At 35.7% G+C, this 57,671-nt stretch carries 50 protein-coding genes, 2 tRNA genes and 1 other annotated feature (1 of these 53 running past the window's edge); of the genes, 44 read left to right on the top strand and 8 right to left on the bottom strand.

All coding sequences use genetic code 11. The annotated features are described in order from the left end of the window. Positions 1 to 2,370, top strand: partial view of a phenylalanine--tRNA ligase subunit beta gene (gene pheT / locus ACFQ3N_RS14410; protein ID WP_390363234.1) — the 3' portion only. It extends 57 nt beyond the left edge of the window; 2,370 of the gene's 2,427 nt are visible here — the last part of the coding sequence; the start codon falls outside the window, past its left edge; its stop codon occupies positions 2,368 to 2,370. A gap of 123 nt (positions 2,371 to 2,493) precedes the next feature. Here the strand turns inward: pheT and rnhC are convergent, their stop codons facing one another. Beyond that, on the bottom strand, positions 2,494 to 3,423 hold the full coding sequence (rnhC, locus tag ACFQ3N_RS14405; protein ID WP_390363233.1) for a ribonuclease HIII: 930 nt from the start codon (positions 3,421 to 3,423) through the stop codon (positions 2,494 to 2,496). A gap of 189 nt (positions 3,424 to 3,612) precedes the next feature. Between rnhC and zapA the strand changes: the two genes are divergently transcribed. From zapA to uvrC, 12 genes are all read left to right on the top strand, one after another. Beyond that, positions 3,613 to 3,876, top strand: a complete 264-nt coding sequence (gene zapA / locus ACFQ3N_RS14400; RefSeq protein ID WP_390363232.1) for a cell division protein ZapA — start codon at positions 3,613 to 3,615, stop codon at positions 3,874 to 3,876. 3 nt (positions 3,877 to 3,879) lie between these two features. Next, the gene (locus ACFQ3N_RS14395) at positions 3,880 to 4,434 is read left to right on the top strand and encodes a CvpA family protein (protein ID WP_390363231.1); all 555 of its coding nucleotides are present in this window, start codon (positions 3,880 to 3,882) and stop codon (positions 4,432 to 4,434) included. 105 nt (positions 4,435 to 4,539) lie between these two features. Further along, positions 4,540 to 6,258, top strand: a complete 1,719-nt coding sequence (gene polX, locus ACFQ3N_RS14390) for a DNA polymerase/3'-5' exonuclease PolX (protein ID WP_390363230.1) — start codon at positions 4,540 to 4,542, stop codon at positions 6,256 to 6,258. A 28-nt stretch (positions 6,259 to 6,286) separates the two neighbouring features. Next, entirely contained in the window at positions 6,287 to 8,629 is a 2,343-nt protein-coding gene (locus ACFQ3N_RS14385) for an endonuclease MutS2 (protein ID WP_390363229.1), read from the top strand. Between the two features lie 27 nt (positions 8,630 to 8,656). Next, a complete protein-coding gene (locus ACFQ3N_RS14380) occupies positions 8,657 to 9,064 on the top strand; it encodes a DUF350 domain-containing protein (RefSeq protein WP_390363228.1) in 408 nt (135 codons plus the stop codon). Between the two features lie 180 nt (positions 9,065 to 9,244). Further along, positions 9,245 to 10,930, top strand: a complete 1,686-nt coding sequence (locus ACFQ3N_RS14375; protein ID WP_390363227.1) for a long-chain-fatty-acid--CoA ligase — start codon at positions 9,245 to 9,247, stop codon at positions 10,928 to 10,930. A gap of 164 nt (positions 10,931 to 11,094) precedes the next feature. Then, positions 11,095 to 11,676, top strand: coding sequence for a TetR/AcrR family transcriptional regulator (locus ACFQ3N_RS14370; RefSeq protein ID WP_390363226.1), 582 nt, complete (start codon positions 11,095 to 11,097; stop codon positions 11,674 to 11,676). Positions 11,677 to 11,765: 89 nt separating this feature from the next. Next, positions 11,766 to 12,539 carry an enoyl-CoA hydratase gene (locus ACFQ3N_RS14365; protein ID WP_390363225.1) on the top strand — a complete coding sequence of 258 codons (774 nt, stop codon included), beginning with the start codon at positions 11,766 to 11,768 and terminating at the stop codon, positions 12,537 to 12,539. A gap of 18 nt (positions 12,540 to 12,557) precedes the next feature. Further along, positions 12,558 to 13,331: an electron transfer flavoprotein subunit beta/FixA family protein gene (locus tag ACFQ3N_RS14360; protein ID WP_390363224.1), complete on the top strand. Its 774-nt coding sequence runs from the start codon at positions 12,558 to 12,560 to the stop codon at positions 13,329 to 13,331. Between the two features lie 27 nt (positions 13,332 to 13,358). After that, a complete protein-coding gene (locus ACFQ3N_RS14355) occupies positions 13,359 to 14,333 on the top strand; it encodes an electron transfer flavoprotein subunit alpha/FixB family protein (RefSeq protein ID WP_390363223.1) in 975 nt (324 codons plus the stop codon). A gap of 184 nt (positions 14,334 to 14,517) precedes the next feature. Then, complete coding sequence (gene trxA, locus ACFQ3N_RS14350; protein ID WP_390363222.1) at positions 14,518 to 14,832, top strand: thioredoxin; 315 nt, start codon at positions 14,518 to 14,520, stop codon at positions 14,830 to 14,832. A 117-nt stretch (positions 14,833 to 14,949) separates the two neighbouring features. Further along, the gene (uvrC, locus tag ACFQ3N_RS14345; protein WP_390363221.1) at positions 14,950 to 16,731 is read left to right on the top strand and encodes an excinuclease ABC subunit UvrC; all 1,782 of its coding nucleotides are present in this window, start codon (positions 14,950 to 14,952) and stop codon (positions 16,729 to 16,731) included. Between the two features lie 81 nt (positions 16,732 to 16,812). Here the strand turns inward: uvrC and ACFQ3N_RS14340 are convergent, their stop codons facing one another. Beyond that, a complete protein-coding gene (locus ACFQ3N_RS14340; protein WP_390363220.1) occupies positions 16,813 to 17,250 on the bottom strand; it encodes a DUF2507 domain-containing protein in 438 nt (145 codons plus the stop codon). Between the two features lie 745 nt (positions 17,251 to 17,995). Here ACFQ3N_RS14340 and ACFQ3N_RS14335 point away from each other — a divergent pair. The 4 genes from ACFQ3N_RS14335 (at position 17,996) to ACFQ3N_RS14320 (ending at position 21,744) form a co-directional block, all read left to right on the top strand. Further along, positions 17,996 to 18,616 carry a succinate dehydrogenase cytochrome b558 subunit gene (locus ACFQ3N_RS14335; RefSeq protein WP_390363219.1) on the top strand — a complete coding sequence of 207 codons (621 nt, stop codon included), beginning with the start codon at positions 17,996 to 17,998 and terminating at the stop codon, positions 18,614 to 18,616. A gap of 27 nt (positions 18,617 to 18,643) precedes the next feature. After that, positions 18,644 to 20,407 carry a succinate dehydrogenase flavoprotein subunit gene (gene sdhA, locus ACFQ3N_RS14330; protein ID WP_390363218.1) on the top strand — a complete coding sequence of 588 codons (1,764 nt, stop codon included), beginning with the start codon at positions 18,644 to 18,646 and terminating at the stop codon, positions 20,405 to 20,407. Positions 20,408 to 20,409: 2 nt separating this feature from the next. Continuing rightward, positions 20,410 to 21,174, top strand: a complete 765-nt coding sequence (sdhB, locus tag ACFQ3N_RS14325) for a succinate dehydrogenase iron-sulfur subunit (protein WP_390363217.1) — start codon at positions 20,410 to 20,412, stop codon at positions 21,172 to 21,174. Between the two features lie 81 nt (positions 21,175 to 21,255). After that, on the top strand, positions 21,256 to 21,744 hold the full coding sequence (locus ACFQ3N_RS14320; RefSeq protein ID WP_390363216.1) for an acyl-CoA thioesterase: 489 nt from the start codon (positions 21,256 to 21,258) through the stop codon (positions 21,742 to 21,744). A gap of 16 nt (positions 21,745 to 21,760) precedes the next feature. Here the strand turns inward: ACFQ3N_RS14320 and ACFQ3N_RS14315 are convergent, their stop codons facing one another. Next, a complete protein-coding gene (locus ACFQ3N_RS14315; RefSeq protein WP_010651078.1) occupies positions 21,761 to 21,985 on the bottom strand; it encodes a helix-turn-helix domain-containing protein in 225 nt (74 codons plus the stop codon). 310 nt (positions 21,986 to 22,295) lie between these two features. Here ACFQ3N_RS14315 and ACFQ3N_RS14310 point away from each other — a divergent pair, with 310 nt between their 5' ends. The 3 genes from ACFQ3N_RS14310 to ACFQ3N_RS14300 all read left to right on the top strand — a co-directional run bounded on the left by ACFQ3N_RS14310 (position 22,296) and on the right by ACFQ3N_RS14300 (position 24,811). Then, the gene (locus ACFQ3N_RS14310; protein WP_390363215.1) at positions 22,296 to 22,784 is read left to right on the top strand and encodes a MarR family winged helix-turn-helix transcriptional regulator; all 489 of its coding nucleotides are present in this window, start codon (positions 22,296 to 22,298) and stop codon (positions 22,782 to 22,784) included. Positions 22,785 to 22,806: 22 nt separating this feature from the next. Beyond that, the gene (gene racE, locus ACFQ3N_RS14305) at positions 22,807 to 23,622 is read left to right on the top strand and encodes a glutamate racemase (protein WP_390363254.1); all 816 of its coding nucleotides are present in this window, start codon (positions 22,807 to 22,809) and stop codon (positions 23,620 to 23,622) included. A 121-nt stretch (positions 23,623 to 23,743) separates the two neighbouring features. Then, positions 23,744 to 24,811 (top strand): GerMN domain-containing protein, encoded by a 1,068-nt coding sequence (locus ACFQ3N_RS14300; RefSeq protein WP_390363214.1) that lies wholly within the window; start codon positions 23,744 to 23,746, stop codon positions 24,809 to 24,811. A 764-nt stretch (positions 24,812 to 25,575) separates the two neighbouring features. Here the strand turns inward: ACFQ3N_RS14300 and ACFQ3N_RS14295 are convergent. Further along, positions 25,576 to 26,691: an IS110 family transposase gene (locus ACFQ3N_RS14295; protein ID WP_390363213.1), complete on the bottom strand. Its 1,116-nt coding sequence runs from the start codon at positions 26,689 to 26,691 to the stop codon at positions 25,576 to 25,578. Positions 26,692 to 27,088: 397 nt separating this feature from the next. Here ACFQ3N_RS14295 and rph point away from each other — a divergent pair, with 397 nt between their 5' ends. The 13 genes from rph (at position 27,089) to ACFQ3N_RS14230 (ending at position 39,523) form a co-directional block, all read left to right on the top strand. Next, the gene (gene rph, locus ACFQ3N_RS14290) at positions 27,089 to 27,847 is read left to right on the top strand and encodes a ribonuclease PH (RefSeq protein ID WP_390363212.1); all 759 of its coding nucleotides are present in this window, start codon (positions 27,089 to 27,091) and stop codon (positions 27,845 to 27,847) included. A gap of 12 nt (positions 27,848 to 27,859) precedes the next feature. Further along, entirely contained in the window at positions 27,860 to 28,459 is a 600-nt protein-coding gene (locus tag ACFQ3N_RS14285) for an XTP/dITP diphosphatase (RefSeq protein WP_390363211.1), read from the top strand. A 13-nt stretch (positions 28,460 to 28,472) separates the two neighbouring features. Then, positions 28,473 to 28,985 (top strand): metallophosphoesterase family protein, encoded by a 513-nt coding sequence (locus ACFQ3N_RS14280; RefSeq protein WP_390363210.1) that lies wholly within the window; start codon positions 28,473 to 28,475, stop codon positions 28,983 to 28,985. A gap of 249 nt (positions 28,986 to 29,234) precedes the next feature. Next, positions 29,235 to 29,308: transfer RNA gene (locus ACFQ3N_RS14275), tRNA-Gly, on the top strand. A gap of 1 nt (position 29,309) precedes the next feature. After that, positions 29,310 to 29,383: transfer RNA gene (locus tag ACFQ3N_RS14270), tRNA-Arg, on the top strand. A 331-nt stretch (positions 29,384 to 29,714) separates the two neighbouring features. Next, positions 29,715 to 30,695: a DUF3196 family protein gene (locus ACFQ3N_RS14265; protein ID WP_390363209.1), complete on the top strand. Its 981-nt coding sequence runs from the start codon at positions 29,715 to 29,717 to the stop codon at positions 30,693 to 30,695. A 135-nt stretch (positions 30,696 to 30,830) separates the two neighbouring features. Then, positions 30,831 to 32,117, top strand: coding sequence for a trigger factor (tig, locus tag ACFQ3N_RS14260; RefSeq protein WP_390363208.1), 1,287 nt, complete (start codon positions 30,831 to 30,833; stop codon positions 32,115 to 32,117). A gap of 364 nt (positions 32,118 to 32,481) precedes the next feature. Further along, the gene (clpX, locus tag ACFQ3N_RS14255) at positions 32,482 to 33,759 is read left to right on the top strand and encodes an ATP-dependent protease ATP-binding subunit ClpX (RefSeq protein ID WP_390363207.1); all 1,278 of its coding nucleotides are present in this window, start codon (positions 32,482 to 32,484) and stop codon (positions 33,757 to 33,759) included. 261 nt (positions 33,760 to 34,020) lie between these two features. Continuing rightward, on the top strand, positions 34,021 to 36,351 hold the full coding sequence (gene lon, locus ACFQ3N_RS14250; RefSeq protein ID WP_390363206.1) for an endopeptidase La: 2,331 nt from the start codon (positions 34,021 to 34,023) through the stop codon (positions 36,349 to 36,351). Next, positions 36,338 to 36,919 (top strand): ribosome biogenesis GTP-binding protein YihA/YsxC, encoded by a 582-nt coding sequence (gene yihA / locus ACFQ3N_RS14245; RefSeq protein WP_390363205.1) that lies wholly within the window; start codon positions 36,338 to 36,340, stop codon positions 36,917 to 36,919. Before lon ends, yihA begins: the two co-directional genes overlap by 14 nt. 307 nt (positions 36,920 to 37,226) lie before the next feature. Then, complete coding sequence (locus ACFQ3N_RS14240) at positions 37,227 to 38,039, top strand: transporter substrate-binding domain-containing protein (protein WP_390363204.1); 813 nt, start codon at positions 37,227 to 37,229, stop codon at positions 38,037 to 38,039. 64 nt (positions 38,040 to 38,103) lie between these two features. Further along, positions 38,104 to 38,766, top strand: coding sequence for an amino acid ABC transporter permease (locus ACFQ3N_RS14235; protein WP_390363203.1), 663 nt, complete (start codon positions 38,104 to 38,106; stop codon positions 38,764 to 38,766). A gap of 16 nt (positions 38,767 to 38,782) precedes the next feature. Continuing rightward, entirely contained in the window at positions 38,783 to 39,523 is a 741-nt protein-coding gene (locus ACFQ3N_RS14230; RefSeq protein WP_390363202.1) for an amino acid ABC transporter ATP-binding protein, read from the top strand. Between the two features lie 31 nt (positions 39,524 to 39,554). Here the strand turns inward: ACFQ3N_RS14230 and ACFQ3N_RS14225 are convergent, their stop codons facing one another. After that, on the bottom strand, positions 39,555 to 40,037 hold the full coding sequence (locus ACFQ3N_RS14225) for a LiaI-LiaF-like domain-containing protein (RefSeq protein ID WP_390363201.1): 483 nt from the start codon (positions 40,035 to 40,037) through the stop codon (positions 39,555 to 39,557). Positions 40,038 to 40,252: 215 nt separating this feature from the next. Between ACFQ3N_RS14225 and hemA the strand changes: the two genes are divergently transcribed. The 8 genes from hemA to ACFQ3N_RS14185 all read left to right on the top strand — a co-directional run bounded on the left by hemA (position 40,253) and on the right by ACFQ3N_RS14185 (position 48,742). Further along, a complete protein-coding gene (hemA, locus tag ACFQ3N_RS14220) occupies positions 40,253 to 41,623 on the top strand; it encodes a glutamyl-tRNA reductase (RefSeq protein WP_390363200.1) in 1,371 nt (456 codons plus the stop codon). A 14-nt stretch (positions 41,624 to 41,637) separates the two neighbouring features. Beyond that, positions 41,638 to 42,456, top strand: coding sequence for a cytochrome c biogenesis protein (locus tag ACFQ3N_RS14215; RefSeq protein ID WP_390363199.1), 819 nt, complete (start codon positions 41,638 to 41,640; stop codon positions 42,454 to 42,456). Between the two features lie 19 nt (positions 42,457 to 42,475). Next, positions 42,476 to 43,405, top strand: coding sequence for a hydroxymethylbilane synthase (hemC, locus tag ACFQ3N_RS14210; protein ID WP_390363198.1), 930 nt, complete (start codon positions 42,476 to 42,478; stop codon positions 43,403 to 43,405). Next, entirely contained in the window at positions 43,405 to 44,196 is a 792-nt protein-coding gene (locus tag ACFQ3N_RS14205) for a uroporphyrinogen-III synthase (RefSeq protein ID WP_390363197.1), read from the top strand. The genes hemC and ACFQ3N_RS14205 overlap by 1 nt, the downstream gene beginning before the upstream one ends. Continuing rightward, positions 44,193 to 45,167, top strand: a complete 975-nt coding sequence (gene hemB / locus ACFQ3N_RS14200) for a porphobilinogen synthase (protein ID WP_390363196.1) — start codon at positions 44,193 to 44,195, stop codon at positions 45,165 to 45,167. The genes ACFQ3N_RS14205 and hemB overlap by 4 nt, the downstream gene beginning before the upstream one ends. A 30-nt stretch (positions 45,168 to 45,197) precedes the next feature. Then, positions 45,198 to 46,487: a glutamate-1-semialdehyde 2,1-aminomutase gene (gene hemL / locus ACFQ3N_RS14195; RefSeq protein WP_390363195.1), complete on the top strand. Its 1,290-nt coding sequence runs from the start codon at positions 45,198 to 45,200 to the stop codon at positions 46,485 to 46,487. A gap of 134 nt (positions 46,488 to 46,621) precedes the next feature. Then, positions 46,622 to 47,638, top strand: coding sequence for a stage VI sporulation protein D (spoVID, locus tag ACFQ3N_RS14190; RefSeq protein WP_390363194.1), 1,017 nt, complete (start codon positions 46,622 to 46,624; stop codon positions 47,636 to 47,638). An 87-nt stretch (positions 47,639 to 47,725) separates the two neighbouring features. Next, on the top strand, positions 47,726 to 48,742 hold the full coding sequence (locus ACFQ3N_RS14185; protein ID WP_390363193.1) for a hypothetical protein: 1,017 nt from the start codon (positions 47,726 to 47,728) through the stop codon (positions 48,740 to 48,742). On the opposite strand, the gene ACFQ3N_RS14180 is transcribed toward ACFQ3N_RS14185, so the two are convergent. Next, positions 48,739 to 48,927 (bottom strand): hypothetical protein, encoded by a 189-nt coding sequence (locus ACFQ3N_RS14180; RefSeq protein WP_390363192.1) that lies wholly within the window; start codon positions 48,925 to 48,927, stop codon positions 48,739 to 48,741. The two genes, ACFQ3N_RS14185 and ACFQ3N_RS14180, sit on opposite strands and share 4 nt — an antisense overlap. A 156-nt stretch (positions 48,928 to 49,083) precedes the next feature. Next, positions 49,084 to 49,315: a binding site (T-box leader), on the top strand. A 68-nt stretch (positions 49,316 to 49,383) separates the two neighbouring features. On the opposite strand from ACFQ3N_RS14180, the gene ACFQ3N_RS14175 reads away from it, so the two are divergent. Further along, positions 49,384 to 52,005, top strand: a complete 2,622-nt coding sequence (locus ACFQ3N_RS14175) for a valine--tRNA ligase (RefSeq protein ID WP_390363253.1) — start codon at positions 49,384 to 49,386, stop codon at positions 52,003 to 52,005. A 366-nt stretch (positions 52,006 to 52,371) separates the two neighbouring features. On the opposite strand, the gene ACFQ3N_RS14170 is transcribed toward ACFQ3N_RS14175, so the two are convergent. Then, positions 52,372 to 53,223 carry an ATP-grasp domain-containing protein gene (locus ACFQ3N_RS14170; RefSeq protein ID WP_390363191.1) on the bottom strand — a complete coding sequence of 284 codons (852 nt, stop codon included), beginning with the start codon at positions 53,221 to 53,223 and terminating at the stop codon, positions 52,372 to 52,374. Next, complete coding sequence (locus tag ACFQ3N_RS14165; RefSeq protein WP_390363190.1) at positions 53,220 to 54,119, bottom strand: ATP-grasp domain-containing protein; 900 nt, start codon at positions 54,117 to 54,119, stop codon at positions 53,220 to 53,222. Before ACFQ3N_RS14165 ends, ACFQ3N_RS14170 begins: the two co-directional genes overlap by 4 nt. A gap of 69 nt (positions 54,120 to 54,188) precedes the next feature. Here ACFQ3N_RS14165 and ACFQ3N_RS14160 point away from each other — a divergent pair, with 69 nt between their 5' ends. Both ACFQ3N_RS14160 and ACFQ3N_RS14155 read left to right on the top strand, forming a co-directional pair. Continuing rightward, positions 54,189 to 55,487 carry a bifunctional folylpolyglutamate synthase/dihydrofolate synthase gene (locus tag ACFQ3N_RS14160; protein WP_390363189.1) on the top strand — a complete coding sequence of 433 codons (1,299 nt, stop codon included), beginning with the start codon at positions 54,189 to 54,191 and terminating at the stop codon, positions 55,485 to 55,487. A 100-nt stretch (positions 55,488 to 55,587) separates the two neighbouring features. Continuing rightward, positions 55,588 to 57,324 (top strand): sensor domain-containing diguanylate cyclase, encoded by a 1,737-nt coding sequence (locus ACFQ3N_RS14155; protein WP_390363188.1) that lies wholly within the window; start codon positions 55,588 to 55,590, stop codon positions 57,322 to 57,324. The last annotated feature ends 347 nt before the right edge of the window (positions 57,325 to 57,671 follow it).

Genomic DNA, 57,671 nt, shown 5'->3' with positions numbered 1-57,671 from the left:
GAAGAATTAGCAGAAAAAATTACAAAATCCGGTATCGAAGTGGATGGGATTGAATACGTTGCCCAGAAAAGTACTGGTGTTGTTGTTGGATTAGTTGAATCGTGCGAAAAACATCCGAATGCCGATAAATTAAATCTTTGTCAGGTAGATATTGGGGATGAAAAATTACAAATTATTTGTGGAGCACCAAACGTTGCCGAGGGTCAAAAGGTCGCAGTGGCTAAGCCTGGTGCTGTATTACCAGGTAATTTTAAAATAAAAAAGGTAAAATTACGTGGTGTTGAATCAAACGGGATGATATGTTCCTTGCAAGAACTTGGAATTGAAGAAAAGTATGTTCCTAAGGATATTGCAGAAGGAATTTTTGTTTTTAATGGAGATGTTACAGTTGGGGAGGATGTTGAGCCGTTATTAAATTTAAATGATGCTATTTTAGAATTTGATCTAACCCCAAATCGTGCAGATTGCTTGAGTATGTTAGGTGTTGCATATGAAGTAGCAGCAATTCTTAATCAGCCCATTAAGTTACCAGATGAAATAGTGGAATCCATTCATGAAGAAGTTGAGGAGAACGTTTCGGTTGAAGTTGAAACGGCAGACTTGAATCCATTTTACGGTGCGTTTTTAATCAAAGATATTGAAGTAATGCCTTCTCCATTATGGATGCAAAATTACTTAATGGCTGCTGGTATTCGTCCAATTAATAACGTTGTTGACATTACGAACTACGTATTAATTGAATATGGTCAACCACTTCACGCCTTTGATTTTGACCGTATGCAGTCTAATAAAATTGTGGTTAGACGTGCTAAAAATAATGAAACACTTGTTACATTAGATGATCAAGAAAGAAGTCTAACTGAGGATCACCTTGTTATCACCAATGGTAAAGATCCAATCGCTTTGGCAGGTGTAATGGGTGGATCAAGTACAGAAGTTAATGTGGACACTTCTACTGTGTTGTTGGAAGCAGCATATTTTGCACCAACAGCTGTGCGTAAAACGGTAAAGGATACGGGTTTGCGCAGTGAATCAAGTACACGCTTTGAAAAAGGAGTGGATCCAAATCGTGTGCAACAAGCCGGAGTACGCGCATGTCAATTATTACAGCAATATGCAAATGGAAAAGTCTTATCTAACGCAGTTACATTCGATGAATTGGATCGTGATGAAAAAGTAGTAGAAGTAGCTACAGAATCCATAAATAGTCGCTTAGGAACAGAAATTACAACTGAAGAAATCGGTCAAATTTTAGATAAGCTTCGATTTAAACATGAAAAAGAGAATGAAAAGTTTACTGTATACGTACCTACACGTCGGGGAGATATTACTATCTTTGAGGATATGCTTGAGGAGGTTGCCAGATTATATGGCTATGATAATTTACCTTTCACATTACCTCAAGGGGCATCACAAGCTGGAGCGTTAACTCAACGACAACAACTGAAGCGTGAAGTGAAAAACTTCTTACAAGGCGCTGGATTAATGGAAACAATTACTTACACGTTGACAAGTGAAGGAAATAAGGAGAAGTTAATTAGCCCGGAAGTTCGCCAGCAAAACCTTGAGCCGGTTTCACTATCCATGCCAATGAGTGAAGACCACAAATATTTACGGTTAAGTATGTTACCTGAACTGCTTCAATCATTAGCCTATAATCGCGCTAGAAATCAAAATAGCTTAGCGTATTTTGAATTAGGTTCCATTTTTATGTCGGAAGAAAAGATCGTTACGAAACAACCAAGAGAGGAATTGCGTCTTGTTGGTGCACTAACTGGTTTGTGGATGGAACACCTTTGGCAGCAGGAAAAAAAACCAATGGACTTTTTTGTTGCAAAAGGAATTGTTCAAGGTCTCTTTGATTTCTTAAAGGTTCCTGTAACATTTGAACAAAGAAGACTAACCGATATGCACCCTGGAAGAAGCGCGGTCATATCTACTGGGGATCGTGTTATTGGTTTTATCGGTCAATTACATCCAACCGAGCAAAAGAATATGGATTTAAAAGAAACATACGTATTTGATATCAACATGGAAAAAGTATTTGCTGCTTTTAGCAATGTTCCTGATTATAACCAAATCCCGAAATATCCTTCAATTGCCCGTGATATTGCCTTCATCCTGGATGAGGAAGTGAAGGCGGGAGAGGTTAAAGCAACAATTGAGGAAATAGGAGCACCATTAGTAAAGGAAGTACAAATTTTCGACGTGTATCAAGGTGAAAATGTTCCAGATGGAAAGAAATCAATTGCTTACAGTCTGCTTTATCAGGATCCGGAAAAGACGTTAAAAGATGATGAAGTTGAGGAGTCTTACCAAGCAATTGTTGATACAGTCAACAAGACATTTAGTGCATATGTACGTTCATAATACAAAAGCGCAGGCTCTGGCAGCTGGACGTGAACAGGAAAAACGATATGGCATTTACTCCCATATCGTTTTTCTTTCATCTCCATTTTTTGTTCATTGCTTAAAGGACGCTTACGCTTTTGTTTATAAATACTGTTGTGCTTTCTTTGTATTTGCAAAATGTGTTTTGGCACAGCTCTCTAGTGCACCTTGCCCCTTTTTCTTGATAACCTTTGCAATTGTTTGGTCAACGAGTTTAGAAGCACCTTTAGGTAAAGTCGTACCTATTTTTGCTGATAATTTATCCATTTCATTTAAAAAACTGGTTCTCGCAATTATAGATCCTGCGGCTACTGCTATCGAATGACTTTCTGCTTTTGTCATGAAAAATGTATTTTTAGCAAGTGATTCCTGTTCAGTGGAAATATATTTTTTGTATAAGGATGGTTCACAAAATTGATCAATTAATATCCCTTCTAAAGGTTTGTTTTCAATCTTTTTTAAAAGATTGTTTATAGCATGGTGATGTAACATTGCCTTCATCTTGCCTTGGGACCAGCCCTTTTTTTGTAGCTTGTTATACTTTTCATTATGTAAAATAAGTAAAGAATACGGGATATTTAACCTTATGATTTCCTTGGATATACTTCTAATAGTTGTGTCCTTTAGATTTTTTGAGTCTTTAACCCCCAACTCCTTTAATAACTCTATTTGATCTTCTTTAACAAAAGCACAGGCAACTGTAATTGGGCCGAAGTAGTCTCCTGTACCAGCTTCATCTGAACCAATATGATTACTGGTAAATAGTGTAGTAGGTGGTGTATAAGTGGTTGTTTTTTGTGTACTCGAGCTTTTGGAAGAATCTTTTTCACTTGGTTCAGGCCATTTAGAAGTTTCTAAATCTGGGGCACTACCCTGAAATACCACTTTTCCAGATTTGTATGCTGTTATTACTGCATTAGAAGTTTTTGCTCGAAAAATAGCCCCCTGTGGTGTTTGTTGTAAAGTTTCATTATAATGAGCTTTCATTTTTTCAATGATAGGTGCTGAAAAAACATAAACCGCTTGTGGCATAATAGTCACTCCAATTCTATTCGTTATATAAACTATAGCAAAGCGACTTAAAAAGATAAATGTTTCTCCATCGTTTTTTTAAAAGAGAACAGTTTCCTAAATGGCAATCTTCGTGTTAATATAAAATGGACATTTTAAAACGGTAAAGAGTAATCATGTCAGTACTACTAATAAAAGGGGGGCATATGTGTGACCCAAGATGATAAAACTCGAATAACGGTAGATATACACAATAAAGCATATACCATAGTAGGTACAGAACCAGCACACCATGTCCGTCTGGTAGCAAGTCTAGTTGATCAAAAAATACGTGAAATCCAAGAGATGAATCCAAATTTGGATACTACGAAATTAGCTGTGTTAACAGCTGTAAATACAATGAATGATTATATGAAACTAAAAGAGGACTACGCAAAATTGCTAGGTTCAATAAAAAAGAAAGAGGACAACTAACGTATGATTGATTTTATTTTAATCGTTTTATTAATTTTTGGTTTTTTGATCGGTTTAAAGAGAGGATTTATTTTACAAGCGTTTCATTTGATAGGATTCATTGTTTCGTTTACTGTTGCTGCTATATATTACGATGAGCTTGCAGCTAAACTGTCACTTTGGATACCTTATCCAGAACTTCCAAGTGATAGTTCTTGGGCTATACCGTTACAATCGTTACCAATTGAGAACGCCTTTTATAATGCGATAGCATTTGCAATTATTTTCTTTGTAATGAAGATTATTTTACAAATTATAGCATCCATGTTGGATTTTGTTGCATCACTACCAATACTAAAATCTATCAATGGCATTCTGGGTGCTGTTCTTGGCTTCGTAGAAATATATTTAATCATCTTTATTGTTTTATATATTTTAGCTTTAACACCACTAGGCGATGTTCAAACATGGATTAGTGACTCATCAGTGGCACAATTCATGATTGAAAATACTCCATTTTTATCTGAAAAACTGAAAAGTTTATGGTTTACAGAGCTTGAAAATTTACTAAATAAATAATGATCAGACTGATTCAAAGTATTAGTTATACGTTTGTATGTCATGTACAATATAACTGAAACAGAATCAGTCTTTTTTTTTTAGAATTGATAAGTGGGTGGAATAATGAGCATAAATAAAAAAGATGTTATAAAATTATTGGAGAAAATTGCTACATATTTAGAGCTTAAAGGAGAAAATCCTTTTAAAATTTCGGCATACCGCAGAGCAGCTCAAGCATTAGAACGTGATGGACGTTCATTATTTGAAATTGATAATTTTACTAAAATAAAAGGAATAGGAAAAGGTACCAGTGCAGTAATAGAAGAATATATTCAAGACGGAGTGTCAGATACGTTCATTCAATTGGAAAAAGAAGTTCCACAAGGATTAGTCCCCCTTTTGAATCTACCGGGATTAGGTGGAAAGAAACTTGCAAAGTTATACGAGGAATTACATGTAACTGATGCTGTATCGTTACGTGAAGCATGTGAAAACGCTCAAGTGGAAAATTTAGCTGGTTTCGGTAAAAAAACGGCTAAAAAGATACTTTCTGCTATAGAAGAATCCGGTAGTCGTCCTGAGCGATTACCGATTGCGATGATACTGCCAGTTGCTGAGAAAGTTGAACAATATTTGAGTAACATATCTGCTATAGATAAGTTTTCTCGTGCAGGAAGTTTACGGAGAATGCGAGAAACAATAAAAGATATTGATTTTATTATCGCAACAAAGAAGCCTGAAGAAGTCAAACAACACTTATTGGAAATGGACAATATAAAAGACGTTATATCTAAAGGGGATACAAAGGTATCTGTAACGATTGATGAACTCTATGATGTTAACGTGGATTTCCGGATCGTTACCACAGAAGAATTTGCATCTACGCTACATCATTTCACTGGTTCAAAAGACCACAATGTTGCCATGCGTCAATTAGCAAAATCGCGTGGTGAAAAAATAAATGAGTATGGTATAGAAAATGATGAAACATCCGAGATGTTGACGTTTACTAGTGAAGTGGATTTTTTCAATCACTTTAATCTACATTATATTCCTCCGGAAGTAAGAGAAAATAAAGGAGAGGTAGAGGCATTCCAGGAAAAAAAGGAATTAGTGGAGTTAGAAGATATACGTGGTGATTTACATATGCATACAACCTGGAGTGATGGTGCACAAACGGTGGAGGAAATGGTGAACCGTGTACGTAAGCTAGGTTATGACTATATGGCAATCACCGACCATTCTAAATTTTTACGTGTTGCCAATGGACTAAATGAAACAAGATTACGTAAGCAACGGGAAGAAATAGATAAATTAAACGAAAAATATAGTGATATTCATATCTTAGCAGGTATTGAAATGGACATTTTACCGGATGGAAGTCTGGATTTTGACAACAACTTTTTGAGTGAAATGGATTTTGTGATAGCTTCCATTCATTCTGCCTTTAATCAGCAACAAGAAAAAATTATGGACAGACTGTATACAGCACTTGAGAATCCATATGTAACTTTAATTGCTCATCCTACTGGTCGACTGATTGGACGTAGAGATGGTTATAACGTTGACGTGAGGAAATTAATACAACGTGCAAAACAAACAAATACAGCGTTAGAAATCAATGCCAATCCAAATCGATTAGATCTTTCTGCTGAATGGGTAAGAGAAGCATTAGGCGCTGGTGTTACAATGGCAGTTAATACAGATGCACACGACTATCATATGCTTGAGGATATGAAGTATGGAGTTGGTGTTGCAAGAAAAGGTTGGTTGCAAAAGGAATCTGTGATGAATACATGGACAAAAACGAAACTCATGGAGTTTTTAAGTCGTAATAAGTAATACAGTAGTTTAAAAGGAGTAAGTCAGAATGAACGAGCGTATATATCGTGTACTTGAATTTAATAAAATTATTGAACAGTTAACGCATCAGGCAGCTACTGAACTAGGGAAAGACTTGTGTTCACAGCTCAAGCCTTCTATCGATCTCAATGAAGTAAAAGAAACACAACATGAGACAGATGAAGCTAGTCAAGTGTTAAGATTGAATAAAACAATTCCATTAGGTGGAATATTCGATATTCGCGCCAGTATCAAACGGAGTGTTATTGGCGGAATCCTTAATGCAGATGAATGCCTGGATGTTGCAAACACGCTTTATGGTGGTCGTCAAGTTAAGTCGTTTGTTGAGAAACTAGAAGAAGAATTACCAATATTAAAAGAGTTAGTGCAACGAATTTTTCCACTGCGGGATTTGGAAACAAACATTAAAAGCTGTATAGATGACCATGGACATATGATGGATAGCGCCTCGGTTAAACTTCGTAGTATCAGGTCTTCCATCAAAACGTATGAAAGTAGACTACGGGATAAGTTAGATAACTATACGAAAACAAAGAGTAATATGTTGTCAGATGCCATCATAACCATTCGAAATGATCGGTACGTATTACCCGTGAAACAGGAATACAGAGGATCGATTGGGGGTATAGTCCATGACCAATCAGCTTCTGGTGCAACATTATTTATGGAACCAAAGACAGTTGTTGATCTGAATAATCAGTTACAAGAATCACGTGCAAATGAAAAACAAGAAATAGAACGGATTTTACGGGAATTAAGTGAGTATATTGCGAGTAATGAGACATATATTTACGAAAATATCACTGTATTAGCAAAAATTGATTTTATGTTTGCTCGAGCGAAGTTAGGGAAACAAATGAAAGCAGCCATGCCAAGTGTGAATGACAGGGGAATTATAAAAATGCAGCAGGCGCGCCATCCATTAATTCCGCTTGATGAGGTTGTGGCAAACGATGTTGAATTAGGTGAAACTTATACCTCAATTGTGATAACAGGACCTAACACAGGTGGAAAAACGGTCACGTTAAAAATGATTGGATTATGTACGTTAATGGCACAATCAGGATTACAAGTTCCCGCATTTGATGGCTGCGAAATGTCGATATTCCATAATGTTTTTGCTGATATTGGTGACGAACAATCCATTGAACAAAATCTAAGTACGTTTTCTTCCCACATGACTAATATTGTTAATATTATCCAACAGGTTAATCATAAGTCTTTAGTCCTATTCGATGAACTAGGTGCAGGTACGGATCCACAAGAAGGCGCAGCATTAGCTATGTCAATTTTGGATGAAGTGGTGTCAAGAGATGCTAGAGTGATTGCGACGACGCATTACCCGGAACTAAAGGCATATGGCTATAATCGAGAACAGGTAGTAAATGCCTCAGTGGAATTTGATGTTGAAACACTTCAACCAACGTACCGCTTATTAATAGGTGTCCCTGGGAGAAGTAATGCTTTTGATATTTCTCACAGGCTAGGATTAAATGATTCTGTTATAAGGCATGCCAAAAGTCTAATTGGTGTTGATTCTAAAAGTGTAGAAAATATGATTGCATCATTGGAGCAGTCCCGAAAGCTAGCAGAAAGTGACTATCAAGAAGCTCATCAAATATTACTTGAAAGCGAACAATTAAAACAGGATATAGAAAAAGAGTGGAAACAGTTTAAGCAAAAACGTGAAGAATTGTATAAAAAAGCAGAGGAAAAGGCAAACAAGGCACTACAAAAGGCACGGGAAGAAGCAACGTCAATTGTAGATGAAATTCGCAATATGAAAACACAAGCTAACATTAAAGAACATGAGTGGATAGAAGCAAAAAAAATGTTGGATGATGCAAAGCCAAATCTTTCTTCCAAACAACCTAGAGAAGACAAGAGTAGTTCAGAACCAGAAACTGAACTCCATCCTGGAGATGAAATTAAACTACTTTCTGTTAACCAAAAAGGATCTATTTTAGAAAAAGTAACAGATCATGAATACCTTGTACAAGTCGGGATTATGAAGGTGAAGGTAAAGCGTAGTGATTTACAACTAGTAAGTAAACAGCGTCAAATTAATGATAAACCACTCGCAACCGTAAAGGGCTCCAATTACCATGTACGTACGGAACTTGATTTACGTGGCGAGCGTTTTGAAGAGGCCATATTAAAAGTAGAGAAATATATTGATGATGCATTACTGGCAGGCTACCCAAGAGTTTCGATCATTCATGGTAAAGGAACTGGGGCATTACGTAAGGGAGTTCAAGAACTGGCGAAAAAACATCCGAGTATCTCAACATACAGAAATGGAGAAGCAGGTGAAGGTGGAAGCGGTGTTACAGTATTAGAGTTCCGTTAATATAGTTTGAAGTAGGGGGAAGTATAAGTGGATGGTTTCTGGGAAAATATTTTTGTCGAAACGGCCGCTAGATATAGTGTTGTCATTCTCTGTACAATCGTATTTTTGGCTGTGTTTGAGTTGGTTACTTCATATAAAAATTGGGTGGAGATAAAAAAGGGGAATATTGCTGTAGCAATGGCAACAGGAGGAAAAGTATTTGGTATTGCTACGATTTTCCGCTATTCCATTGAGCATAATGATACATTATTACAAAGTGTAGGCTGGGGTGTAGTTGGATTTTTATTATTACTATTCGGTTATATCATTTTTGAATTTTTAACCCCATCTATGAAAATTGACGAAGAGATCGGGAAGGGGAATAAAGCAGTAGGTCTTATTTCCATGATAATATCAATAGGATTGTCCTTTGTGATCGGAGCAAGTATAGGGTAAGGAGAGAGCATAATGATTTTAGACAGATTAGCTAAAATATCCATCGTTGTAGCGGTTATTTTTATTATAGTTGGTATCATTTATTTATTCTAAGATATATTTATTTTTAATAATATTTAAAAAAATGAGATTAATCGGTATAATAGAAATTAGATTAGATACAAAGGAGGAGAAATATTAATGGAAAAAAAAGTTTGGCATTCTCATTACCCTGAAGAAATCGCAACATCTATGTCCTATGATGAACAACCGTTACATGCTTTTTTGGAAAAAAGTGCTGAAAAGTATGCAGAAAAGAAAGCGATCCATTTTATGGGTAAAGAATTAACGTTTGCAGAAGTTTTTTCACAATCCAAGAAAATGGCTTCCTACATGCAATCTCTTGGTCTCCAGAAGGGTGATAGGGTAGCCATAATGCTTCCAAATTGTCCACAGGCAGTTATTAGTTATTATGGTGCATTGATGGCTGGGGCAATTGTTGTGCAAACAAATCCATTATATAAAGAGCGTGAATTGGAATACCAGCTAAATGATTCGGGTGCTACATTTATTGTATGCTTGGATATTTTACTACCAAGAGTGACAAGCGTAAGAGGAAATACATTATTAAAACACACAATAGTGACAGGTATTAAAGACTATTTACCATTTCCAAAAAATCTCATCTACCCTTTTATACAGAAGAAGGAATATAACATGGTAGTTAAAGTAGAGCCATCCGAAGAAACGCACGTTTGGCAATCGATTATGGATCAGTCTTCAGAAACGTACCAGAAAGTGGACGTTAATCCAAAGGAGGATCTTGCATTATTACAATATACTGGTGGAACAACTGGACACCCAAAAGGAGTAATGCTTACTCATTATAATCTGGTTTCAAATGTTCAAATGTGTGATGCGTGGCTTTATAAAACGAAAGCAGGGCAAGAGACAGTATTAGGCGTTCTGCCATTCTTCCACGTTTATGGTATGACGACAGTGATGAATATATCGATTATGGCTGGGTCAAAAATGGTATTACTACCTAAATTCAATCCTGAAGATGTCTTGAAAACAATTCAGAAACAAAAGCCTACTTTATTCCCAGGAGCACCTACTATTTATGTTGGCATTCTAAATCACCCCAACTTAAATAAATATGATTTGTCTTCGATTGAGGCATGTATAAGTGGATCCGCACCACTTCCTATTGAAGTTCAAGAACAATTTGAAAAAATTACAGGAGGAAATTTAGTAGAAGGTTATGGACTTACTGAATCGTCTCCAGTAACTCATTCCAACTTTGTTTGGTCTAAAAGAGTAAATGGAAGTGTTGGTGTGCCGTGGCCAGATACAGATTCGAAAATTTTTAACATGGAAAACTCAGAAGAGGCAACTATAGGAGAAGTAGGAGAGATTGCTGTTAAGGGTCCTCAAATAATGAAGGGTTACTGGAATAATCAAGAAGAAACAGATAATGTTTTAAAAGATGGTTGGTTACTAACAGGTGATCTTGGTTATATGGATGAAGATGGCTATTTTTATATCGTAGATCGCAAGAAGGACATGATCATAGCAGGCGGGTATAATATCTATCCAAGAGAAGTGGAAGAAGTGATTTATGAATATGAAGGTATTCAGGAAGCTGTAGTAGCAGGTATTCCGGATCCGTATCGTGGAGAGACTGTAAAAGCATATGTTGTGTTAAAAGAAGGCTATGATATAACGGAAGATGAACTAAATGAGTATTGCCGTAAACAACTTGCTGCTTATAAAGTACCTAAAATTTATGAGTTTCGTGATGAGTTGCCAAAAACAGCAGTAGGGAAGATACTAAGAAGAAAATTAGTAGATGAAGAGAAAGAAAAACAGCTTCAATCAAATTAAAACCATAAAATCAATTGGTGTACGTAAAGCCTGGGTGCTACTTTGCCCTTTTTTATAAGAAAATAGTACAAGCTTTATATTGACAGAATTAAATTGTATTAGTAAAATAAAATATGAATGATGATTCATTCAGTTTGTGACAGTTAAGTCTTAAGGAGATTGACATGAAAAAAAATAAACCAAAGTACAAGCAAATAATTGAGGCAGCAGTTGAAGTTATAGCAGAAAATGGTTATCATGCTTCCCAAGTTTCAAAGATTGCCAAAAAAGCTGGCGTAGCTGATGGGACGATTTATCTTTATTTTAAAAATAAAGAAGACATCCTAGTGTCCGTTTTTAAAGAAAAGATGGGTCAGTTTGTGGAACAAATATCAACGAGTATTGACAAAAAACAAAACGCAAGGGAAAAACTTCTTACCTTGATTGAAAAGCATTATTATCAACTCGCAAATGATCACCATTTAGCGATTGTTACTCAATTGGAGCTTAGACAATCGAACAAGGATCTACGATTACAAATTAATAATGTTTTAAAACCGTACTTAACTGAGATTGATAAGATCGTCAACGAAGGAATTGAAGAAGGGTTGTTTCGTGATGACTTAAATCTCCCACTTGTGCGACAAATGATATTTGGGATCTTAGATGAAACGGTTACAAACTGGGTTATGAAGGATCAAAAATACGATTTAGTTAAGCAAGCCTCTGCTGTTCACACATTAATAACGAACGGATTGTCTAAATAAGTTGTGTTTGCAGTAACATATAATTAAAATAAATTTGTTAGTGAGCAGATGTAAGAATTCTGTTACTATAGTAATGAGGAGGGATTAACTTGGGGACATTAGCACACGAAACAAATAATAGTGTTGCAATTTTAACTATACAGAGTCCACCAGCAAATGCATTATCTAGTACTCTATTAAAAGACCTTGAACAAAAGCTAAATGAGATCGAAAAAGATAGCGCTATCAAAGCAATTGTTTTAAGGGGAGAAGGTAAATTCTTCTCAGCGGGTGCAGATATTAAGGAATTTACATCCTTACAACACGCATCAGATTATCAGTCTTTAGCAGAAAGTGGTCAACAGTTATTTGACCGACTAGAAAATTTTCATATTCCAGTGATTGCAGCGATCCATGGTGCAGCATTAGGTGGAGGATTAGAACTTGCTATGGCTTGTCACATGCGTATAGTAGCAGATAATGCAAAACTTGGATTACCTGAACTAACGTTAGGGATTATTCCAGGATTCGCTGGAACACAACGCTTACCAAACTATGTCGGTACAGCAAAAGCATATGAAATGATTCTAACGGGTGAACCTATTAGTGGAATTGAGGCTCACGGATTAGGACTTGCTAATAAAGTTGTGGATGAAGCGGAAGTACTTAATGAAGCTATTAAACTGGCAGAAAAGATTGCAGCTAAAAGTAAGCCTTCTATCAGTCATGTTATGCACTTAATTCCATTTGCCAAAAGAGAGCAATTTGTTGATGGTGTTCAAGAAGAGGCAAAAGCTTTTGGTGATATATTTGGTTCAGAGGATGCAAAAGAAGGTGTACAGGCTTTTGTTGAGAAACGTAAGCCAAACTTCCAAGATAAATAGAATTAAGGAGGATCTCTCATGAATATTTACGTTTTGCTAAAAAGAACTTTTGATACAGAGGAAAAAATTGCTGTTTCAAATGGACGAATCGAAGACGATGGTGCCGAATTTATTATAAACCCATATGATGAATATGCTGTAGAAGAAGCAATCATCCAACGTGATGCACATGGTGGAGAAGTTACAGTTATCACAGTTGGTGATGAAGAGTCAGAAAAGCAATTGCGTACTGCTCTAGCAATGGGTGCTGATAAAGCAGTTTTAATTAACACAGAAGACGATCTTGAAGATGGAGACCAATATACTACTGCGAAAGTATTGCAGTCCTATTTTGAAGATAAAGAAGTTGATTTAATTTTGGCAGGTAATGTGGCAATAGATGAGGCAAGCGGGCAAGTAGGACCAAGGCTCGCAGAAGCGCTTGGTATTCCTTATATTACTACAATTACAAGCCTTTCTATTGATGGAGATAAAGTGAACATTGATAAAGATGTTGAAGGTGATGTTGAAAAAATTGAAACGAGCCTACCAGTACTTGTTACATGTCAACAAGGGCTAAATGATCCCCGTTATCCTTCATTACCTGGAATTATGAAAGCGAAGAAAAAACCTTTAGAAGAGCTAGAGATAGATGATCTAGATCTTGATGAAGACGATGTTGAAGCGAAAACAAAAACAATAGAAATATTTTTACCACCAGAAAAAGAAGCGGGAAGAGTACTTGAGGGTGAACTTGACGAACAAGTTCAAGAATTAATTTCCTTGCTTAAAAATGAAGCAAAAGTACTTTAAAACGAATGACAGAAAGGAGATACGAACATGAGTGATAAATTACTAGTAATTGGTGAAGCAAGGGATGGTTCATTACGTAATGTAACCTTCGAAGCAATTTCTGCCGCTAAAAAGATTAATGCCGATGGGGAAATTGTAGGAGTTATATGTGGTAGTGATGATTTAAATAGTCAAGCACAGGAAATGATATATTATGGTGCTGATCGTGTAATTACAGTTAAACATGATAATTTGGAAACGTATACATCTGAAGGATATGGTCAAGCAATAATGACTGTTATTAATGAAGAGTCCCCAAATGGAATTGTTATGGGACACACGGCAGTCGGAAAAGATTTGACCCCTAAGCTTGCAAGTAAACTTGATACAGGTTTAATTTCAGATGCTACTGAAATTGATGTTGACGGTGGTAACGCAGTGTTCACAAGACCGATTTATTCAGGGAAAGCATTTGAAAAGAAAATTATTACAAGTGGCATAACATTTGTAACCATTCGCCCAAATAACGTACCAGCCCTGGAACGTGATGATTCTCGTTCTGGTGAGGTTACGTCAAAAGATGTAGACATTACTGACATACGTACAGTTATAAAAGAAGTTATCCGCAAAGCATCTGAAGGTGTAGATTTATCCGAAGCAAATGTTATTATTGCAGGTGGACGTGGTGTTAAAAGTGAAGAAGGCTTTAAACCACTATATGAACTTGCAGATGTATTAGGTGGTGCAGTCGGAGCGTCTCGCGGAGCATGTGATGCTGAATACTGTGACTATTCATTACAAATTGGGCAAACTGGAAAAGTTGTCACACCAGATTTATATATCGCAGTAGGTATTTCTGGAGCTATCCAACATTTAGCAGGGATGTCAAATTCTAAAGTAATTGTTGCAATCAATAAAGATCCAGAAGCTAATATTTTTAATGTAGCTGACTATGGAATTGTTGGTGACTTATTTGATGTAGTTCCAATGCTTATTGAAGAGTTTAAAAAGTTAAAGGTATAATAATGAACGACCTGATCATCCGTGATCAGGTCGTTTAATTGGTTCTTGGAGAACTTGAAACTCAGGAAATGTAATCACAACCTGTAAGGTGATATGCTTTTGACTTGTATAAGCAAAGTGTTAGCAAGGGAGTAATATAGATGATATACTCAATTAAGAATTAAAGATGATTGGAGGAATAATAATGGCAATCGTAAATGTAACCGATCAAAATTTCACAGAAGAGACTTCTGAAGGATTAGTATTAGCTGATTTTTGGGCACCGTGGTGTGGACCTTGTAAAATGATCGCTCCTGTCCTAGAGGAAATTGATGGTGAAATGGAAGATAAAGTTCAAATTGTAAAACTTGACGTTGATGAGAACCAGGAAACTGCTGGAAAATATGGCGTTATGAGTATTCCCACATTATTATTAATTAAAGATGGTAATGTCGTTGATCAAGTAATTGGTTTTCAACCAAAAGAAGCACTTGTTGATCTGATTAATAAACACGCTTAAGATAATTAATTAACTTAATATTTCGGAAGTATCAATCCCTTGTTACGTGATGTGACAAGGGATTATTTTACATATTATAATGATAGACATGAAGTTTAATAAAGGGATGGAATAATGATGAATCAAATAATTAAAGAAAAACTAGCTGTTCTTCCTACTCAACCAGGTTGTTATTTAATGAAAGATAAAAACAATACGATTATTTATGTTGGTAAGTCTAAGTTATTGAGAAATAGAATTAGATCTTATTTCACTGGTGCAAATGACATGAAAACACAGCGACTTGTACAAGAAATTCAAGATTTTGAGTACATTGTTACAACTTCCGAAATTGAAGCACTCATATTGGAAATGAATTTAATTAAAAAATATGACCCTAAATATAATGTATTATTAAAAGATGATAAATCATATCCTTATTTGAAAATTACCGCTGAGAGACATCCCCGTTTACTTATTACACGAAAAGTTAAAAAAGATAAGGGTAAATATTTTGGACCTTATCCAAATGTTATATCTGCAAAGGAAACCAAAAAACTGTTAGACCGACTATATCCTTTAAAAAAATGTAATAATCCGCCTGGTCGGGTTTGCTTGTATTATCATATGGACCAATGTCTAGCATGCAGTGAACAGCCTCCTTCTGTGGAAACATACAGAGATATTGTGAAAAGCATATCCTCATTTTTACATGGTGGATACAAGGATATTAAAAAGAGTCTAAAGGATAAAATGTTAGAGGCTAGCGAACAGTTGAATTTTGAACGTGCTAAGGAGATGCGTGATCAGATACAGCATATAGAAATAGTAATGGAGCAACAAAAAATGACATTGAATGATAGTGTGGACCGAGATTTATTTGGTTTCAGTTATGATAAAGGCTGGATGTGTGTACAAGTTTTCTTCATTCGCCAAGGAAAACTTATTGAACGGGATGTTGCTATATTTCCGATATTTGATGATCCTACTGATGCTTTTATCAGCTATATTGGGCGCTTTTATTTACATCAACACCACCTAAAACCCAAGCAAATTTTAGTGCCGATTGGAACTGATGTTGATTTACTAGCTGAATTATTGGAAATGGATGTCCATACTCCTTTTAGAGGAAGAAAAAAGGAATTAGTAGAATTAGCAATGGAAAATGCAAAAATTGCTTTGGAAGAAAAGTTTTCAATTATAGAACGGAACGAAGAACGTACGGTTATAGCTGTTGAACGACTTGGTGAAGCACTCCATATTGAGATGCCCCATCGAATAGAAGCATTCGATAACTCAAATATACAAGGTACTGATCCAGTTTCAGCAATGGTTGTATTTATCGATGGTAGGCCGAATAAAAAAGAGTATCGAAAGTACAAGGTAAGGGATGTACAGGGACCTGATGATTATGAAACAATGCGCGAAGTTATTCGTAGAAGATACACACGTGTATTAAAAGAACAGTTACCGTTGCCAGACCTTATTATGGTTGACGGTGGTAAAGGACAAATGAGCGCAGCCTTGGACGTATTAGAAAATGAATTAGGTTTGAGCATTCCATTATGTGGGTTAGCAAAAGACGATAAGCATAAAACAAGTGAGTTATTATACGGATTTCCACCTGCCATTATTTCGTTATCTAGAAAATCGCAGGAATTTTACCTTGTACAGCGCATCCAAGACGAAGTACATCGGTTTGCAATTTCATTTCACCGTCAACTTCGAGGAAAAAGCCTATTTCAATCAGAACTGGATAAGATACCTGGTGTTGGTGAAAAAAGAAGAAAGTTATTACTTCACCATTTCAAATCTGTAGAGGAAATTAAAAGTACATCATTACAAGCAATCACGAAATTAGGTATACCGAGTAATATAGCTGAGGAAATTCTTTCCCATTTAAATAAAGCAGAAAACTAATAAGGAATGGTACTGTTCTAGGTGAGGAACAGTACCAATTATGTATCAGCATCTAACTCTTCAGTAATGGAATAGGACTGTTTAATCTGTATAGACTACTCTAAACTCCACCTGCAGTATTTTATTATTTATTTCTTCTGTACATTCACACTGTTTACCAGATAAGTGCTGCATAGCTTCTGCAAGAAAACCTGCTTCAAAACGGAATTCTGTGTTAAATGGAGCGTTCAAACGGTGAGCAACCGAATCGGACATTAAATGGAAAATGATCTCTTTTCGTTTATCTTTAACAAGTTCTAATTTACCCCAACCCAGTTTTTCGTAAACTGTAAAAATATCTTCAACGACACTAATATCTAATTTTCTAGCAAGATTTTTCCCCATGAAATACAAAAGTGTTGTAGATTCAGTCCCTAATAATTCAGGTAAGCTTATATAACGTAAAACGTCATAACCAGCACCAGATGTATGGAGTTCATCAAGAAGTTTAAGGGATGTTCTTTCTTGTTTTTTTGACATAGATGTCATCCTTTCTTATATAATCAGGCTAATATTGTCCTAAGAGATTACTAGTTTTATTATCTATATAAATTGCAAATTGTGCAAGTACTCTTCTTTGAACTACTTCCGTGCTTGAAGAGGGAGTTTTCTGTCTGATAATGATAAATAAGAAAGGCTGTTTTCGTAAAATTTGTTGCTTTTGAGAGAATAGATATAAAATGCGACGTAACTTGAGATGATGGATGGTGCTGTTACTCGCTCTGGAAATACACTTCGCGCATCTTAGGGTGGCTGGTGAGCTTCTTCATGCTGATATGATCCCCAGGAGTGTCGCACTTTTTCGCAGCTTAGAATAGCTTTCTGTACAAGAAAAAAAGGTCATGTAACAAGATTCCAAGTGTTTTTTCCCTACTATGATTAGAACGCCATGATCAGCGAAGTGTTCTGCCGAAGCGGTGTATAGCACTCGGTGTCGAGAAAGCAAATTCACGAATAAGTTACGTCGCATTATATATATCAACTATGAAGATAAAAAAGCAACTATGCGTGCAAAAACAGTCATAAGAAAAGATGCGAAAAATCACGAAATAAAAAAATAGCTATTCCGTTTTCTTGACGCTTTTTGTAGTTAGAAGTACAATAAACATGTCACAAATCGTACATTTTTCAGCAATAACTAACATAAAGTAAGGATATGCTATTATAGTGTAGAGTTTTGTGCCAACTAGAATGAATAGTACATAATTATTAAGGGGGGTAACACATGACTGAACATCGTGAATATTTTTACCGTAGACTACATTCACTATTGGGAGTAATTCCAATTGGTATTTTCTTGATTCAACACTTAGTGGTGAATCATTTTGCTGTGTACGGTGAAGAGAGCTTTAACAAAGCGGCAGGATTTATGCATGACCTACCATTTAGGCTTGTATTGGAAACATTTATTATTTTCCTACCCATTTTATTTCATGCAATCTTAGGGGTTTATATTGTTTTTGTTACAAAAAATAATATGAAACGTTATGGTTATTTTCGTAATTGGATGTTTTACATACAACGAGTAACAGGAGTAGTTACGTTGATTTTCATAGCTTGGCATGTATGGGAAACACGTGTCCAAATTGGAATGGGTAATGTAGATTTAGATTATAGCTTAATGGAAAATATTTTATCAAATCCTTTCATGTTTTGGTTCTACATTTTGGGTGTACTTTCAACTACATTCCATTTTGCAAACGGATTATGGAGCTTTTTAGTTTCTTGGGGCTTTGCGCAATCACCAAGATCACAAAAGATTGTAACATATGTTTCTTTAATTACGTTCTTAGCTATTAGCTATATAGGTGTAAGAGCATTAATTACATTCGCGTATGGAGTTTAATATAAAGTAAAAGGAGTGAGCATTAGTATGAGTAATCGAAAAATTGCTGTTGTTGGCGGAGGACTAGCTGGTCTTATGGCAACAATAAAAGCTGCAGAAGCAGGGGTTAGTGTAGACCTGTTTTCTATCGTGCCTGTAAAACGCTCTCACTCTGTATGTGCCCAAGGTGGTATCAATGGTGCGGTAAATACAAAAGGTGAAGGGGATTCCCCAGATATTCACTTTGATGATACAGTTTATGGTGGAGACTTTTTAGCAAACCAGAAACCTGTTAAAGCAATGACTGACGCAGCACCAAGTATTATACATATGTTGGATCGTATGGGAGTTATGTTTAACCGCACACCAGAAGGATTGCTTGATTTTCGTCGTTTTGGTGGTACTCAACATCACCGCACAGCATATGCAGGGGCAACTACAGGACAACAATTATTATATGCATTAGATGAGCAGGTTCGTCGTTATGAAGTTGAAGGATTAGTTACGAAATATGAAAGCTGGGAATTCGTCGGAGCAATTATTGATGAAGAAGGCGTAGGTAGAGGGATTGTAGCTCAGGATATTACAACACATGAAATTAAATCATTCCCATCTGATGCAACTATATTGGCTACAGGTGGACCTGGGATTATTTTTGGTAAATCAACTAATTCCATTATTAACACTGGTTCTGCTGCGAGTATCTTGTATCAACAGGGTGCTAAGTATGCAAATGGTGAATTTATCCAAATACATCCAACAGCAATTCCTGGTGACGATAAACTTCGCTTAATGAGTGAGTCGGCTCGTGGTGAAGGTGGTCGTGTATGGACATATAAAGATGGTGAACCATGGTATTTCTTAGAAGAGAAATATCCAGCATATGGTAACTTAGTACCACGTGATATAGCTACACGGGAAATATTTGACGTTTGCGTGAACCAGAAGCTTGGTATTAATGGTGAGAATATGGTTTACCTTGATTTATCACACAAAGACCCTAAAGAGTTGGATGTTAAGCTAGGTGGTATCATTGAGATTTACGAAAAATTTGTTGGGGAAGACCCACGAAAAGTTCCAATGAAAATTTTCCCAGCTGTGCACTATTCAATGGGTGGATTATGGGTTGATGATGATCAAATGACCAATATCCCTGGTATTTTTGCTGCAGGTGAATGTGATTATTCACAACATGGCGGAAATCGTTTAGGAGCAAATTCACTATTGTCAGCTATTTATGGCGGAATGGTAGCCGGACCTAATGCGATTAAATATACAAAAGGTTTGGAAAAGCATATTGATGATTTATCACCAGAATTATTCAGTAGTCGTGAGAAAGAAGAGCAAGAAAAGTTTGAAGCTCTTATGAAAATGGAAGGTAGCGAAAATGCTTACCAAATCCATAAAGAGTTGGGTGAATGGATGACAGATAACGTAACAGTTGTTCGTGATAATGAAAAACTATTAAAAACCGACGAAAAACTTAAAGAACTATTGGATCGTTGGGAAAACATTAATATTAACGACACTTCGCGTTGGAGTAACCAAGGTGTCATGTTTACGAGACAACTTAGAAACATGATTCATCTAGCACGTGTGATCACCAATGGAGCTTACAATCGTAATGAAAGTCGTGGAGCTCACTATAAACCTGAATTTCCGGATCGTAATGATGAGGAATGGTTAAAGACAACGATTGCTACCTTTGATCGTGAAACGAATTCACCTACTTTAACTTATGAGGATGTAGATACATCACTAATTCCACCAAGATTACGTGACTATACTAAAAAAAGTGAAGGGGGTAAGTAAGTATGGCTGAAGAAAAAACAGTTACGTTTATTATAACTCGACAAGACAGTCCAGAATCTGCTCCTTATGAAGAAACTTTCAATGTTCCGTATCGTACCAATATGAATGTTATTTCCGGGTTGATGGAAATTCGTCAAAACCCTGTAAATGCAAATGGGGAAAAAACTACTCCAATTTATTGGGATATGAACTGTTTAGAGGAAGTTTGTGGAGCATGTTCAATGGTTATAAACGGCACAGCGAGACAATCGTGTGCTGCTTTAGTTGATAAACTAGAACAGCCAATCCGCCTAGAACCAATGAGTACTTTCCCAGTAGTTCGTGATTTAATTGTAGATCGTGAACGTATGTTTGATGCGTTGAAACAGGTTAAAGCATGGATACCAATTGATGGTACACATGATTTAGGCCCAGGTCCACGTATGCCTGAGAAGAAACGTCAATGGGCATATGAACTATCAAAGTGTATGACATGTGGAGTATGCTTGGAAGCCTGTCCTAATGTGAATGATAAATCAGATTTTATTGGACCTGCTGCCGTTTCACAAGCACGTTTGTTCAACGCACATCCAACAGGAGAAATGAATGCCAGTGAACGTTTAGAAGGACTAATGGAAGAAGGCGGTCTGGTTGGATGCGGTAATGCACAAAACTGTGTTCAGGTTTGCCCTAAAGGGATTCCTTTAACTACTTCTATTGCAGCTATGAACCGTGCAACAAACATTCAATCATTTAAAAATTTCTTTGGTAGCGATAATGCGCACTAATTATATGTTGTAAAAATACCATGACCCTTACCAGACATATGGTAAGGGTCATTTCTTTTTCTAAGCAAGGAATGGAGGATTATGTTGAAATCAGTTACATATGTTGAAGATATTGAAACATGGAGATCTGAATTTTCGTTTTACGTTCCAATAAAAATTCGGTTTTCAGAGACAGACATGTTTGGTCATGTAAATAATGTCTCACCTTTTATTTATTTTGAAGAAGCCCGAATTGAGTTTCTAAAATCAATAGGGTTATTCGGAAATGAACAAAATGATGAAGGAATACCGATTGTTGCAGATTTGCAATGTGATTATCATAAACAACTATTTTTTAATGATCATATTAAGCTGTACGTAAAAGTAAATCATATAGGTAACACGTCGTTTGATGTACATTACATGGCGATGGACGAAAAAGGTGATGTATGTTTAACAGGACGCGGTAGATTAGTTTATATTCATCCTGAAATAGGTAAACCAGTTCCGCTAAGTGATTCTATGAAAGAAAAGCTTCTTAAAAAAATAATTTCATCAAAAGACGAGAAGCCAAAAACCGACTTTCAATAAGAAAGCCGGTTTTTTTTTAGAGCTTTAGTTCCCCCATGCGAAGGAGCTCTACTACAGCTTGTGATCGCCCCTTGACTCCTAATTTTTGCATAGCATTTGAAATGTGGTTACGGACAGTTTTTTCAGATATAAACAATTCCTGGGCAATTTCCTTTGTTGTTTTGTCTTGTACTAAGAGTTCGAATACCTCTTTTTCACGTTTTGTTAATAATTGCTTCGGTTTGTACTCGTTGTCCTTCAAATGTTAACCCCTCCTTGCTGTCATAGAACTGCATAATGAAGGGAAATTATTTAGTCAATATAGTTTATGAAGCTAAGTGTAAACGGTGCGCACAAATATAAGGGATAGCTGATTAATTCAGCAATAATATGACTGTTATTTGTAGAGGCATTTTTGCACATTGAATGGAACTGTTTTTGTTATAATAGATATATGGAAATATAATGAATACCAACATATTGAAAAAACAAATATAAAGGAATTGAATAGGATAGTAAAATATACTACAAAGACATTACTAAATACTGTATTTCTAAAAGTATGTTAAAATATGCTTAAATATAGGGAATATTGGGAGGTTACCTGTTTGAAAGAAGATGTATCCACAGAAGCAATAGCTGAAATAGAGAAACGACTACGTTATATTTCTGGTGCTATTAAACAAAATGGGAGAAAAATTTTAAATAATTATCCTATAACTTCACCACAATTCATTGCTTTACAATGGTTGACAGAAGAAGGCGACCTAACAATTGGAGAATTATCCAATAAAAATGGTCTAGCTTTTAGTACGACTACAGATCTTGTCGACCGAATGGAAAAAAATAAACTCGTTAAAAGAGTGCGTGATTTAAACGACCGCCGAGTTGTTCGAATACACGTGTTAGATAAAGGAAGATCAGTGATTAAAGAAGTAATCATCAAACGACAAGAATATTTAGGTGAAGTATTAGAGCAATTTTCCGGAGAACAGACAGGAACTTTAAATGAATTACTAGAATTTTTATATGAGCAGATGAAAAACATCAATGAAAAATAACAGCATAGAAGAGGCGATGTTTTTGAACCAAGCAATAGGTGTTATCGACTCGGGGGTAGGGGGGTTGACAGTTGCGAATGAACTTATGCGCCAATTGCCAAATGAAAAACTTATTTATTTAGGTGATACACTCAGGTGCCCTTATGGCCCTAGATCAAAAGAAGAAGTTAAAAAGTTTACTTGGGAAATGGTTGATTTCCTGTTGAAAAAACAAATAAAGATATTAGTGGTTGCCTGTAATACCGCCACAGCTTTCACATTATCAGAGCTTAAACAAAAATTGAATATTCCTGTTATAGGAGTTATTCAACCGGGGTCTAGGGCGGCCATAAAATTTACGAGTAATAATCATATAGGTGTAATTGGTACAGAAGGAACAATTCGAAGCAATGCCTATACAGAAGCACTAAAAAGTATTAATTCTCGGATACACGTTAATTCATTAGCATGTCCCATGTTCGTTCCGATGGTTGAGCAAGGCATTGTAACTGGAGAACAAGCAGAACAAGTAGTTGAAGAATCATTATTGTCAATGAAGCAAAACAATCACATAGATACATTAATTCTTGGATGCACACACTATCCTCTATTAAAGGATACCATACAAGCGTTTATCGGTTCACATGTAACTATTATATCTTCAAGTGAAGAAACAGCACGAGAAACTAGTACTATCCTTGATGTTCACCAGCTATTGAATAAACGGTCTCATACTCCTGAGCATCGATTTTATACAACTGGTGAATTGGATATATTTACTGAAATTGCGGAGAGTATTTTCGAAAAAACGATTGAAAACTTACAAACGGCTACGATTGAAAAAGCAATTATTTGCTGAAATCAGGATTCTCAAAATGAGAGTCCTGATTTTTTATTTACTACTTTTCTAGGATAGATTGGTCTAAATTTACAATGGGCTCGTATATATAATAGTACAAACCATCGTAGGAGGGATTAGCATGCAGAAACGCGGTATAGTATATTTATCGTTATTAATGAGTCTTTCCGTCATTTTAGCAGGTTGTTTTCAAGGGGAACAATCAGTTGAGGAGTTGGATCCACCTCAGGACGCGGAGGCAGTAAATAATCAGGAAGATGCAACGAATGAAAGTGATACAGAGGCTGATGAAGAGAACATGGAATCAGAAACGGTAGCAAGACAATTATTTTTGGTTGATGCGAATGGAATGGTGGCCCCACAAACGTTGGAACTACCAAGTATGGATTCTAAAGAAGTAGCCGAACAAGCTTTACAGTATCTTGTAAAGGACGGACCAGTAACGCAACTGTTACCTAATGGATTTCAAGCAATATTGCCAGCTGGGACAGAAGTGTTGGGATTGAGCTTACAAGAAGATGGAGTAGTGATTGTTGATGTTTCTAGTGAATTTGAAAACTACGAAGCAAAGGATGAGTTAAAAGTACTTCAATCAATGACCTATACATTAACGCAGTTTGACAGTGTTGATAGGGTTCAATTGAGAATTAATGGCCAACCCCAAGAGGAAATGCCTGTAAATGGAACACCTATTGCTGATGGCTATTCAAGAGCTAATGGAATTAATCTGGTGGAGACAGATACGGTTGACTTATTAGATAGCAAAGCTGTTACATTGTACTACCCAACAGAGTATAACGAGAATCAGTATTTTGTTCCAGTAACACAGTATCTTGAAGTAGACAATAATGATCTATACAGTTCAATTGTGCAAGCTCTCTTAAAAGGACCAGGTTACCAGGTTAATGCAACCCATGTCTTTAACACAGAAGTTTCTCTTGCAAATGATCCAACTTTAAACGGTGGTGTAATGGAACTGGTATTCAGTCAAGAAATACTGCAAGATATGGAAAAAGGAACAATCTCAGATGAGGTTATGGAAACACTAGTCTTAACATTAACAGAACAACAGGCTGTTGAAGCGGTGCAAGTCAAAGTAGAAGATGTAGAACAACTATTTAATGAAAATGGAGAAGTTTATAATGAGCCTGTGACAAAAAATTCATTTACTCCGATGGATAAACTATAAGCTATTTTTTAATGAATATATTTCATCATTATGAGTACGATAAAGTGAGGCTGAATAGAACGGCCTCTTTTTGTTTCGTAAAATTTATAAAGACTGTTTTTATACGCATGGATGCTTTTTTATTATCATAGTTAATGTAAACTGCGACTTAACTTGAGATGATTGGGGAGTGCTTTTACTCGCTCTGGAAATACACTTCGCTTTGATCCTTCCAGTGAGCCATGATTAGCGTAGGTAGAATACGTAGACTGATATGAACGAAACTGTCAAGTTCCCCCTCACACATTATTAAGAATAGGTTTTTTGCGCAACCTTAATTAAAGAGTCTTTTCACTCTTTTTTTAATTTATATTTGTAAGCAGTATCCTGCTACAATATATCCTTCTTCTTAGCTTGCTAACTCTTTCTCAGTCTTCTGATTGATTGTCAAGTGCTTTCCTTGACTGTCAATCAGAAGACTGAGATCCTAAAAAAAGCTAAGAATAATGATTATCCCCTTCCTTTATTTTATAAAGAAGATAAATACACGGCACGAAGGCAAAAATTCTCTACTCCGATAAGCATACTGATATCCGTGGGTTCTCACATTTTATCTCTCCGTCTAAGGATCTTACACGAACTCCTTGCGTGCGTTCACCAATTTTATGGCTAGCACAAGTCTACGTCGTGCGTTCTCCTCTACGGTTTTACCTTTGCCTCCGAGCCCTATATTCATTCCCTTTTCACATAACTTTCTTACTCTTTTAACCTATAAGAAACCTGACTTAATTCGTCTTAGCCTCACAATTAGATTCATTGGAAATTGCCCAAATGAAACCTGCCAATTCTCTCGCAGTTGCGGTAATAGCTTTTCCGCTCTCTTTTCCACGTCCTAATAGACGAAAATATTTTTTATGCAAGCGAGTTTGGGCCTCCCACGAAATTGCTAAGATATTGGTTGGTTGTCCTTTTTGTCTTTTTTTCAACTCTCCTTTGACTGCTGGCTGATACCTATAACTCCACGCGGCCTCTATCAACAATCTTCGCACATGTCGATTCCCGGTTTTAGTTATGTTACCTAATTTCCGTGATAAACCACTGGAACTTTCACTTGGTACTAGTCCGGTGTATGACATAAATTGTTTTGGGTTCTGAAATCGCTTGAATGATCCAATTTCTGCAACCAAACTAGTAGCTGTAATAACTGCCACTCCACGTAATGCCATAAGGGTTTGGATCATTGGCGCGTGGACTCCTTCTTTGGATTGTTCCTCGATTTCCTTTTCTAATAGTTTTAATCGTTGCTGAAATTCTTTTAGTTGTTGTAAATATTCTTGGAAAGCCACACGGGATGCAGACCGCTCAAATGTCAATTTGTCTAACCAATCCCAATATTTCACTGTCCATTTTTTGGTACCCATAGGGGGTCTTATTTCACTTCTTAAAAGAAACTTTGTTAGTCTATGTTTCGCTCTTAATTCATCTTCCTTTACGTCCTCGCGTGCTCGAACTAAATCGCGTAATGCTTCATCATCTTCTGTTGGTACATAGATAGGTGTTAATTCTCCAGCACGATAAAGTGTTGCGAGATTAATGGCATCACGTCTGTCGGTCTTTACGCGATCCCCAGGTTTCTGAGGTATTAACGACGGTGCTATCACTTCACATTCAATATCCATATTCTTAAGAAGTCGATAGAGTCCGTATCCTGTTGGCCCAGCTTCATAACAAAACCGAAGCTGTTCCGGTTCTCCTAATTTTTTTATTAGTTTTCTAATCGCCTCTACCGTATAGTTAATCATGCCAACATATCTCGGTTTTGAACGACCCTCCTCTGCAACTGCTACTGCAATTTTTTCTTTTGATACGTCTAAACCTACGTATTTTGTGATATCATTCATATTACTAGCTCCTTTCGTATTATAGCTCTGATTTGGTTTTCTTACTTAGTAATTCAGTATTACCAAATTAATCTACGTTTTTACGATAAAGGGGCTAGTTTCGTTCATGATAACTCCTGTGGGAACAGCACGTGTCCGAAGACCCCGGAAGAAGCGTTCTTTGCTTCTGAGGAGGGCTGAGGCCGTGCCCACGGAAAGCGAAGTATTCTACCGAAGCGGCTTTATAGCACTCGATGTCGAGAAAACAATCCACAAAGAAGTTATGTCGCAGTTTATATCTATTCCCTCAAAAGCAACAATCTTTACGAAAACAGCCTGAATTAAAGACTAACATTTCAATAGTTTTCTTTTGGCAAAATGTGTTACGATAAACGTTGAAAATGAGGAGGAGTTTTATATGAGAAAAGATAAAAGAAGCCTAAATAGTTTACGATCAATTACTGTTGTACCTGATTTTGTGAAACATCCAGAAGGTTCTGTGCTTATCCAAGTAGGAGACACAAAGGTAATATGTAATGCAAGTATTGAAGATAGAGTTCCTCCATTTATGCGTGGCAAAGGGAAAGGTTGGATAACTGCAGAATATGCGATGCTTCCTCGTGCAACAGATCAGCGTAACATTCGTGAATCATCAAAAGGAAAAGTAAGCGGGCGAACAATGGAAATACAACGATTAATTGGAAGAGCATTACGTTCTGTTGTTGATTTAGACAGGATAGGGGAACGAACCGTATGGATAGATTGTGATGTGATTCAAGCAGATGGGGGTACTAGAACAGCTTCTATTACAGGTGCGTTTATTGCAATGGTCCTAGCCTTTGGTAAGTTACTGGAATCAAAAAGAATTGAAAAAATGCCTGTTACAGATTTTTTGGCAGCTACATCTGTAGGTGTTTTACCTGATGGTAATGAGACTTTGGACTTAAATTATGAAGAAGATTCCAAAGCACTTGTTGATATGAACATCGTGATGACAGGCTCGGGTGAGTTTGTAGAAATCCAAGGTACTGGAGAAGAAGCCACATTTACACATAATCAACTATTGAAAATGCTTACCTTGGCAAATGAGGGTATAAATGAGATTATGGACATACAAAAAGACATACTAGGAGAGTTAGGTCAACGTGTTGGAGAAACGGTACCATATAATCAGTGAGGGGATACGATAATGAAACAGATTTTAATCGCAACTAAAAATCCTGGAAAAGCAAAAGAATTTAAAGCATTTTTTAGTGATTATGGTATAAATGCCGTATCTTTACTAGATATACCCGAGGATATTAAAGATATAGAGGAAACAGGTGCAACATTTGAGGAAAACGCTGCATTAAAAGCAGAGCAAATAGCTCAAATGATGCAAATTCCTGTATTGGCAGACGATTCGGGTTTAGAAATTGATGCATTAAATGGTAGACCAGGAATTTTTTCAGCTAGATATGCTGGGGAAGCTAAAAGTGATGAAGCAAATGTAGAAAAGGTACTTAGTGAATTAAAAGAAGTTTCAAAGGATAAGCGAACAGCACGGTTTGTATGTGTACTTGCTATAGCAAAACCCCAAGAAGAAACCATCTTCCGTGCAGGATATTGTGAAGGAAAAATAGCATTATCACCTATTGGGGAGAATGGTTTCGGGTATGATCCAATATTTGTCCCGAATGGTCATTCACAAACAATGGCTCAATTGCAGCCTAACGAAAAAAACAAAATAAGTCATCGTAAAAACGCAATTGACCAATTAGAAGAATGGGTAAAAGATATTCGCAAATAATGAGGTGATTTTCATGCCAAAAGTGCTAATAATGAGTGATAGTCATGGATTAACGGAAGAAATTCTTGAGATTAAAAATCGTCACGACATAGATCATATGATTCATTGCGGGGATTCAGAATTAGAAATGGACACCCCCGAGATGGCCAAATTTTTAAAGGTTGGAGGTAATTGTGATTTTGATGACAGATATCCAGATGAACAAGTGCATTCAGTTGATGGGTTACATATTTTTATAACGCATGGTCATCTCCATGATGTAAAATCTAACTTAATGAAATTATCTTACCGAGCCGAGGAAAATAGTGCTAAGGTAATTTGTTATGGTCATACACACATTGCTGGAGCACAGAAGGTTGCAGATCAGCTCTTTATTAATCCTGGGAGTGTTAGGTTACCAAGAAACAGACCAGAAAAGACGTACGCTTTGATGGAATGGGAATCTAAGGATAATATTAGTATTACATTTTTTTCGTTATCTGGTGAACAGGTGAAAGAACTTTCTTATACTACTACATTAAGCTAGGCTCTTCGTTAGTAGTATTAACGAAGAGTTTTCACTTACTTTTTCAAGAAAGTATTGACAAATTTTTTCAGAATGCATATAATGATTCTTGTCCGTTAAAATCAGCATTATATAAATGTGGGTGTAGTAACAAGTTAAACACCTACCGAATTTACTTCGAATTGCCCCGAAGCACAAAGTATCATGAGTATGCTAGAAGGTGTAGGGGATGTCAGTACTTGATGAACATTACATTATAGATTAATCCATGCGGGTGTAGTTTAGTGGTAAAACCTCAGCCTTCCAAGCTGATGATGAGGGTTCGATTCCCTTCACCCGCTCCATGTCCCAGTAGCTCAGCAGGATAGAGCAACAGCCTTCTAAGCTGTGGGTCGCAGGTTCGAATCCTGCCTGGGACATCAACCTTGAGAAACCTATAAACAATCCATAGGTTTCTTTTTTATAAGGAAGTATAACTTGGGAAGTCATGTATATTTATCTACATAATCAGCCACGTCCAGTTCCGCGCCTAGACACTCGAGATATAAGCAGTCCGACTCTGTGTGGTATAGGCTTCCACACTTCGCGATCCGCTTAAGCTTGTCGTGTCTTTCAAGGTGCTAACGCTTTCGTTCTATAGTCAGGTATATGTTTATTTTTTATGCGTTTGGGAATCTATATAGATTATAGGAATGGATTATTAAAAGATCCAATGATTCACCATAAAATTTATCAGAAAGGAGTGAATACATGGAAAATCAACAAAAAGATAATATAATTCTTTTTCCGAAATGGAAAGCTATTTTAGAAGAAGAAAGTTTACAGGCTTTAAAACAAAAAAGGTATTTAGAAGCATTAGATAAATTAGACGAACTGATTAGCTATGATGTTAATAGTCATGAAATTATGATCGGAAAGCTAATATGCCTAATGGAACTGGATCGCTATGAAGATGCACAAGACCTTTGTGAAGAATTAATAAAACTTAAAGACGAAAACTATTTTCATTATTTACATATATATTTAACGATTTTGTTCCAAACAAGTCAATATCAATTATTAATGGAACAAGTAGAATATGAATTTGAAGCAGATACTGTACCCATGGACATAAAAGAGCAATTCCAACAGCTTTATGATATGAGTAATAATATGAGTCTTGAACTAAAGGCTGAGCAGTACTCAGAATACATAAATGAACTTTTAGAAGCTGTTCATGAGAATAATCATAGTAAACAGTGGCGTACCGTTGAAAATATGCGCAAATTAAAAGTTGAACCAACAAAAGCTATTAAAGAACTTCTGAAACAGGAATCTGTTCATCCAGTTATAAAAACAACTATATTTCAATGGCTTCAAGAAAAAAATGTATCAGAAGATGTTATTATTGAAAAACTAAACATGTGTCTGACAGTCAATCCTACAGATACCCCAAGAATTGCGTCACATGGAACATTGAAACAGACGTTGTTATTAATTAACGAAATGGAGCAAAAGAATCCTTCTCTATTTCAAATGATAGAAAAACTACTTTACCGCTACATCTATGTACGCTATCCAATGATGCCACCTAATGATGAAACCGTAGAGATTGCCGAAGCGTTAAAAAGTGTTGGTAAGGAATACTTAAACATACATAAGCAAGAAGAATCACCTAAACAAGATATATTACGGTACGTAGAAGAGATTAAAATGTGTGAGACACTGTATTTATCTGTCATTGATGAGTAGTATATAATAGACTCAAATGGTTGAAAGGCCTTGTAATTATGTTATAATGAGATGGTTGTAAATTTGATCACTATATACATTTATAGTAATGAACGTGAGAAAATTAATGGAACTATAGATTTTGGAGGGAATTACATGTCAGCAAAATGGGAAAAGCAAGAAGGCAATGAAGGAGTACTAACGATCGAAGTTACGAAAGAGGAATTTGATACTGCATTAGATCAAGCATTCAAGAAAGTATCTAAGGACGTTCAAATTCCTGGATTCCGTAAAGGGAAAATCCCACGTAAAATCTTTGAAAACCGTTTTGGAGTAGAATCATTATATCAAGATGCAGTTGATATTGTGTTACCAGATGCATATGTTAAAGCGGTAGAAGAAACAGGAATTGAGCCAGTAGCTCAACCAGAAGTTGATATTGAAACAATTGAACAAGGTAAGGATCTTGTATTCACTGCTAAAGTAACGGTTAAACCAGAAGTTACACTTGGCGAATACAAAGGATTAGAAGTAGAAGAGCAAACCGTTGAAGTGACGGATGAAGAAGTAGAACAAGAATTAGAAAACAAACGCCAACAGCAAGCTGAATTAGTTGTTAAAGAAGATGGAAAAATAGAAGAAGGCGATACAGTTGAAATGGACTTTGAAGGATTTGTTGATGGTGAAGCTTTTGAAGGTGGTAAAGCGGAAAACCATTCACTAGAAATCGGTTCAGGTCAATTTATTCCAGGGTTTGAAGAACAAATGATTGGAAAAGAATTTGGTGAAGACACAGAAGTTGAAGTAACATTCCCTGAAGATTATCATGCTGAAAATCTAGCAGGCAAAAAAGCAACATTTAAAGTAAAAGTTCATGAAATCAAAGTAAAGGAACTACCTGAATTAGATGATGAGTTTGCTAAAGATGTTGACGAAGAAGTGGAAACTCTTGATGAATTAAAGAAAAAGAAAAAAGAAGAACTAGAAGAGCAAAAGAAACAAGATGCTGAAAATCAAAAACGAGAAACATTAATTGAGAAAGCATCTGAAAATGCTGAAGTTGTAGTTCCTGGTGCTATGGTAGATACTGAGTTGGATCAAATGGTTAAAGAATTTGAGCAACGTTTACAATCTCAAGGAATGACAATGGAAATGTATTCTCAATTCTCAGGACAAGATGAAGGTGCATTAAAAGAACAAATGCGTGAAGATGCAACTAAGCGTGTGAAAACTAATCTTACATTAGAAGCAATCGTAGCTAAGGAAGATCTAGAAGTTACGGAAGAAGATGTGAACGCAGAGCTTGAAAAAATGGCTTCTATGTATGGAGCGGAAGTAGAACAATTGAAACAAATGCTTGGTGGCAATGCTGATGCGCTTAAAGGCGATCTGAAAATGAGAAAAGCAATTGACTTCCTAGCTGAGCAAAGTAAAACTGTATAATTGTGCAAGTAAATAAGATATAGAAAAATGGAATTAATAAACAAGGTGCGATCTTCGCACCTTGTTTTACAATAATTTAAAAAAGTCTACATACTATTAAGGAATTACATAGAATAATCCAGATTATCCAAGGAAATAAAAAGTTGTCATTTTAACGATTTTATTTATAGTAATAACATATAGTATAAATAGTTATGATTTGACTTTTTCATTTATTTCTCCATAATTAAGAAATAAATGATTTACATGTATATTATTTTGTTTTCTGATTTTCATCTGATATGATTGCTATGGAGTCAATCCTTTTTGTAACTTATATGATGAAGACTTAGAGGTAGATTTAAACTTTTAGGGGTGAAATGTAATGTTTAAATTTAATGAAGAAAAAGGACAATTAAAATGTTCGTTTTGTGGAAAAGGTCAAGATCAAGTACGTAAGCTAGTTGCCGGACCTGGCGTTTATATATGTGATGAATGTATTGAGCTTTGTACAGAAATTGTGGAAGAGGAGCTAGGTACAGAGGAAGAAACGGAATATAAAGAAATTCCTAAGCCAAAGGAAATCCGGGAAACCCTGGATGATTATGTAATTGGCCAGGATAAAGCTAAAAAGAATTTATCTGTTGCCGTGTACAATCATTATAAACGAATAAATTCATCAAAGAACTCTGATGATGTAGAGCTTGCAAAAAGTAATATTGCAATGTTAGGTCCTACTGGTAGTGGGAAAACATTGTTAGCTCAAACACTTGCCCGTATTATTAATGTTCCTTTTGCTATGGCAGATGCAACATCATTAACAGAAGCGGGTTATGTTGGGGAAGACGTAGAAAACATTCTACTAAAACTCATACAATCAGCCGATTATGATGTGGAGAAAGCTGAAAAAGGAATTATTTATATTGATGAAATTGATAAGGTTGCCAGAAAATCTGAGAACCCATCAATTACTCGTGATGTTTCTGGTGAAGGTGTGCAACAGGCACTACTTAAAATTCTTGAAGGTACTACAGCAAGCGTTCCTCCACAAGGTGGGCGTAAGCATCCACACCAAGAGTTTATCCAAATTGACACCACTAATATTTTATTTATTGTTGGTGGAGCATTCGATGGTATTGATCAAATTATAAAACGACGTCTTGGTAGTAAAGTAATTGGATTTGGAGATAATGAGAAGCAACAAGACTTGGAAACTGGACAATTACTAGCAAAAGTATTGCCAGAGGATCTGTTGCGTTATGGTCTGATTCCAGAGTTTATTGGAAGAATACCGGTCATTGGTGCTTTGGAACCTTTAGATACAGAAGCGTTAGTTGAAATTCTAACCAAACCAAAAAATGCATTAGTAAAACAATATGTAAAGCTATTCAGCATTGATGATGTTGAATTAGAATTTGAAGAAGAGGCACTTGCAGCAATTGCAAAAGATGCTATTGAACGGAAAACGGGAGCTCGTGGTTTGCGTTCCATTATTGAGAGTATCATGTTAGACATAATGTTTGATTTACCTTCTCGTGATGATATTGAAAAATGTATTATTACAAAGGATACCGTTGTTCAGGAAAACGGTAGTCCTAAGCTCGTTTTCAGAGATGGTACCGTAAAAGAAGATAATGAAAAGCTTCCAAAAGAAAGTGCATAAACTTTATGATTAAAAGAATATGACTGACTTGGCTATTTAAGCTCCTTTATTAACTGACGTAGGTGTTTATAAATGGTTAAGGTCAGTCTTTTTCTTTTTATGGATATGCTAAAGAACGAGCAATATTGTTGGTTTAGTATTGATAAGACCGGCAATACTAAACACTGAAAACGATATAGTTTTACAAATAGAAAATTTTTCTATAAACTTTAAGAAAGCGACATAGAGATACTATGATTACAAACATGGAGGTACATACTCATGACAAATAATATTACCCAATTACCCCTCCTTCCATTACGAGGATTACTTGTATTTCCATCAATGGTGCTTCATCTTGATGTAGGTAGAGACAAGTCTGTTGCAGCAATTGAAAAAGCAATGATGGGTGACCAAATTGTTTTTTTGGCTGCACAAAAAAAAGTCAGCTTAAACGAACCAAAAAAAGATGATATATATCGAATTGGGACATTAGCTAAAGTAAAACAGATGATAAAATTACCTAATGGAACAAACCGTGTACTAGTTGAGGGACTAGATCGAGGAGAAATCATTAAGTATATTGAAGATGAAGATGAATTTTTTGTTGAGGTCAAAAAAATTGATGAAACTCACGGTGAATCGGATGAAGAAGAAGCTTTAATGCGTTCGTTATTAAACTTATTTGAACAATACATAAAAGTCTCAAGAAAGATTACACAGGAAACATTTTCAACTGTTTCTGATATTGATGAACCAGGAAGACTAGCAGATATTATCACGTCACACCTATCATTAAAAATAAAAGATAAGCAAGAGTTACTTGAAATTGAAAATAGTAAAGATCGCTTACAAAAACTTATTAAATTAATCTCAAATGAAAAAAAAGTTCTCGATTTAGAAAAGAAAATTGGTCAACGTGTTAAGACCTCTATGGAGAAAACACAGAAAGAATATTACTTGCGAGAACAATTAAAAGCGATTCAAAAAGAACTTGGAGAGAATGATGGTAAATCTGGAGAAGTTGATCAGCTAAGGGAGAAAATCGAAAAGTCTGGTATGCCTGAACGTGTTGTAGAAGTGGCAAACAAGGAATTAGATCGGTATGAAAAAGTACCACAATCCTCAGCTGAGAGCTCAGTAATACGCAATTATCTAGAATGGTTAATAGCGTTGCCATGGACTGAACAGACAAAAGATACAATTGAAATCGATAAAGCCCAGAAAATTTTAGATACAGATCATTACGGGTTAGAAAAGGTTAAAGAGCGTATCTTAGAATATTTGGCAGTACAAAAGCTAACACAATCCATTAAAGGTCCAATCCTTTGTATTGTTGGCCCTCCAGGTGTAGGTAAAACATCATTAGCTAAGTCAATTGCTCGTTCTATCAATAGAAACTTTGTACGTAGTTCCTTAGGTGGTGTTCGTGATGAAGCGGAGATCCGCGGACATCGTAGAACGTATATTGGGGCTATGCCTGGTCGCATTATCCAAGGCATGAAAAAAGCAAAGACAGTTAACCCGGTATTTTTGTTAGATGAGATAGATAAAATGGCTAATGACTTTCGAGGGGATCCATCTTCAGCAATGCTCGAAGTTTTAGATCCAGAGCAGAATAGTAATTTTAGCGATCACTTTATTGAAGAGACGTATGATTTATCCAATGTACTTTTTGTTGCAACAGCAAACTATGTAAATAATATTCCTGCTCCTCTTTTAGACAGGATGGAACTGATTTCCATCGCAGGATATACAGAAGTAGAGAAATTGCATATTGCAAAAGAACATTTGTTACCTAAACAGTTAAAAGAAAATGGCTTAAAAAAAGGAAATCTTCAGTTGCGTGATGAAGCGTTATTAAAATTAATTCGTACATATACAAGAGAAGCAGGTGTACGAGGATTAGAACGTCAAATTGCTAAGTTATGTAGAAAAGCTGCAAAGATTATTATTTCAGAGGAAAAGAAACGAGTAATTGTTACAGAAAAAAGTCTGGAAGAATTACTTGGAAAACCACTTTTTCGTTATGGACGTATGGAACAAGAGGACCAGGTAGGTACTGCAACAGGTTTAGCATATACTGCTGCAGGTGGAGATACATTATCTATTGAGGTTTCTCATTATCCGGGTAAAGGAAAGCTGACACTTACTGGGAAATTAGGAGATGTGATGAAGGAGTCTGCACAAGCTGCTTTCAGTTATATCCGCTCGCGTGCAGAAGAATTAAATATTAGTCCTGACTTTCATGAGACGTATGATATTCATATTCATGTGCCAGAAGGGGCTACACCAAAAGATGGTCCTTCAGCTGGTATTACTATGGCAACTGCTCTTGTTTCAGCATTAAGTGGAAGAGCCGTTAAGAAAGAAGTGGGTATGACAGGAGAAATAACATTACGTGGCCGAGTACTACCTATAGGAGGTTTGAAGGAAAAATCTTTAAGTGCTCATCGAGCTGGCATAACAACGATTATTATCCCAGAAGAAAATGCTAAAGATATTGAAGATATACCTAAAAGTGTACGTGGTGACTTAACTTTCATAAAGGTAAATCACTTGGACCAAGTATTAGAACATGCACTAGTGGAGGAAAAATATGAAAGTAACTAATGCAGAAATTGTAATTAGTGCAGTAAGTAAAAAACAATATCCAAATGACCAGCTTCCTGAAATTGCGTTAGCTGGTCGTTCAAACGTCGGTAAGTCATCATTTATTAATAAATTGATCCATCGTAAGAATTTGGCAAGGACTTCATCAAAGCCTGGTAAAACGCAAACGTTAAACTTTTATAAATTAAACGAAGCTTTTTACTTTGTAGATGTTCCTGGGTATGGATATGCAAAAGTATCTAAAAAGGAACGTGAAAAGTGGGGCGTCATGATGGAGGAGTATTTTCAGACAAGAGAAACTTTACGCGCCGTCGTATTAATAACTGATATCCGTCATGAACCAACAAAAGATGATGTTCAGATGTATACTTTTCTAAAACATTTTGATCTTCCTATTATTGTTGTAGCAACAAAACTAGATAAAATACCAAAAGGTAAACGAGATAAACACATCAAACGAACCAAACAGACATTGGATGTTGCCCCAGATGATTTCGTTATTCCTTTCTCATCTGAAACTGGAGAAGGAAAAGAAGAATCTTGGGGAATTATAAAAAGGTTTTTATAATATTATTCCTTGAAGGTAGCTCAATAAGAAAGAGAAACTATATCTTTCTTATTGAGCTATTCTAATAGAATAGCAATACTTTCCGAAAATTTTGAGTATTAAGGAGGATAGTCAAGTATTGTAAATGATATATAAGTTATTAAGAGATATAGTTCATAGATGATAGTAAATATGGGTTTATCAAGTTAAATTAAGTATTCAGGGATTAGAATAGCATAGATATTATTGATATAATTTTAAATATGGGTCCTTTACAGGATGTAAATCTAAATGTGAAATTAAAAATCTACGAAAAGGGGATTAAACAATGAAAAAACTGAATATTACGATTTATTTCATTTTATTGATATTATTTTTAGCTGCTTGTGGATCTGATAATTCTAACGATGAAGAAAGTAACTCTGGCGATAATAACGGTACTGAGTATGATCTTATTGAAGATGGCAAGCTTACATTTGCTGCTTCTGGAGAATTCAAACCTTTCAGTTATATGGAGGGTAGCGAAATGATCGGATACGATATAGCAGTTGCCGAAGCAATTGCAGAGAAATTAGGATTGGAAGCAGTCCAAAAAAAGGCAAAGTTTGCTGGTATAGTTACTGGGGTAAATGAAGGTCGTTATGATATAGCTGTTGCAAGTCATACCATAACAGATGAACGCTTAGAACAAGTGGATTTCACAGAACCTTACTATTATTCTGGTCCTGTTATTTATACTAGGCCTGATAGTGATATTCAATCAGCAGATGATTTAGAAGGTAAGGAAATCTCTGTTTCCCGAGGTTCTACTTACGTGGAAATGGCACAAGAATACACAGATGATATCCCACAAGTTGATAGCGATGTTGTTGCAATTCAATCATTAGCTAAAGGTCACCATGATGCTGTAATTACTGACGATATTACAGGACAGACAGCTATTGAAAGTGGATTAGAAGTTGAGAACAGAGGACAGTTGGGTGTTAGTGAACAAGCTGTAGCAATAAACAAGGAAAATGGAAAATTATTAGAAGATATTAACGTTGCTCTAGAAGAACTGAAAGAAAGTGGTGAGCTTGCAGCACTAGCAGAAGAATGGATCGGTGTAGATATTACACAAGAGCCTGAAGAAATAAATTAATATTAAATAATGAATGTGCGCATATTAAATGCGCACATTTGTCCCTTTTAAGGAGTTGAAATAGTTGGATGCAGTTTTACATTTTTTTGATGTATTTATAAACAGTATGGACGTATTTATGGATGGACTCTGGATTACATTTAAGTTATCTGTAGCTTCCTTATTAATTGCTTTTGTGATTGGATTATTTTTTGCAATTCTTAAGATCTCAAATATAAAAATTCTAGAATGGATAGCGGATGCTTATATATGGATTGTGCGTGGCACTCCACTTATCGTGCAAATTTTTGTTCTTTACTATGGATTGACCGATATTTTGCTAATCCCTATGTTCTGGGCAGGGGCAGCAGGACTTGCTTTTCATAGTGGGGCATACATTGCAGAGATTATTCGTGGCGCAATTCAATCAATCGATAAAGGCCAAACAGAAGCTGGACGATCTCTTGGTATGAGCAAAGGTTTAACCATGCGAAGAATTATCTTGCCACAAGCATTTCGTAGGGCAATACCTTCGCTTGGTAACCAGTTTATTATTGGTATTAAAGATTCCTCGCTAGTCTCCTTTATCGGCATGCAGGAGTTGTTTGGTGTTGCCAGCTCTCAAGGGGCAAATAGTTTTGATTATCTCCCTTATTATTTAACAGTAGCGGTATATTACCTATTCATTGTGTTAGTTCTTACATTAATAGTAAATAAGATTGAAAAAAAATTGGCTGAAAGCGATTAAGGAAAGGAGGCTAAGTATGAGCGAAAAACAAGAAATGATTAGGGTAGACAAACTAAATAAATCATTTGGGGACTTACATGTTTTAAAAGATATTGATTTAACCGTAAGAGAGAGTGATGTAGTTGTATTAATTGGTGCGAGTGGTTCAGGAAAAAGCACCTTATTAAGGTGTTTGAATTTTTTGGAAATAAAAAATAGTGGTGAAATTATTATTGAAAATGAACAAATTGAACTACACACACATAATCTGAACAATGTTAGACAACGTGTAGGTATGGTATTTCAGCACTTTAATTTATTCCCTCATAAAACGGTACTCGGAAATATCATTGAAGCTCCGACACAAGTGAAAGATGTTAAGAAGGAACAAGCTATAAAAGAAGGCAAAGAACTTCTGGACAAAGTTGGCTTAGGCGATAAATACGATGTGTACCCGTCAACACTTTCTGGTGGACAGAAGCAACGTGTTGCAATTGCTCGTGCTTTGGCTATGAAACCAGATGTCATGCTCTTTGATGAACCAACATCTGCACTAGACCCGGAATTGGTGGGGGAAGTTCTCTCTACGATAAAGGAACTTGCTGAAGAAGGTATGACAATGGTAGTCGTTACACATGAAATGGGCTTTGCTCGTGAAGTAGGAGATTGGGTGTTTTATATGCATGATGGCAAGATTGTGGAATACGGCCCACCTAATGAACTTTTCGATAATCCCAAAGAAGAACGAACACAAGCATTTTTAAGTTCCATTTTATAAGTACTGAAAAGGTAAACCCTTGCATGAAGGTTTACCTTTTCTTTTTTAACAAATATAGTCCAACACCAATTAGTATGATTGGCCAAAACGAGTCAAGGTAATCAAATACAACATAAATCCAACTAAACCATGCAGGGAGTTGAAGAGAAAAGATCATCATAAGGGATATAACGACTAGTATAACACTAGGTAATAAGCCTTGTTTTGTCCTTAGGTACCGGATAAAAAAGGCAATTCCAATTATAAGTATATAAACTGCCCAATGATCAATCCAAAATGCATAATGGTTTAACCCATGAAAATGAATACCGATCCCTAATACAATAGTTCCACTGAATAAATGTTGATAATCCTTGGCAGAATAACTATAAATAAGAATTGCTAATCCAATTATAATTAGTAACGTAGGCCAGGAATAGAAATCAGTGATAATTGGTATTCTTAACTCTCTTAAAAGAAAGTATATACCAATCCCAATAAGAATATATGCTGCAAATGTGTTTTGTTTTTTCATGTAATAACCTCAATTCAATATTCGGTGAAATATGTCGATTTCTTGCTTCTAACTTGCGTATATGATAGAGTACAAACGAGTTAATTATCAATATACGTTTATCCTATCATAATTGTTTCAAAATCTGTTCACATTTTCCAAAAATATGTCAGGTTTCCCGTGTTATAATAGGATTAGAATATATTTAATGTTTTAAGCATTTTGGGGGTATAAAAGTGCATATACTAAAAGTTGGATTAAACTATAAGTCGGCCCCTGTAGAAATTAGGGAAAAATTAACATTCCAAGAGCATACTTTGGATAAAGCAATGGTACATTTGAATACACAAAAAAGTATTCTGGAGAATGTTATTGTTTCTACTTGTAACCGTACTGAAATTTTTGCAGTGGTTGATCAACTTCATACTGGACGATATTATATCAAACAATTTCTATCAGATTGGTTTCAGGTAGACAAAGAAGCGTTTTCTTCTTATTTACAAATTGCTGAAAGTGATGGTGCTATTGAGCATCTTTTTCGTGTGTCCACAGGACTTGATTCAATGGTCTTAGGGGAAACCCAGATATTAGGACAAGTGAAACAGGCATTTCAAACTGCTCAAGATCAGCAAACTACTGGTACTATATTTAATGAATTATTTAAGCAAGCCATAACTTTTGCTAAACGAACTCATAAAGATACTGCAATTGGTGAACATGCAGTTTCGGTAAGCTATGCTGCTGTTGAATTATCTAAAAAAATATTTGGTGATATACAGAAAAAGAAGGTTGTTATTTATGGTGCAGGAAAAATGGGTGAGTTAGCTGTAAAAAACCTTCATGGTTCAGGTGCTACTGAAATTACTGTGGTGAATCGTACGTTTGAAAAAGCAGAAATTCTCGCCGAGAAGTTTAACGCAAAAGCTGCAAAATCAGATGAATTATTAAATGTTATTAAAGATGCAGATATAGTAATTAGTTCTACTGGATCTGATTCAGTTGTTTTAACGAAAGAGGAATTAGAACCGATACAAAAGAAACGTAAAGGAAGTCCACTTTTCTTAGTTGATATAGCTGTACCTAGGGATCTGGATCCTAAGATCAGCGAATTGGATAGTGTCTTTTTATATGATATAGACGATCTACAACATATTGTTGATAAGAATTTAGCATCTAGAAAAGCCGCGGCTGAAAAAATCGAAATCATGGTCGAAGAACAAATCGTTACGTTTAAGGAATGGTTGCAGACATTGGGTGTAGTCCCAATTATTTCAGCTCTACGTCAAAAGGCATTATCTATTCAAGCAGATACCATGCAAAGTATTGAAAGAAAAATGCCTGATTTGACTGCTCGTGAGAAAAAGGTGTTAAACAAGCATACAAAAAGTATTATTAATCAACTTTTAAAAGAGCCCGTTACACAAGCTAAAGAATTAGCTGCAAGTGACAAGGCCGAAGACGCTCTAGAATTGTTTGTAGATATCTTTGGAATACAAGAAGAACTTGAAATTGAAGTAGAAAAACAAGCAAAGAAAAACGAGAAGCTTGTTACAACTAAAAATGAAAAAGTATCCTTTCCGTTTGTTAAAAATATGACCGCGCGGTAAGAGAGGATTTACTTATGTTTGAAACGAAATGGCTATATGAAATCATTATTATTATATATGGTTTAAGCTTGATCGGGTACTTTATCGATTTTATTCAACATAACCGGAAGGCGAACAAAGTAGCCTTCTGGTTACTTAGTATGGTTTGGCTTATCCAAACTATTTTTCTATTAGATCAGGTGTTTATAGAAAGAAGCTTTCCCGTTTTAAATCTGTATGATGGTCTGTTTTTTTATGCGTGGGTACTCGTTACATTCTCACTAGTTATTAATCGCCTTTTTCCCATTCACTTTATTGTATTTTTCACCAATGTATTTGGATTTTTTATACTTCTTTTATACATTTTAACAAGAGCACAACAGCATATGGATGCTAATGGAATTCAACTAGTTAATGAAATCCTAATTACACATATATCGCTGGCTATTATTTCATATGGTTTCTTCACGTTATCATTTTTGTTTTCAGTTATGTATATTGTCCAATACCATTTTTTGAAAAACAAACAAGGTTTGCGATGGATGTGGAGATTCGGGGATTTAAAACGTTTAGACATATACTCATTTAAAGCAGTAACCTTAGGTGTACCTTCCTTATTAATTGGGGTTATTTTAGGTGTGGTATGGGCTTATAGTGCAAATGCTGAATTCTATTGGTTTGATTTAAAGACAATTGGATCATTACTAGTATTAGCAGTTTATACGGTATATTTGCTCTTACGTATTGTAAAAGGATATCAGGGAAAGGCGATATCCATTTATAACGCAGCAGCATTTCTAATTTTATTAATAAATTTCTTTTTGTTTAATTTACTGTCAAACTTTCATTTTTAACACTTTAGGAGGATAAATTATGCGTAAGATTATTGTTGGTACAAGGAAAAGCAATTTAGCATTAACCCAAACGGAATGGGTTATTGATCAGTTGAAAAAAGCTGGTGTAAAAAATGAGTTTGAAACCAAAAAAATTGTTACAAGAGGCGATCGAATTCTTGATGTAACATTGTCAAAAGTAGGAGGTAAAGGCCTTTTTGTTAAAGAAATTGAGCAGGCTATGTATAATAAAGAAATCGATTTAGCTGTACATAGTATGAAGGATATGCCTTCTAGTATGCCAGAAGGATTGATTATCACTTCAATACCAGAGCGTGAAGATCATAGAGACGCATATATTGCTAAAAATAATGTAGCCTTAAAAGATTTGCCAGAAGGTGCTATTGTAGGAACTAGTAGCCTACGCCGTTCAGCACAAGTGTTGGCAGAAAGACCGGATGTTACGGTTAAATGGATTCGTGGAAATATAGAAACACGTTTGAGAAAATTACAAGATGAAGATTACGATGCGATTATTTTAGCCGTATCTGGCTTAAAGCGTGTGGGATTAAGTGAAGAACTTATTACAGAATACCTATCACCTGAAATTTGTGTTCCGGCAGTTGGTCAAGGGGCATTAGCAATTGAGTGCCGGGAGGATGACCAAGAACTACGTGAATTGTTGGATAAGATAAATGATGACTATACAACAAAAACAGTTACTGCAGAACGAACTTTTCTTCACTTGTTAGAGGGAGGTTGCCAAATTCCAATTGGAGGCTATGCTTACCTGGAACAGGACGAAATTATTTTAACCGCACTAGTTGGTACTCCTGATGGGGATACCATTTTGAAAGAGATAGTTCGAGGAACAGATCCAGAAGCTGTTGGTAAAGAAGCTGCGGATAAGCTCATTAAGCAAGGTGCAAAGAAGATTGTTGAAGATGTGAAAGAGGAGCTTGACAAGTAATGTCTTCTTTATTGCATGGAAAATCAATTCTCGTTACAAGAGAAAAAGATCAAGCGAAAGAATTTGTCGAGAAGATTCTAGTAAATGGCGGAACTCCTGTCGAGGTTCCACTTTTAAAAATTTCATGTAAATATAGTAAAGAACAAGAACAAATCATAAATCGCATGGAAACATATAATTGGTTATTTTTCACTAGTGCTAACGGAGTTCATTGTTTCTTTAAATGCCTAAATAATCTAGGAATTCGTTTTCCTGAGTTAAAGGCATTAGAAATTGCAGTTGTTGGGGATAAAACTGCACATGTCTTAGAAGAATACGGATATTCAGCACAGTTTATCCCCTCTACATATAACGCAGATGTGATGGCTCATGAGTTTATAGCCACACATGCTAACGTAAATGGAAAGGTTTTAGTTATCAAAGGGAATAGATCGCGGGATGTCTTGCAAAAAGAGTTTTCCAAAAAAAATATTCCTTGTGATAACCTTGAAGTTTATGAAACAAATTTTAATTATCAAATCAAAACAAAATTAAATGAATTATGTGTCACAGAGGATCTAGATTTTCTTACATTCACGAGTCCTTCTACTGTAGAAGCATTTATAGAATTGAAAAATGATGATAGATATTTATCTAAGTTGAAAAGTACAGCTTGTGTATGTATAGGTACAACAACCGAGAATAAAGCTATGGAGTTAGGATTTACAAATACAATAACACCATCTGAATTTACCACTGAGGGAATGATAGATGTAATACGTAAAATCATGGGAAGGGATCGATTGGAATGACTAATAATTTTAAGCGACACAGAAGGTTACGCTCCTCTGCTGCAATGCGTTCAATGGTTAGAGAAAACAAACTAACAACTGATGACTTAATTTATCCGATTTTTATTGTAGAAGGAGAAAATGTAATAAATGAAGTACCTTCTATGCCTGGTGTTTTTCAAATTTCTCTTGACCGAGTGGTAGATGAAATGAGGGAGTTAAACGCTTTAGGAGTTCATGCAGTTATTATATTTGGTGTACCAAATGAGAAGGACGAACATGGTACAGGAGCATTTGTAAATGGTGGTATTGTTCAAAAAGCAACAAGACTTATTAAAAAGGAAGTTCCTGAATTGTTGGTTGTTGCAGATACCTGTCTATGTGAATATACATCACATGGTCATTGTGGAGTGATCCATAACGATGATGTTGATAATGATGAGTCACTAACGTTATTAGCTAAAACAGCAGTTTCCCAAGCGGAAGCAGGAGCTGACATTATTGCACCATCTAATATGATGGATGGTTATGTCACGGTTATTAGACAAGCATTGGATGAAGCGGGTTATACATCTATTCCTATCATGGCATATGCAGTTAAATATGCCTCCTCGTTTTATGGCCCATTTAGGGATGCAGCTGATAGTACTCCTCAATTTGGCGATCGAAAAACCTATCAAATGGACCCTGCCAATCGTCAAGAAGCACTTCGTGAGGCAGCATCAGACATAGAAGAAGGTGCAGACTTTTTAATTGTAAAACCAGCCATGTCCTATCTGGATATTGTTCGCGATGTAAAGAATAATTTTAACGCACCAATTGTTGCTTATAATGTAAGCGGAGAATATGCCATGGTAAAAGCTGCTGCATTAAAAGGCTGGATTGATGAAAAAGAATTAGTTTTCGAAAAGCTAACAGCAATGAAGCGTGCTGGAGCTGATTTAATTATTACTTACTTTGCGAAAGATATTGCAAAATGGTTGAATGAATAGTACAAAATATAGTTTGTGAGGTGGTTACTAGTGGGAAACTTTAACAAATCAGTAGATGCGTATAAGGAAGCAGTTGATTTAATGCCTGGAGGGGTAAACTCCCCTGTACGTGCTTTTAAATCAGTTGGAATGTCACCTATATTTATGGAATCTGGACAAGGATCCAAAATATCAGACATTGACGGTAATGAGTATATTGACTATGTATTAAGTTGGGGACCTCTTATTTTAGGACATGCAGATGAACGAGTGGTCACTAAATTAAAAGAATCGGTAGAAAAAGGAACTAGCTTCGGTGCTCCTACTCTTTTAGAAAATAAATTAGCACAACTTGTTATTGACCGGGTCCCATCTATTGAAATGGTACGGATGGTAAACTCTGGAACGGAAGCAACCATGAGTGCATTACGTCTAGCAAGAGGGCACACTGGACGTGATAAAATCTTGAAATTCGAAGGAAACTACCATGGTCATGGAGATTCATTACTTATTAAAGCAGGTTCAGGTGTTGCAACTTTAGGACTCCCTGACAGCCCAGGGGTACCTGAAGCAATTGCCAAAAATACAATTACGGTTCCATATAACGATGTGGATAGTGTGCGTTATGCATTTGAGAACTATGGAGATGATATTGCTGCAGTAATCGTTGAGCCTGTCTCAGGGAATATGGGTGTGGTACCACCTATGGAGAACTTCTTACAAGAGCTCCGAAAAATCACGGAAGACAATGAAACAGTATTAATATTTGATGAAGTAATGACTGGATTTCGTGTAGGGTTTAATTGTGCACAAGGACACTTTGGCGTAATCCCTGATTTAACATGTTTAGGAAAAGTTATTGGTGGTGGTCTGCCAGTAGGTGCATATGGTGGGAAACGTGAAATTATGGAAAAAGTAGCACCAACAGGGTCTATATATCAAGCTGGTACACTTTCAGGAAATCCACTAGCTATGACAGCGGGTTACGAAACATTAAGTGCACTAAACCAATCTTCATACGATGAAATTAATAAAAAAGTGGATAAATTAGTTGCTGGTTTTAAACAGGCCTCCATTGATTTTAGCATTCCATTACAAATCAACCGGGCTGGTTCTATGGTAGGTGTCTTCTTTACAAATGAAGCAGTAACCAACTATAATTCAGCACAGCAAGCTAACCTGAACTATTTTGCACAATATTACAGATCTATGATAGATGAAGGTGTATTTTTACCGCCATCACAGTTTGAAGGTCTATTCCTGTCAACTGCACACACAGATGAGGATATTGATAAAACGATTCAAGCTGTTAGAAATGCGTTTTCTAAAATAGAGAAGTAAGTAATATATACTTCTAAAAAGCCATCCGTTTGGATGGCTTTTTTCTATTCTAAGCATAACCTTAGAGTCTTTTTCATATAGTGAACTAAGACATATATGCACATGGAATATGTGTGTTGAAGGGAGGAAGACATGTGTCAAATGATCGAGCCGTGTTTAGTTTTGATTTAAGGGAATCACTTTATTTTGAAAAGGGACAGGAAGTTGCAGAAATGATGGGCATATCCCTTGACCCAGAAATATCTATTCAACCATTTAATGAATATATTTCAATCAGAGGTGTAATAGAACTTCGTGGAGAATATCAGAAAGTAGCTACCACATTTGAGGAAGACGAAGAAGAAGATCTGCTCCACTTTGATGATTATCATTCAAGAAGATATGTAGAAAGGGTTGTGGATACTGATGATAACCAAGCGGAATTTTCACATCGATTCCCAGTGGAAATTTCAGTTCCAACGTATCGTGTAGCGGATCTTAATGATGTAACAGTAAGTATTGAATCTTTTGATTATGAAGTTCCAAATCAAAGTCAGTTAAAATTAAGTTCCACTATTGAAATTCATGGAATACAGGATGAAGTGGATCGGGATCCCAATTATGCACTTCAGGGAGAGAAGGAAGATGGGAAAGCAGAAACATTCCAGTTTGAACTCAAAAATAAAAAAGACTTGGAATCTCCAGAAGAGATGGAGGAATTAGGAACAAATACATTATCTTCTCCAGAGACAGAAAAGGTAGAAACAAAAAAGGATGAACCAGAAAAAGAGCGATGGAAGTATACAAAGACTCAATCTCTTTCCGAGTTTTTCAAGAAGGAACCTGAGCCACAAGAGCCACAAGAGCCACCTTCTCCTGATGAACCATCACCAGATCTTATGGACCTTGCTGAATCCGATGATCTATATGAAGGCATGGAGAGTCGCTCTGATGAAGTAAAAGATGTTCGTTATTTATCGGATATGTTTAGACAAGACGAAGATGTGAAGTATGCAAAAATGAAACTATGTATCGTTCAGGAAAAGGATACCATAGAAACGATTGCAGAACGTTATAAAGTATCTGCATTACAACTTCTCAAGCAAAATCGCTTACCAGATGATCAGATTTCAGAAGGACAGTTACTTTATATACCTTTTACTAATAAATAAGAAACAACAAATTACCCCTTGACTTTGTGGCAAGGGGTATCTAGTTTAAAGATTAATTATCGATTTCTTCCAAGGTGGTGTAGGCATATGAATACGATCCAAAAAGTTTTAAGAGGATATTCCATACGACCAACATACATTGAAAAAATAACAGATCGTCTTTATAAAGTTAGCGACTCACACTATACTTTTGCGGTAAAGAAGAGTTCGTTAACAATGGAGGTTATTTCTACATGGGAAAAGGTCTATCATGAAGCATATTCTAAAAACATAACCTACGTTCTACCAGTTTATTTAACAGCAGAAGGGAAGTTATATTTAGAACTTGATCAGAAAATTTGGTACATATCCCCTTGGATTGAAAGGAAACAAATTGACGATAAAACCGCTATAAACAATATCTATAGTTGTATTGGTAAACTTCACCATAGTACGAAACAACCTCAACCATTTGATTCACCGAAGGCATTACGTGAATTTAGAGATTACAAAACATCATTCTGTGAAAAAATTCAAGAAAATCTATTAAGCTATGTTGAACATTTTGAGAAGAGTAGATATATGTCTCCATTTGAATTACAGGTTTGCTCACAATATCGAGATATTGAAATGATTTTAAAAGAACTTAACAAGCGTGTCGATCAGCTCATAGAGGAGTTACAAAACCAATCTGAGTGGAATACTAGTTTGTGTCATGGTCAACTAAAATTCTCCCATATGGTTCATAACGAAAATACATCATTACTGAATTGGGAAAAAGCTTATATTGGGAATAGCATTTCAGACTTGTCATATTTATATAAAGAACAAGCAACTTATTACGACAATCATACCGAATTACTTATTGAGCAATTTTCTACTTATATCAATGAAAATAATTTAAGCAAATATGAGTTACTTTTATTAGCCATTTATTTATTAGATCCATCCAGTTACATATCAAATGTAAATGCATACACAAAAAATACGACAACAACGACAATGATTGAAAAAAATAAACGTCTACAGCGTGCCTATCGTCAGTTAATATTTGGTTTTAAATGGTCACAGAAAGCAGAGACATTAATAGAACCAGATTTATTTGATGAGTCTTTAGAAAGCTAAATCCATTCTAAATAAAAGGCAATAAATATTCCTACCAAGATTCCTAATAAGAAAACATCTAATGACGAAGGAAAAAGCAACGTACGAATTAATTGGAAAATTAAGATAGGTAACGTAACTCTTTCCACAACTATAATGCAATTTCTTGCCCAAGGTGGTAACCTATAACGATAGTATCTTGCCAACTCAATCACCTCTTTTTTCAAAATTCATTTCACTTGTTCGTTATTATTTAATATAATATGTATACATACATGTGTTTTGTGCAATACGTATACTAACAGTTGATTTTATATCCATTTATCGATAAAATGTTATATAGATAGTAGGAATAGAATATTTGAAATGTGATGATAGGGAAGAGTACAAAATAATCACCTAAAGAGAGGGAAATCGTGAGCTGAAAATTTCCCAGGAAACATTATTTTGGAAGGTCGCCCTTGATGCTGCTTCTTTGAATAGAGTAGAAGAAATGCCGGATAATTTCCGTTACTAAATTTAATGAGTGTGCAAGTTGTTACTGACTTGTAAACAAAGGTGGTACCACGGAATAATACCCTTTTCGTCCTTTTTATAGGATGGATTGGGTTTTTTTATTGTTAAAGGAGGAATTAAGGTTGAGTGATGAACAGAAGATTTCTATGCCAACAAAGTACAATCCGCAAGAAATTGAAGAGGGACGATACAAGTTTTGGGTAGATGGAAAGTTTTTTGAAGCAACAGGAGATGAAGAAAAAGAACCGTATACGATTGTTATTCCTCCACCGAATGTAACTGGACGATTACATTTAGGGCATGCATGGGATACAACCATGCAGGATACGATTTCCCGCATGAAACGAATGCAGGGTTATGATGTACTATGGTTGCCCGGTATGGACCACGCAGGAATAGCAACACAAGCAAAAGTAGAGGGAAAGTTAAAAGAACAAGGTAAAAATCGTTATGATTTAGGGCGTGAAAAGTTTTTAGAAACTGCTTGGGACTGGAAAGAGGAATATGCTGATTTCATTCGCTCACAATGGGAAAAGTTGGGTCTTGGACTCGATTATTCCAGAGAACGATTTACGTTGGATGATGGGTTATCCAACGCAGTACGGGAAGTATTTGTTAAATTATATGAAAAAGGTTTAATTTATCGTGGGGAATATATTATAAATTGGGATCCCAAAACAAAGACAGCATTATCTGATATTGAGGTAATCTACGAAGAAGTTCAAGGTAAGTTTTACCACATGCGCTATCCCATTCTAGACAGTGATGAAACGATTGAAATTGCAACCACTCGCCCAGAAACTATGTTAGGTGATACCGCAGTTGCCGTTCATCCTACAGACGAACGTTACAAACACTTTGTTGGTAAAAAAGTGAAACTGCCCATTGTTGGACGTGAAATTGAAATTGTTGCAGATGATTATGTTGATATGGAGTTAGGTTCTGGAGCTGTAAAAATCACACCTGCTCATGACCCAAATGATTTTGAAATTGGAAACCGTCATAATTTAGAACGAGTACTTGTTATGAATGAAGATGGGTCCATGAATCAAAATGCTGGTAAATACGAAGGACTTGATCGATTTGAATGCCGCAAGCAAATTGTAAAGGATCTTCAAGAACAACAGGTATTATTTGAGATTGAAGAACGTACGCATCAAGTAGGTCATTCAGAACGTAGTGGGGCTGTTGTTGAACCGTACTTATCAACACAGTGGTTTGTGAATATGCAGCCATTAGCTGATGAAGCAATTGAGTTACAACAAGGTGATGACAAAGTTAATTTTGTGCCCGACCGTTTTGAACGGACGTATTTACATTGGATGGAAAATATTCGTGATTGGTGTATTTCCCGTCAGCTGTGGTGGGGACACCGGATACCTGCTTGGTATCATAAAGAAACAAATGAACTATATGTTGGTAAAGAGGCTCCTAGTGATATTGAAAATTGGAGTCAGGATGAAGATGTCTTAGATACGTGGTTTTCATCTGCTTTATGGCCATTTTCTACAATGGGCTGGCCAGATACGGATGCAAAAGATTTTAAAAGACACTTCCCTACAGATGTATTAGTAACGGGGTATGATATTATCTTTTTCTGGGTTGCACGAATGATTTTCCAAGCGAAAGAGTTTACGGGGAAAAGACCATTTAAAGATGTTTTAATACATGGTTTAATTCGGGATGCAGAAGGACGGAAAATGAGTAAGTCACTAGGAAATGGCGTCGACCCTATGGATGTAATTGAAAAATACGGTGCTGATTCACTACGATACTTCCTACTAACAGGATCAACACCAGGTCAAGATTTACGTTTTCATTGGGAGAAAATTGAGGCCACATGGAACTTCGCAAACAAAGTGTGGAACGCATCTCGTTTTTCATTAATGAATATGCAAGATTTCAAATACGAGGATATCGATTTATCAGGCGAAAAGTCATTAGCAGATAAATGGATTTTAACTCGCTTAAATGAAACGATTGAACAAGTAACGAAAAACACGAATAAATATGAGTTTGGTGAAGCGGGTCGCCATCTATATAATTTCATTTGGGATGAATTATGTGATTGGTATATTGAAATGGCTAAATTGCCACTATATGGTGAAGACGAAGCTAAAAAGAAAACGACGAGATCTGTTTTAGCCTATGTATTAGATCAAACAATGCGTATGCTCCATCCATACATGCCATTCATAACGGAAGAAATCTGGCAGCAATTGCCACATCAGGGTAAGTCGATTACAGTTGCTGCATGGCCTAAAGTACAGGATGAATTTCATGATGAAATAGCTTCAAAACAAATGAAACGACTAGTAGCTATTATTAAGGCAGTACGTAATATTCGATCTGAAGTTGATACACCAATGTCAAAACAAATTAGTCTACTGATTCAAGGAGAAAACGAAGCAATTGTTGATGAACTTGAAATCAACCGTCACTACCTAGAGCGTTTCTGTAATACCAGTGAACTAACCATCGCTGTTAAAGTTGATGCATTAGATAAAGCAATGTCAGCTGTTGTAACAGGAGCTGAATTGTTCCTTCCACTTGAAGGATTGATTGACTTTGATAAAGAAATTAATCGCTTGGAAAAAGAATTAGATAAGTGGTCAAAAGAAGTGGAGCGAGTTCAGAAGAAATTAGCTAACGATGGCTTTGTTAAAAAAGCACCACAAGCTGTGGTAGATGAAGAAAAACAAAAAGAGCAAGATTATCTTGAAAAGCATGCAAAGGTTAAAGCACGACTAGCAGAATTAAAATCATAATACAAAAAGAGGAATTTCATCAATTTATGAAATTCCTCTTTTTAGTAGCTTAGGAATAATAAAATTTGGAGCCCGTTGATAATTTATTGACTGTGTAAGTCACGTCCAGCTTCGACAGCGATGAAAAAACGAACTCCTTTTTCGAGGACGTACTAGTACCATGACGCCACAGGATAAGGAAAACTTCCCTGAAAAAACATCGCACGCAGAAAAAGTATTGTCTTTTTCAAGGACGTGGATAACTTAGCCTGTAAGGGCGCTTCTAGCTTTTGTTCAAAGTAAAGAAAGTATATAACTTTCTAATCTACCTAAGTGCAACTAAGGCTTTCACCATTAAGGCTTGTTGATAAGCCAAGTTTTCTAATGTTAGATATTATTTTTAATATGTGTCACATATTTTTGTACGATATTACTATTACTAACGGCACTAAGAGTTCTGGATCCAACAATATCTTCAATCTCATTAAATAAAAAGTTCCCACTGTGATCGATAAGAAAATCAATGCCTACCATCCCAAAGTCAAAATGGGTAATTATTTTATTTACCAACATCTCTTCAGTTGGTAAAAGGTGATACAGCTTAGCAGTTCCACCAAGTTTAAAGTTGGCTCGGAAATCGTTTGTGCTTTCTCGCAGCACGGCTCCAATAATTTCATTGCCTACTACAAAAACACGTACATCTTTACCGAGTTTCACATTACAGGATTGTATAATAATATCACTTGTAGTAATTAAAGCTAGCGATCTCTGCCAGTCTTTAGTATCTTTAATATAATGCACTTGTTTTCCTCCTCTGCCACTCGTTTCTTTTAGAACAAATGGAAAAGGAAGAGGTGGACTTTCAAAGACATCACTTTTATGGGTGAATATTGTATCAACCATAGGAACTTGCAGCGAACTAACTTTATGATGTGTTAAGGCTTTGTTATTACATATATTAGAAATGATTGATGAATTAAACACTTGTACTCCAAGTGTTTCCAAATGTAAATTTAATAGGGATTCGATGGTTCTTACAATTGCAAATGTCGGCAGGTAAGCTGGTTCATTATGTACAAAAACAGATTGTTTATTGTCTCGAATGCCTATAGTTATATTCTCACGTAGAACGAGTTCTAGCGACATATTTTGCTTAAAGGCTTCTTCTATAAACCATTCAATATATGCTTTATTTTGTTGAGCGTCATTCTTTCTGTAAATGATCCATCCTTTTTTCATTTATGCTCAAACCAATCCGTAATATAGTCGATAATATAATCAGCTACATTAATGTTTGTGCAGTCGTACATATTGCGAATATGTGCATTTGAATTAATTTCACAGATGATAGGTGTTTGATTTGGACCAAATAATAAATCTACCCCGGCAAAATCGGCTCCAATGGCTTTTGTTGCTGCAATTGCTGTTTCCCTTTCGAAAGATGATGGGAAATATGGTTCCATAGTACCGCCTGCAGAAACATTTGCTCTAAAATCATTCGATGCGGTTCGTAGCATACTTGCAACAACTTGATTACCGACTACGTGTAAGCGTATGTCCTTACCATAACTAGAGTCGATAAACTCCTGGAAAATAAAAGGTTTCCCTGCCAACTCACGTACCTTTTTGGTCATCTCATCAACTGTTTTAACTATATAAACCTGTTCGCCAAAAGAACCATAAGCTTCTTTTATGATCATAGGGAACCCCAGAATTTTCACAATTTTATCAGAAAATCCAATATCAATTTGGTTTAAGTTAGAGAAAATCTTCGGTGAAATAATGGTTTTTGGAATCGGTAATCGGTGTTGTGCTAGTATTTGATAAGTAGCAATTTTGTCATCACTAACAGCTATAGATTGTGCGGAATTAAATACGCGAACTCCTAATAATTCGAGTTGTTTCGCTAAATAAATATCCTTATCTGTAAAAATGACAAAATCCGGTAGATCTATAATAATTTCCTGTACTATATCAAGTGAATCGGAACTCAATACCGAAAGCAATTCATTATTTTTTATAATTTGAGTAGTAATATTTTTGTTTGATGCAGATAGCTGTAACCATTCGGCAAAGTCTAAAAACTTTGTAGCAGGTAAATGGCCATTATAAATAATCCATCCGTGTAAGCTCATTGTTATTTCCTTTCAGATAATATTTGATATACTTTTAAGGTTAAAATTGCAAAGAAAAGTGGTGTTACTATGTTCAAAAGTTTTCAAGCTGTAGAATTCTTTTTTAATAATAGAAAGAATCTAGGTATTAAACCAGGTCTAGATAGAATAAATGGTTTATTGGAACTACTAAATAATCCACAGGATAAAATAAAAATGATTCATGTTGCTGGCACAAACGGCAAAGGATCTACCATTCAATATCTTAAACAGGGACTTTTATTTAACCATTACCGTGTTGGTGTCTTTACATCTCCCAGTTTACATGGTCTAACCGGTCATGTATGTATTGATCATTCTAAAATAACTGAGGATGAGTTTATAAAGGTTATGAATGAGATGTACCCTGCTATAGATAAAATGGATAAAGCGGACAACAGTCCAACTGAATTTGAAATCATTACCGCGTTAGCATTTGTTTATTTTGCAGATAAAACTGATATCGCAATAATAGAGACAGGAATGGGAGGCAGGGAAGACACAACTAATTGCTTCCAACCCATTTTATCTATTATAACAAATGTTTCACAAGATCATACTGCTTTTTTAGGACATGGATTAGAAGAAATTGCTTATCATAAAGCTGGAATTATAAAAGAAAAAGTACCCGTTGTTATTGGTGAAATAGAAGAGCCCGCACTAACTGTCATGAGTAGAGAAGCTCAGATTAAAAATTCTCCTATGTATCAATTGACGGAGTATTTTCAATATAAGTTAATAGAGCAGACACCAACTACCCAATCATATAAATGGAGTTCTAATTCACAACTATCAGTAGATGTTACCATTCAAATGCATGGTAAACACCAAGTAATGAATAGTTCTTTAGCAATTATGGGACTAGATCTGTTAAAGCAAAGTGGGATGGCGGTGGATTGGCAACAGGCTCTAGAAGGAATTTACCGTACCAGAATACATGGGAGATTTGAAATAATTCGAAACGATCCAACTATTATCTTAGATGGTGCACATAATCTAGCAGGTGTCAAAACATTCATAGAAACAGTCCTTACGAAATATAAAGATCGTAAAAAGCATCTTGTTTTTGCTGTATTTAAAGACAAAGACATAGAGAAAATGCTTCATGAGTTAAGCCCGTATTTTTCAACCATTATATTAACTACTTTTGATCATCCAAGAGCAGTTAAGGCAGATAGCCTGTATCAACTAGCTAATAACAAAGGTAAATTCTTTGTTTCAGATTGGGAATCAATTGTTAAAAAGTTAGATTATGATCCTGCTAATAGTAATGATTGTTACTTTTTCACAGGATCATTACACTTTATTGCAACTGTTAGAAAACATTTTGAAAAGATAGATGGATTGTAGTATGATAGGTTTATATATTTTTCTGAAATTTTTAACAAAATGAGTCTATAGTCACAGTTGATTTATAGTTAAAATTAGCTATGGATAGGAGTTTTTGCAAATGGTAGCAAAACGAAAGATATATATGCTATGGATTGCTAGTTGTGTATTGTGGCCATTCATTTTGTGGTTATCCTATGAGTACTATTACATAAATGTCGATGGACAACTTATAGATATAGTTTTATTTGCTATTTTTATGTGTATTGTAGCTCTATTCCCTTTAACTATAAATAATAATCAAATATTTTTTGTTAATGGAATCAGCCTTGCTGTATTTCTGACTTTTGGACTTTTCGTAGAAATTATACTAACGCAACTTGCCATTATAATTGTTTTATTAACGATTGGTCTATCAAAAAAGGATGCATATCGTTTCCCTTTAAATATGCTTATGTTTTCAATTATATCGATAATAGCTGCAGGTGTTTATACATTAATTGGTGGAGAGCATGGTGCTGTCGATTATCAAAGCAGTGGAGAGATTGTGGCGATTTTTGGATATGCAATAACTGTTTTTATTGTAAACCAGTTTTTAAACAAAATGATCGATTCATTTTTCTATAAAAGGAAAGTTAAGTTGTTTGATAGAGGACTAATTTGGGAGTTTACCTCGTCTCTTTTAGTTATTCCGGTTGGTTTTGTCTTATTAGTACTATACTCAGAAATAGGTCGCTCAGCTATTGTATTTATGGGCATACCATTTGTATTTATTTCAGTAATACTAATGCTTCTTTATTCCTATCAAAAAATTAATAAATATTTAGAACGCACGAGTGATATCGGTCATCAGTTAGCAAAACGTTTAGAAGTTACACAAGTTTATGATGTCTTTATTGAGCAAATTACAAATCTATTACCAATAGATTATGCCTATATTTATACTGTAAGTGATGATGGGGATACATTAGAACTGAAACAATATTATGATGTTAATCACAACACTGAATCAGATCATTCGCTATTAGAAAAAAATGAAGCAATTAGTGGAAAAGTATGGTATTCAGGTGAGCCAATAATGTTTAAGCGTAGAAAAGAATGGTCATCATTTAAAAGCTCTAAAATTCCAGTTGATAGTGAAAGTGTATTATCATTACCCGTTGAATATGGTGACAATATTAAAGGTGTAGTAACCATTGTTTCAAGACAGAGGAAAGCATATGAAAAATTTCATTTTCAATTATTAGATATATTAACTAATTATTTGGGCGTGGCTGTTGAGAATGCAAGAAACTATGAGGAAACGAAATCCAAAAGTGAAAAAGACGGTTTAACGCAGTTATACAACTATCGTTACTTCGAAGATATGTTGGAAAAATATTTTGAAACGGTTACAAATCGTGTTCAGGAAGAAGAATATTTTTCCCTGATTTTGTTGGATTTGGATCATTTTAAAATGACAAATGACACATATGGTCATGAAGCAGGTAATGAAGTATTATGTCAGATGGCGCAACTTTTGCAAAATAGAGTTGGCGGATCAGGAGTAATTGCAAGATATGGTGGGGAGGAATTTGTCGTCTTTCTTCCGCATGTGAATCAGGAAAAGGCTTCTTCTATCGCTGAATCGTTACGGCAAACCATATCTAATACCGCATTTTCTGTTCATAACCATATATTTAGTCATAATGAGACTATTCAAATTTATATTACTGCAAGCATTGGGGTTGCTAGTTATCCAGATCATTGTGATACACCTAGTGAGTTAATTCGTCATGCAGATAGGGCGATGTATATCGGTGCCAAGCAAAAAGGTAGAAATAAAGTAGCAGTATATGAAGAAATGAAAACATCTTAACACAGTATAGTGACCAGTTGTACAATATGAACACTGGCCACTTAGTAGGCAAGTGCATCTAATGCATTCGCCATTAAGGCTTGGCGATATGCCATGTTTTCTAATAAGTAAAGAAAGTATAACTTGAAAGTTATGTATATTTATCTACAGAATCAGCCACGTTCAGCTCCAGCGCCTAGACACTCGGGGACATTAAGCAGTTCGACTTTGGTAAAGGCATCCACACTACGTGACCTGCTTATGCTTGTCGTGTCTTTCAAGGTGCTTCTAGCTTTTGTTCAAAGATAAGAAAGTATATAATTTTACCCCTACAATGGTGTCTTTCACTGTGGTATTTTAAATGTATG

It is taken from the genome of Virgibacillus byunsanensis, assembly GCF_042675965.1.
Taxonomy (GTDB): Bacteria; Bacillota; Bacilli; order Bacillales; family Amphibacillaceae; genus Virgibacillus_R; species Virgibacillus_R byunsanensis.
Note: the sequence above shows the minus strand (reverse complement) of the source record. Positions and strands in the feature narration are given on the sequence as shown.

Coding starts and splice junctions, on each gene's coding strand:
- rnhC (WP_390363233.1), bottom strand. CDS start 3,423: ATGCCACAAGCGGTTTATGTTTTTTCAGCACCTATCATTGAAAAAATG.
- ACFQ3N_RS14395 (WP_390363231.1), top strand. CDS start 3,880: ATGATTGATTTTATTTTAATCGTTTTATTAATTTTTGGTTTTTTGATC.
- polX (WP_390363230.1), top strand. CDS start 4,540: ATGAGCATAAATAAAAAAGATGTTATAAAATTATTGGAGAAAATTGCT.
- ACFQ3N_RS14385 (WP_390363229.1), top strand. CDS start 6,287: ATGAACGAGCGTATATATCGTGTACTTGAATTTAATAAAATTATTGAA.
- ACFQ3N_RS14375 (WP_390363227.1), top strand. CDS start 9,245: ATGGAAAAAAAAGTTTGGCATTCTCATTACCCTGAAGAAATCGCAACA.
- ACFQ3N_RS14370 (WP_390363226.1), top strand. CDS start 11,095: ATGAAAAAAAATAAACCAAAGTACAAGCAAATAATTGAGGCAGCAGTT.
- ACFQ3N_RS14360 (WP_390363224.1), top strand. CDS start 12,558: ATGAATATTTACGTTTTGCTAAAAAGAACTTTTGATACAGAGGAAAAA.
- ACFQ3N_RS14355 (WP_390363223.1), top strand. CDS start 13,359: ATGAGTGATAAATTACTAGTAATTGGTGAAGCAAGGGATGGTTCATTA.
- trxA (WP_390363222.1), top strand. CDS start 14,518: ATGGCAATCGTAAATGTAACCGATCAAAATTTCACAGAAGAGACTTCT.
- uvrC (WP_390363221.1), top strand. CDS start 14,950: ATGAATCAAATAATTAAAGAAAAACTAGCTGTTCTTCCTACTCAACCA.
- ACFQ3N_RS14340 (WP_390363220.1), bottom strand. CDS start 17,250: ATGTCAAAAAAACAAGAAAGAACATCCCTTAAACTTCTTGATGAACTC.
- ACFQ3N_RS14335 (WP_390363219.1), top strand. CDS start 17,996: ATGACTGAACATCGTGAATATTTTTACCGTAGACTACATTCACTATTG.
- sdhA (WP_390363218.1), top strand. CDS start 18,644: ATGAGTAATCGAAAAATTGCTGTTGTTGGCGGAGGACTAGCTGGTCTT.
- sdhB (WP_390363217.1), top strand. CDS start 20,410: ATGGCTGAAGAAAAAACAGTTACGTTTATTATAACTCGACAAGACAGT.
- ACFQ3N_RS14320 (WP_390363216.1), top strand. CDS start 21,256: ATGTTGAAATCAGTTACATATGTTGAAGATATTGAAACATGGAGATCT.
- ACFQ3N_RS14310 (WP_390363215.1), top strand. CDS start 22,296: ATGCTTAAATATAGGGAATATTGGGAGGTTACCTGTTTGAAAGAAGAT.
- ACFQ3N_RS14300 (WP_390363214.1), top strand. CDS start 23,744: ATGCAGAAACGCGGTATAGTATATTTATCGTTATTAATGAGTCTTTCC.
- ACFQ3N_RS14295 (WP_390363213.1), bottom strand. CDS start 26,691: ATGAATGATATCACAAAATACGTAGGTTTAGACGTATCAAAAGAAAAA.
- rph (WP_390363212.1), top strand. CDS start 27,089: ATGAGAAAAGATAAAAGAAGCCTAAATAGTTTACGATCAATTACTGTT.
- ACFQ3N_RS14285 (WP_390363211.1), top strand. CDS start 27,860: ATGAAACAGATTTTAATCGCAACTAAAAATCCTGGAAAAGCAAAAGAA.
- ACFQ3N_RS14280 (WP_390363210.1), top strand. CDS start 28,473: ATGCCAAAAGTGCTAATAATGAGTGATAGTCATGGATTAACGGAAGAA.
- ACFQ3N_RS14265 (WP_390363209.1), top strand. CDS start 29,715: ATGGAAAATCAACAAAAAGATAATATAATTCTTTTTCCGAAATGGAAA.
- tig (WP_390363208.1), top strand. CDS start 30,831: ATGTCAGCAAAATGGGAAAAGCAAGAAGGCAATGAAGGAGTACTAACG.
- clpX (WP_390363207.1), top strand. CDS start 32,482: ATGTTTAAATTTAATGAAGAAAAAGGACAATTAAAATGTTCGTTTTGT.
- lon (WP_390363206.1), top strand. CDS start 34,021: ATGACAAATAATATTACCCAATTACCCCTCCTTCCATTACGAGGATTA.
- yihA (WP_390363205.1), top strand. CDS start 36,338: ATGAAAGTAACTAATGCAGAAATTGTAATTAGTGCAGTAAGTAAAAAA.
- ACFQ3N_RS14240 (WP_390363204.1), top strand. CDS start 37,227: ATGAAAAAACTGAATATTACGATTTATTTCATTTTATTGATATTATTT.
- ACFQ3N_RS14230 (WP_390363202.1), top strand. CDS start 38,783: ATGAGCGAAAAACAAGAAATGATTAGGGTAGACAAACTAAATAAATCA.
- ACFQ3N_RS14225 (WP_390363201.1), bottom strand. CDS start 40,037: ATGAAAAAACAAAACACATTTGCAGCATATATTCTTATTGGGATTGGT.
- ACFQ3N_RS14215 (WP_390363199.1), top strand. CDS start 41,638: ATGTTTGAAACGAAATGGCTATATGAAATCATTATTATTATATATGGT.
- hemC (WP_390363198.1), top strand. CDS start 42,476: ATGCGTAAGATTATTGTTGGTACAAGGAAAAGCAATTTAGCATTAACC.
- ACFQ3N_RS14205 (WP_390363197.1), top strand. CDS start 43,405: ATGTCTTCTTTATTGCATGGAAAATCAATTCTCGTTACAAGAGAAAAA.
- hemB (WP_390363196.1), top strand. CDS start 44,193: ATGACTAATAATTTTAAGCGACACAGAAGGTTACGCTCCTCTGCTGCA.
- ACFQ3N_RS14185 (WP_390363193.1), top strand. CDS start 47,726: ATGAATACGATCCAAAAAGTTTTAAGAGGATATTCCATACGACCAACA.
- ACFQ3N_RS14175 (WP_390363253.1), top strand. CDS start 49,384: ATGCCAACAAAGTACAATCCGCAAGAAATTGAAGAGGGACGATACAAG.
- ACFQ3N_RS14170 (WP_390363191.1), bottom strand. CDS start 53,223: ATGAAAAAAGGATGGATCATTTACAGAAAGAATGACGCTCAACAAAAT.
- ACFQ3N_RS14165 (WP_390363190.1), bottom strand. CDS start 54,119: ATGAGCTTACACGGATGGATTATTTATAATGGCCATTTACCTGCTACA.
- ACFQ3N_RS14160 (WP_390363189.1), top strand. CDS start 54,189: ATGTTCAAAAGTTTTCAAGCTGTAGAATTCTTTTTTAATAATAGAAAG.
- ACFQ3N_RS14155 (WP_390363188.1), top strand. CDS start 55,588: ATGGTAGCAAAACGAAAGATATATATGCTATGGATTGCTAGTTGTGTA.